At 72.2% G+C, this 54,796-nt stretch carries 55 protein-coding genes and 1 tRNA gene (2 of these 56 cut by a window edge); 26 read left to right on the top strand and 30 right to left on the bottom strand.

The features are described from left to right. Window positions 1-1,245: the 3' portion of a cellulase family glycosylhydrolase gene (locus ABZW14_RS22205; RefSeq protein ID WP_355349545.1), read on the top strand. 117 nt of this gene lie to the left of the window's left edge; 1,245 of the gene's 1,362 nt are visible here — the last part of the coding sequence; its start codon lies beyond the left edge, outside the window; its stop codon occupies window positions 1,243-1,245. A 61-nt stretch (window positions 1,246-1,306) separates the two neighbouring features. On the opposite strand, the gene ABZW14_RS22200 is transcribed toward ABZW14_RS22205, so the two are convergent. After that, window positions 1,307-1,906 carry a MauE/DoxX family redox-associated membrane protein gene (locus ABZW14_RS22200; protein ID WP_355349541.1) on the bottom strand — a complete coding sequence of 200 codons (600 nt, stop codon included), beginning with the start codon at window positions 1,904-1,906 and terminating at the stop codon, window positions 1,307-1,309. An 82-nt stretch (window positions 1,907-1,988) separates the two neighbouring features. Beyond that, on the bottom strand, window positions 1,989-4,790 hold the full coding sequence (locus ABZW14_RS22195; RefSeq protein ID WP_355349538.1) for a BTAD domain-containing putative transcriptional regulator: 2,802 nt from the start codon (window positions 4,788-4,790) through the stop codon (window positions 1,989-1,991). A 253-nt stretch (window positions 4,791-5,043) separates the two neighbouring features. On the opposite strand from ABZW14_RS22195, the gene ABZW14_RS22190 reads away from it, so the two are divergent. The 4 genes from ABZW14_RS22190 to ABZW14_RS22175 all read left to right on the top strand — a co-directional run bounded on the left by ABZW14_RS22190 (window position 5,044) and on the right by ABZW14_RS22175 (window position 8,263). Further along, window positions 5,044-5,244 (top strand): hypothetical protein, encoded by a 201-nt coding sequence (locus ABZW14_RS22190; protein ID WP_355349535.1) that lies wholly within the window; start codon window positions 5,044-5,046, stop codon window positions 5,242-5,244. Window positions 5,245-5,346: 102 nt separating this feature from the next. Continuing rightward, window positions 5,347-5,910 carry a hypothetical protein gene (locus tag ABZW14_RS22185; protein ID WP_355349532.1) on the top strand — a complete coding sequence of 188 codons (564 nt, stop codon included), beginning with the start codon at window positions 5,347-5,349 and terminating at the stop codon, window positions 5,908-5,910. Beyond that, window positions 5,907-7,802 carry an ABC transporter ATP-binding protein gene (locus tag ABZW14_RS22180; protein WP_355349529.1) on the top strand — a complete coding sequence of 632 codons (1,896 nt, stop codon included), beginning with the start codon at window positions 5,907-5,909 and terminating at the stop codon, window positions 7,800-7,802. Before ABZW14_RS22185 ends, ABZW14_RS22180 begins: the two co-directional genes overlap by 4 nt. Then, complete coding sequence (locus ABZW14_RS22175) at window positions 7,799-8,263, top strand: S26 family signal peptidase (RefSeq protein ID WP_355349526.1); 465 nt, start codon at window positions 7,799-7,801, stop codon at window positions 8,261-8,263. Before ABZW14_RS22180 ends, ABZW14_RS22175 begins: the two co-directional genes overlap by 4 nt. 6 nt (window positions 8,264-8,269) lie before the next feature. Here the strand turns inward: ABZW14_RS22175 and ABZW14_RS22170 are convergent, their stop codons facing one another. From ABZW14_RS22170 to ABZW14_RS22140, 7 genes are all read right to left on the bottom strand, one after another. Next, the gene (locus ABZW14_RS22170) at window positions 8,270-9,523 is read right to left on the bottom strand and encodes a sigma-70 family RNA polymerase sigma factor (protein ID WP_355349617.1); all 1,254 of its coding nucleotides are present in this window, start codon (window positions 9,521-9,523) and stop codon (window positions 8,270-8,272) included. Between the two features lie 3 nt (window positions 9,524-9,526). After that, window positions 9,527-9,919 carry a YciI family protein gene (locus ABZW14_RS22165; protein ID WP_355349614.1) on the bottom strand — a complete coding sequence of 131 codons (393 nt, stop codon included), beginning with the start codon at window positions 9,917-9,919 and terminating at the stop codon, window positions 9,527-9,529. A 109-nt stretch (window positions 9,920-10,028) separates the two neighbouring features. Beyond that, window positions 10,029-11,015 carry a polysaccharide deacetylase family protein gene (locus ABZW14_RS22160; protein ID WP_355349523.1) on the bottom strand — a complete coding sequence of 329 codons (987 nt, stop codon included), beginning with the start codon at window positions 11,013-11,015 and terminating at the stop codon, window positions 10,029-10,031. Window positions 11,016-11,237: 222 nt separating this feature from the next. Then, on the bottom strand, window positions 11,238-13,451 hold the full coding sequence (locus tag ABZW14_RS22155) for an alpha-galactosidase (protein WP_355349520.1): 2,214 nt from the start codon (window positions 13,449-13,451) through the stop codon (window positions 11,238-11,240). Continuing rightward, a complete protein-coding gene (locus tag ABZW14_RS22150; RefSeq protein ID WP_355349517.1) occupies window positions 13,448-14,359 on the bottom strand; it encodes a carbohydrate ABC transporter permease in 912 nt (303 codons plus the stop codon). Before ABZW14_RS22150 ends, ABZW14_RS22155 begins: the two co-directional genes overlap by 4 nt. Beyond that, entirely contained in the window at window positions 14,356-15,312 is a 957-nt protein-coding gene (locus tag ABZW14_RS22145) for a sugar ABC transporter permease (protein WP_355349514.1), read from the bottom strand. The genes ABZW14_RS22150 and ABZW14_RS22145 overlap by 4 nt, the downstream gene beginning before the upstream one ends. A 22-nt stretch (window positions 15,313-15,334) precedes the next feature. Next, the gene (locus ABZW14_RS22140; RefSeq protein WP_355349511.1) at window positions 15,335-16,663 is read right to left on the bottom strand and encodes an ABC transporter substrate-binding protein; all 1,329 of its coding nucleotides are present in this window, start codon (window positions 16,661-16,663) and stop codon (window positions 15,335-15,337) included. A gap of 279 nt (window positions 16,664-16,942) precedes the next feature. Here ABZW14_RS22140 and ABZW14_RS22135 point away from each other — a divergent pair, with 279 nt between their 5' ends. The 3 genes from ABZW14_RS22135 to ABZW14_RS22125 all read left to right on the top strand — a co-directional run bounded on the left by ABZW14_RS22135 (window position 16,943) and on the right by ABZW14_RS22125 (window position 20,823). Further along, window positions 16,943-18,946: a beta-galactosidase gene (locus tag ABZW14_RS22135; RefSeq protein ID WP_355349508.1), complete on the top strand. Its 2,004-nt coding sequence runs from the start codon at window positions 16,943-16,945 to the stop codon at window positions 18,944-18,946. 40 nt (window positions 18,947-18,986) lie between these two features. Further along, window positions 18,987-19,763 carry a DeoR/GlpR family DNA-binding transcription regulator gene (locus tag ABZW14_RS22130; protein ID WP_355349505.1) on the top strand — a complete coding sequence of 259 codons (777 nt, stop codon included), beginning with the start codon at window positions 18,987-18,989 and terminating at the stop codon, window positions 19,761-19,763. A 103-nt stretch (window positions 19,764-19,866) separates the two neighbouring features. After that, on the top strand, window positions 19,867-20,823 hold the full coding sequence (locus ABZW14_RS22125; protein ID WP_355349502.1) for a sporulation protein: 957 nt from the start codon (window positions 19,867-19,869) through the stop codon (window positions 20,821-20,823). 62 nt (window positions 20,824-20,885) lie between these two features. Here ABZW14_RS22125 and ABZW14_RS22120 read toward each other — a convergent pair whose 3' ends face one another. Next, entirely contained in the window at window positions 20,886-21,263 is a 378-nt protein-coding gene (locus ABZW14_RS22120; protein ID WP_355349499.1) for a hypothetical protein, read from the bottom strand. Between the two features lie 342 nt (window positions 21,264-21,605). Between ABZW14_RS22120 and ABZW14_RS22115 the strand changes: the two genes are divergently transcribed. Then, complete coding sequence (locus ABZW14_RS22115; RefSeq protein WP_355349496.1) at window positions 21,606-22,028, top strand: hypothetical protein; 423 nt, start codon at window positions 21,606-21,608, stop codon at window positions 22,026-22,028. 57 nt (window positions 22,029-22,085) lie between these two features. On the opposite strand, the gene ABZW14_RS22110 is transcribed toward ABZW14_RS22115, so the two are convergent. Together ABZW14_RS22110 and ABZW14_RS22105 are read right to left on the bottom strand one after the other, a co-directional pair. Continuing rightward, on the bottom strand, window positions 22,086-24,305 hold the full coding sequence (locus ABZW14_RS22110; protein WP_355349611.1) for an AAA family ATPase: 2,220 nt from the start codon (window positions 24,303-24,305) through the stop codon (window positions 22,086-22,088). A 279-nt stretch (window positions 24,306-24,584) separates the two neighbouring features. Continuing rightward, entirely contained in the window at window positions 24,585-25,706 is a 1,122-nt protein-coding gene (locus ABZW14_RS22105) for a sigma-E factor regulatory protein RseB domain-containing protein (protein ID WP_355349493.1), read from the bottom strand. A gap of 97 nt (window positions 25,707-25,803) precedes the next feature. Between ABZW14_RS22105 and ABZW14_RS22100 the strand changes: the two genes are divergently transcribed. Further along, window positions 25,804-26,460, top strand: coding sequence for a response regulator transcription factor (locus tag ABZW14_RS22100; protein ID WP_154225465.1), 657 nt, complete (start codon window positions 25,804-25,806; stop codon window positions 26,458-26,460). Then, window positions 26,457-27,908 (top strand): HAMP domain-containing sensor histidine kinase, encoded by a 1,452-nt coding sequence (locus ABZW14_RS22095; RefSeq protein WP_355349490.1) that lies wholly within the window; start codon window positions 26,457-26,459, stop codon window positions 27,906-27,908. The genes ABZW14_RS22100 and ABZW14_RS22095 overlap by 4 nt, the downstream gene beginning before the upstream one ends. A 7-nt stretch (window positions 27,909-27,915) precedes the next feature. Here ABZW14_RS22095 and ABZW14_RS22090 read toward each other — a convergent pair whose 3' ends face one another. The 3 genes from ABZW14_RS22090 to ABZW14_RS22080 are packed head-to-tail and all read right to left on the bottom strand — an operon-like array spanning window position 27,916 to window position 32,312. Beyond that, window positions 27,916-30,138, bottom strand: coding sequence for a hypothetical protein (locus ABZW14_RS22090; protein ID WP_355349487.1), 2,223 nt, complete (start codon window positions 30,136-30,138; stop codon window positions 27,916-27,918). Window positions 30,139-30,194: 56 nt separating this feature from the next. Continuing rightward, window positions 30,195-31,793, bottom strand: coding sequence for a tetratricopeptide repeat protein (locus tag ABZW14_RS22085; protein WP_355349484.1), 1,599 nt, complete (start codon window positions 31,791-31,793; stop codon window positions 30,195-30,197). A gap of 48 nt (window positions 31,794-31,841) precedes the next feature. After that, window positions 31,842-32,312 (bottom strand): MarR family transcriptional regulator, encoded by a 471-nt coding sequence (locus ABZW14_RS22080; RefSeq protein ID WP_355349482.1) that lies wholly within the window; start codon window positions 32,310-32,312, stop codon window positions 31,842-31,844. 50 nt (window positions 32,313-32,362) lie between these two features. On the opposite strand from ABZW14_RS22080, the gene ABZW14_RS22075 reads away from it, so the two are divergent. Together ABZW14_RS22075 and ABZW14_RS22070 are read left to right on the top strand one after the other, a co-directional pair. Next, window positions 32,363-32,884, top strand: a complete 522-nt coding sequence (locus tag ABZW14_RS22075; RefSeq protein ID WP_355349479.1) for a VOC family protein — start codon at window positions 32,363-32,365, stop codon at window positions 32,882-32,884. Between the two features lie 26 nt (window positions 32,885-32,910). Further along, window positions 32,911-33,819 (top strand): hypothetical protein, encoded by a 909-nt coding sequence (locus ABZW14_RS22070; RefSeq protein WP_355349476.1) that lies wholly within the window; start codon window positions 32,911-32,913, stop codon window positions 33,817-33,819. Here ABZW14_RS22070 and ABZW14_RS22065 read toward each other — a convergent pair. Next, window positions 33,779-34,303 carry a potassium channel family protein gene (locus ABZW14_RS22065; protein WP_355349473.1) on the bottom strand — a complete coding sequence of 175 codons (525 nt, stop codon included), beginning with the start codon at window positions 34,301-34,303 and terminating at the stop codon, window positions 33,779-33,781. The two genes, ABZW14_RS22070 and ABZW14_RS22065, sit on opposite strands and share 41 nt — an antisense overlap. Before the next feature lie 109 nt (window positions 34,304-34,412). Then, the gene (locus ABZW14_RS22060; RefSeq protein WP_091270009.1) at window positions 34,413-34,592 is read right to left on the bottom strand and encodes a DUF4236 domain-containing protein; all 180 of its coding nucleotides are present in this window, start codon (window positions 34,590-34,592) and stop codon (window positions 34,413-34,415) included. Window positions 34,593-34,767: 175 nt separating this feature from the next. Here ABZW14_RS22060 and ABZW14_RS22055 point away from each other — a divergent pair, with 175 nt between their 5' ends. The 7 genes from ABZW14_RS22055 (at window position 34,768) to ABZW14_RS22025 (ending at window position 40,274) form a co-directional block, all read left to right on the top strand. Further along, window positions 34,768-34,917, top strand: coding sequence for a putative leader peptide (locus ABZW14_RS22055; RefSeq protein ID WP_355349470.1), 150 nt, complete (start codon window positions 34,768-34,770; stop codon window positions 34,915-34,917). Between the two features lie 141 nt (window positions 34,918-35,058). Further along, complete coding sequence (locus tag ABZW14_RS22050) at window positions 35,059-36,093, top strand: ABC transporter substrate-binding protein (protein ID WP_355349467.1); 1,035 nt, start codon at window positions 35,059-35,061, stop codon at window positions 36,091-36,093. After that, a complete protein-coding gene (locus tag ABZW14_RS22045; RefSeq protein ID WP_355349465.1) occupies window positions 36,090-36,908 on the top strand; it encodes an ABC transporter ATP-binding protein in 819 nt (272 codons plus the stop codon). The genes ABZW14_RS22050 and ABZW14_RS22045 overlap by 4 nt, the downstream gene beginning before the upstream one ends. After that, the gene (locus ABZW14_RS22040; protein ID WP_355349462.1) at window positions 36,901-37,761 is read left to right on the top strand and encodes an ABC transporter permease; all 861 of its coding nucleotides are present in this window, start codon (window positions 36,901-36,903) and stop codon (window positions 37,759-37,761) included. Before ABZW14_RS22045 ends, ABZW14_RS22040 begins: the two co-directional genes overlap by 8 nt. Before the next feature lie 10 nt (window positions 37,762-37,771). Further along, a complete protein-coding gene (locus ABZW14_RS22035; RefSeq protein ID WP_355349459.1) occupies window positions 37,772-39,106 on the top strand; it encodes an LLM class flavin-dependent oxidoreductase in 1,335 nt (444 codons plus the stop codon). Beyond that, complete coding sequence (locus tag ABZW14_RS22030; RefSeq protein ID WP_355349456.1) at window positions 39,103-39,666, top strand: flavin reductase family protein; 564 nt, start codon at window positions 39,103-39,105, stop codon at window positions 39,664-39,666. Before ABZW14_RS22035 ends, ABZW14_RS22030 begins: the two co-directional genes overlap by 4 nt. After that, a complete protein-coding gene (locus ABZW14_RS22025; protein ID WP_355349453.1) occupies window positions 39,663-40,274 on the top strand; it encodes a malonic semialdehyde reductase in 612 nt (203 codons plus the stop codon). Before ABZW14_RS22030 ends, ABZW14_RS22025 begins: the two co-directional genes overlap by 4 nt. Before the next feature lie 4 nt (window positions 40,275-40,278). On the opposite strand, the gene ABZW14_RS22020 is transcribed toward ABZW14_RS22025, so the two are convergent. Both ABZW14_RS22020 and ABZW14_RS22015 read right to left on the bottom strand, forming a co-directional pair. Further along, window positions 40,279-40,734, bottom strand: a complete 456-nt coding sequence (locus ABZW14_RS22020) for an Rrf2 family transcriptional regulator (protein WP_189198168.1) — start codon at window positions 40,732-40,734, stop codon at window positions 40,279-40,281. A 7-nt stretch (window positions 40,735-40,741) separates the two neighbouring features. After that, window positions 40,742-41,647 carry an AraC family transcriptional regulator gene (locus ABZW14_RS22015; protein WP_355349449.1) on the bottom strand — a complete coding sequence of 302 codons (906 nt, stop codon included), beginning with the start codon at window positions 41,645-41,647 and terminating at the stop codon, window positions 40,742-40,744. 150 nt (window positions 41,648-41,797) lie between these two features. Here ABZW14_RS22015 and ABZW14_RS22010 point away from each other — a divergent pair, with 150 nt between their 5' ends. Continuing rightward, window positions 41,798-42,574: a RhlG family 3-oxoacyl-ACP reductase gene (locus tag ABZW14_RS22010; protein WP_355349446.1), complete on the top strand. Its 777-nt coding sequence runs from the start codon at window positions 41,798-41,800 to the stop codon at window positions 42,572-42,574. Between the two features lie 80 nt (window positions 42,575-42,654). Here ABZW14_RS22010 and ABZW14_RS22005 read toward each other — a convergent pair whose 3' ends face one another. Next, window positions 42,655-43,086: an SsgA family sporulation/cell division regulator gene (locus ABZW14_RS22005; RefSeq protein WP_007457244.1), complete on the bottom strand. Its 432-nt coding sequence runs from the start codon at window positions 43,084-43,086 to the stop codon at window positions 42,655-42,657. Window positions 43,087-43,359: 273 nt separating this feature from the next. On the opposite strand from ABZW14_RS22005, the gene ABZW14_RS22000 reads away from it, so the two are divergent. Next, entirely contained in the window at window positions 43,360-43,893 is a 534-nt protein-coding gene (locus ABZW14_RS22000; RefSeq protein ID WP_355349443.1) for a TIGR02611 family protein, read from the top strand. A gap of 50 nt (window positions 43,894-43,943) precedes the next feature. After that, a tRNA-Val gene (locus ABZW14_RS21995) sits at window positions 43,944-44,015 on the top strand. A gap of 77 nt (window positions 44,016-44,092) precedes the next feature. On the opposite strand, the gene ABZW14_RS21990 is transcribed toward ABZW14_RS21995, so the two are convergent. From ABZW14_RS21990 to ABZW14_RS21950, 9 genes are all read right to left on the bottom strand, one after another. Further along, window positions 44,093-45,313 (bottom strand): tyrosine-type recombinase/integrase, encoded by a 1,221-nt coding sequence (locus ABZW14_RS21990; RefSeq protein WP_355349440.1) that lies wholly within the window; start codon window positions 45,311-45,313, stop codon window positions 44,093-44,095. After that, complete coding sequence (locus ABZW14_RS21985) at window positions 45,313-45,510, bottom strand: excisionase family DNA-binding protein (RefSeq protein ID WP_107075187.1); 198 nt, start codon at window positions 45,508-45,510, stop codon at window positions 45,313-45,315. Before ABZW14_RS21985 ends, ABZW14_RS21990 begins: the two co-directional genes overlap by 1 nt. Next, entirely contained in the window at window positions 45,507-47,078 is a 1,572-nt protein-coding gene (locus ABZW14_RS21980; RefSeq protein ID WP_355349608.1) for a replication initiator, read from the bottom strand. Before ABZW14_RS21980 ends, ABZW14_RS21985 begins: the two co-directional genes overlap by 4 nt. Before the next feature lie 537 nt (window positions 47,079-47,615). Continuing rightward, the gene (locus tag ABZW14_RS21975; protein ID WP_355349437.1) at window positions 47,616-47,933 is read right to left on the bottom strand and encodes a hypothetical protein; all 318 of its coding nucleotides are present in this window, start codon (window positions 47,931-47,933) and stop codon (window positions 47,616-47,618) included. 579 nt (window positions 47,934-48,512) lie between these two features. Further along, window positions 48,513-49,211 carry a hypothetical protein gene (locus ABZW14_RS21970; protein ID WP_355349434.1) on the bottom strand — a complete coding sequence of 233 codons (699 nt, stop codon included), beginning with the start codon at window positions 49,209-49,211 and terminating at the stop codon, window positions 48,513-48,515. A gap of 51 nt (window positions 49,212-49,262) precedes the next feature. After that, window positions 49,263-50,252 (bottom strand): hypothetical protein, encoded by a 990-nt coding sequence (locus ABZW14_RS21965; RefSeq protein ID WP_355349431.1) that lies wholly within the window; start codon window positions 50,250-50,252, stop codon window positions 49,263-49,265. A 600-nt stretch (window positions 50,253-50,852) separates the two neighbouring features. Beyond that, on the bottom strand, window positions 50,853-51,887 hold the full coding sequence (locus tag ABZW14_RS21960; RefSeq protein WP_355349428.1) for a DUF3800 domain-containing protein: 1,035 nt from the start codon (window positions 51,885-51,887) through the stop codon (window positions 50,853-50,855). Window positions 51,888-52,172: 285 nt separating this feature from the next. Then, window positions 52,173-52,538, bottom strand: coding sequence for a hypothetical protein (locus ABZW14_RS21955; protein ID WP_355349425.1), 366 nt, complete (start codon window positions 52,536-52,538; stop codon window positions 52,173-52,175). 216 nt (window positions 52,539-52,754) lie between these two features. Then, on the bottom strand, window positions 52,755-52,994 hold the full coding sequence (locus ABZW14_RS21950; RefSeq protein WP_013476970.1) for a GntR family transcriptional regulator: 240 nt from the start codon (window positions 52,992-52,994) through the stop codon (window positions 52,755-52,757). Window positions 52,995-53,412: 418 nt separating this feature from the next. Here ABZW14_RS21950 and ABZW14_RS21945 point away from each other — a divergent pair, with 418 nt between their 5' ends. Both ABZW14_RS21945 and ABZW14_RS21940 read left to right on the top strand, forming a co-directional pair. After that, on the top strand, window positions 53,413-53,631 hold the full coding sequence (locus ABZW14_RS21945) for a flavin reductase (RefSeq protein WP_355349422.1): 219 nt from the start codon (window positions 53,413-53,415) through the stop codon (window positions 53,629-53,631). After that, window positions 53,628-53,801 carry a hypothetical protein gene (locus ABZW14_RS21940; RefSeq protein ID WP_355349419.1) on the top strand — a complete coding sequence of 58 codons (174 nt, stop codon included), beginning with the start codon at window positions 53,628-53,630 and terminating at the stop codon, window positions 53,799-53,801. Before ABZW14_RS21945 ends, ABZW14_RS21940 begins: the two co-directional genes overlap by 4 nt. Before the next feature lie 129 nt (window positions 53,802-53,930). Here ABZW14_RS21940 and ABZW14_RS21935 read toward each other — a convergent pair whose 3' ends face one another. After that, window positions 53,931-54,134 (bottom strand): tyrosine-type recombinase/integrase, encoded by a 204-nt coding sequence (locus ABZW14_RS21935; protein ID WP_355349605.1) that lies wholly within the window; start codon window positions 54,132-54,134, stop codon window positions 53,931-53,933. Window positions 54,135-54,514: 380 nt separating this feature from the next. Here ABZW14_RS21935 and ABZW14_RS21930 point away from each other — a divergent pair, with 380 nt between their 5' ends. Further along, window positions 54,515-54,796, top strand: the 5' portion of a protein-coding gene (locus ABZW14_RS21930) for a hypothetical protein (protein WP_355349416.1). 198 nt of this gene lie beyond the right edge of the window; only the first 282 of its 480 coding nucleotides appear in the window; the start codon lies at window positions 54,515-54,517; its stop codon lies beyond the right edge, outside the window.

Genomic DNA, 54,796 nt, shown 5'->3' with positions numbered 1-54,796 from the left:
TACGACGCCAACGGCACCGAGTTCGTCATGCGCGGGGTGAACCACGCGCACACCTGGTACCCGCAGCAGACCAGCTCGTTCGCCGACATCAAGGCGCTTGGCGCGAACACCGTGCGGGTGGTGCTGGCCAGCGGCGACCGCTGGGCGAGGAACAGCGCCGCCGACGTCTCCAACGTCATCTCGCTCTGCAGGGCCAACCGGCTCATCTGCGTCCTGGAGGTGCACGACACCACCGGGTACGGCGAGCAGAGCGGTGCGATCACCCTGGACCGGGCGGTCGACTACTGGCTCAGCATCGCCGGCGCCCTCCAGGGCCAGGAGAAGTACGTCATCGTCAACATCGGCAACGAGCCGTACGGCAACCAGGGCTACGGGACCTGGGCCACCGACACGGCGAACGCGATCAAGCGGCTGCGCACCGGCGGACTGACCCACACGATCATGGTGGACGCCCCGAACTGGGGTCAGGACTGGTCGTTCACCATGCGCGACAACGCCGCCTCGGTCTTCGCCGCCGACCCGCAGAAGAACACCGTCTTCTCGATCCACATGTACGGCGTCTTCGACACCGCCGCCGAGATCACCGACTACCTGGGCCGGTTCCGCACGGCCGGCCTGCCCATCGTGGTCGGCGAGTTCGGCTTCAACCACTCCGACGGCAACCCGGACGAGGACACCATCCTGGCCTACAGCCAGGCCAACGGGATCGGCTATCTCGGCTGGTCGTGGAGCGGCAACGGCGGCGGGGTCGAGTACCTCGACATGGTGACCAACTTCGACCCGAACCAGCTCACCACCTGGGGCCAGCGGATCTTCAACGGCGCCAACGGCATCAGGGCCACCGCCCGCGAGGCATCGGTCTACGCCGGCACGTCACCCAGCCCGACCACGAGCCCGACGACCAGCCCGAGCCCGACGAGCAGCCCGACCACCCCGCCGCCGAGCGGTGGCTGCACCGCCGTCTACACCATCGTCAACTCCTGGCAGGGCGGCTTCCAGGGCGAGGTCAAGGTCACCGCGGGCGCCGCCGCGATCAGCGGCTGGACGACGAAGTGGACGTTCGCCAACGGCCAGGCGGTCAGCCAGTCCTGGAACGCCGCCGTCAGCAACAGCGGCGCCGCGTACACCGCGCGCAACGTGGACTGGAACGGCCGGCTCGGCGCAGGAGCCAGCACCTCGTTCGGCTTCCTCGGCAGCTGGAACGGCACCAACGCGATCCCCGCGGTGACCTGCACCGCGAGCTGAGCGCCGACGCACCACCGGTGGGCCGGGTCCGTGCGGATCCGGCCCACCGGGTGATCGCGGGTCACGTCTCGTGGTGGGTGGGTGCCGCCGGCGGTGCGGTGCCGATCGGCAGGAAGAGCTCGACCAGGTCGTCCAGCCGGATCAGGACCGCCGCGCCCAGCACTCCGGCCAGCACGGCGACGGCCGCGCCCGCCGGCGCCGGCCGGTGCGCCGACCCGACGATCGCGTCGACCAGTCCCACCGCGACACCGGCCAGCAGCAGGCCGTTGCGGACGACGTGCCGGCGGCCGAGAGGCCGCTCGGCCGCGCCGAAGCAGGCGCAGCGGGCCCCGGTGCGGCGGCGCACGGCGAGGACGACACCGGTCGTCAGGACGGCCAGCAGCAGGCTGGTGACCAGGAGCACGAGAGTGGCCACGGCGCGGGCGCCGGGCCAGCCGGCGAGCGCCGCGACCAGCGACCAGCCCAGCCCGAGCACGATGGCCGCCTCGGCCCCGGTCACCGCCGCGGCGGCGGGACCGACCAGCCGGCCGGGCAGCAGGGGGAGCGGCCGGAGCGAGTCCGCGAACGCCCGTTGGGCCGCCCGGCTGCGCAGCTTGCTCCACGCCGAGGCGGCGAAGACGCACCACAGCGTCGCCACGAGCCCCACTGACAGATACGACATCGTTCCCCCGACCGACGGGCGCGGCGTGCTCCGGGCGTCAGTATCGCCACCGCCGTGGCCCGGGGGCAAGCATCGATGGCGGTCAGGCCCGGGCCGGTGGCGCGACCTGGACCGGGTCCGCGTCGGCCAGCCGGGCGCGGACGGCCTCCGCCCGCGCGTTGCCGAGGTCGTCGAAGATCTGCTCGGCCTGTCCCCAGGCGGCCCGCGCGGCGTCGTGCCGGCCGGCGGCGCGGTGCGTGTCGCCGAGATGGGCCAGCACGTCGGCCTCGTTGTACCGGTCGCCGCACCGCCGGTACAGCGCCAGCGCCCGCTCGTAGCAGTCGACCGCGCACTCGTGCTCACCGCGGTGGTGGTGCACGTAGCCGATGCTGTCCCAGGTGGCGGCCTGCCCGACCCGGTCGCCGAGCTTCTCCTGCAGGGCCAGCGCCTGGTGGCAGTGGCGGAGGCTCTCGTCGAAGTCCCGCGCCAACGCGTGCACCCACCCGAGCAGGTTCAGCGCCCGGCCGATGCCCGGCTCGTACCCGGCATCGGTGTACAACCGCAGCGTCTGGGCCGCGTGCTCGTGCATCGCCGCCCAGCGCTGCCGGGATTCGGCCAGGCAGGCGAGGGCGAAGTGCACGGCGGCGCGGCCGCCCGGGTCACCGAGCCGCGCGTACAACTCCAGCGCCGACCGGTACGCGGCCTCCGCCTCGGCGTAGCGGCGCAGCGAGGCGTACGCCCGGCCGAGGAAGCGCTGGGCCCGGGCCTGCTCGGCCGGCTCGTCGAGCCGCCGGGTCGCCTCGATCGCCAGCTGTGCCACGGCGACCAGGTCCGGCCAGCGTCCCTGGTTGTCGAGCGGGCCGGCGAGAACCCGCGCCAGCTGCCAGGCGTGCCGGTCGGACCCGGCGTCGACGGCGAGGCGGACCGCGGCCGGCAGCACCTGGTGCTCGGCGGTGAACCAGTCCAGCGCCGTCCCCTCGTCCGGCAGCGGCTCGGGCCGCACGCCCGGCTGTGGCGGGGTCCGGACCGCCCGGTCCCGGTGCGGCTCCACCAGGACCGCGGCGGCGTCACCGGTGTGCAGGTAGTGGTCGAGGATCCGGTGCACGGCGGCGGACCGGTCGGCCTCCGGGTCGTGCCGGGCGGTCAGCTCCGCGGCGTACGTGCGGAGCAGATCGTGCAGGTGGAACCGGCCGGGTCGGTGCTCGGTGACCAGGTGCGCCTGGGTCAGCTCGGCCAGCAGTCGCTGGGCCGGCCCGGCGGGGAGACCGGCGAGGCTGGCCGCGGCCGGGGCCGCGACGTCCGGGCCCGGGGCGAGGCCGAGCAACCGGAACAGCCGGGCCGCCGGAGGGCTGAGCCAGCGGTACGACCAGGAGAACACGTTGCGGACGTCGGTGATCGGATCCCCGGCGGCCAGGGCGTCGAGGCGGCCCGCGCGCAGCTGGGCGGCGAACCGGACCAGCGGGAAGGTCGGCTTGGTGGCCGCGCGGGCGGCCACCACCGTCAGGGCGAGCGGCAGCCCGGCGCACAGGGCGACGATGTCCTCGACGGCCTCGGGTTCGGCGGCGACGCGGGGCGCGCCCAGGCGGCGGGCGAGCAGTTGCCGGGCCTCGTCGGGATCGAACAGGCCGACGTGCACCGGCCGCGCGCCCTCGGCCGCGACGAGCCCGGCGAGGTCGTCGCGGCTGGTGACCAGCGCCAGGCAGCCGGCCGCGCCGGGCAGCAGCGGGCGGGCGTGGGCGGCGTCCCGGGCGTTGTCCAGCAGGATCAGCACCCGCCGGTCGGCCAGCAGCGTCCGGTACAGCGCGGTCGCGGCCTCCGGCTCGGCCGGTACGCCCTCCGCCGGCACGCCGAGCGCGCCGAGGAACACCCGGACCGCCGCCGCGCTGTCCATCGGGTCACCGCTGCGGTCGAAGCCCCGCAGGTTCACGTGCAGTTGTCCGTCGGGGAAGCGGTCCCGGACCCGGTGTGCCCAGTGGACGGCGAGCGCGGTCTTGCCGACGCCCGCCGTGCCGGACAGGACCACGACCGTCGTGGCCGTTGCTCCCTCGCCGCCGCCGTCGAGCGCGTCCGTCAGGCAGGCGAGTTCGCGCCCCCGGGCGACGAAGCCGGCCGAGTCGACCGGCAGCTGCGCGGGGACGTGCCGGACCGGCCGCCGTGCGATGCGCGCCCCGTCCGGCGCGTCGGTCCGCAGGATCGCCCGGTACGTCTCCCGCACCTCGGGCGAGGGATCGGTGCCCAGCTCCTCGGCCAGCCGGTGCCGCAGCTCCGCGTAGCAGGTGAGCGCGTCGGCCGTCCGGCCGGCCCGGTGCAGACCCCGCATCAGCACGGCGCTCAGCGGCTCGACCAGCGGGAACTCGCCGACCGCCTCGGTCAGCGGGCCGAGCACCGCGCCGGCGTTGCCGCACCGCAGCTCCAGGTCGGCCCAGGTCACCAGGGTGTCGAGGTGCTGGCGGCGCCAGGCGCGCCGCATCCGTTCCGCCCAGCCGCCGGGCAGTCCGGCCAGCGGCTCGCCCGCCCACAACTCCAGCGCGGTGCGCAGCAGTGCGGCCTGTTCCTGGTCGGACCGCCCGCGAGCCCGGTCGAGCAGATCGCGGAACCGGTGCAGGTCGACCCGGTCCGGCCCGAGGTCCAGCACGTAGCCGCCGGAGCGGCGGGCCAGGGGCGCGGCCCCGTCCGGGGCGGCCCGGGCCAGCAGCCGCCGGAGCCGGGTGAGATAGACCTGGAGGGTCTGCCGCGCGCCGGACGGGGCCTCGTCCCACACCCGGTCCACGAGCTGGTCGAGGGTGACGGGGCGGCCCACCTCGGCCGCCAGCACGGCGAGCACGTGCCGCTGCTGCCGGGGACCGGCGTCGACCGCCCGGTCCGCCGCCCGGATCTCCACCGGGCCGAGCAGAGCTATCTCCACGCCGTCTCCCGCCCCCGCCGGTCAGCGCCGGGATCACCGGTGTCGATGTCCTCCGGCCGGCTCCATCTCAGCACCGTCGGGGCCGGGGGCCAAGGAACTGTTAAGAAATCGCCTCGACCCGGCGGCAGATCGTGGGAGGGCGCGGCCGGGCAGGCCGACCGGACATCCGGGCGTACGGGGGGTGCCGTGCCGTCCACGCGGCGGGGTGCGACCCGGCCGCGCGTCAGGACCGGACAACGAAGGGAAGGGTCCGATGCGCACTGTCAGCAAGCTGACCAACGCCGTCGCCGATCGACTGCTGGGACTGGTGGTCCCGCACACCGCGGCGCGGGCGACCGACTGCGACTACTTCTGCTGCGGCCGCGACAGCTGGCGGTACTGCTGCTACTACCCGAACGGCACCAGCAACTGCGGCTCCTGCTTCACCTCGTCGTCCAGCCAGTACTACTGCTGAGCGGCATCGCCCGACTGTGCCCGGCGGCGGATCGGACCGCCGCCGGGCACGCCCCACCCTCGCCGCCGTACCCGGCCGGCCCAATCGACAAGGCGGTGCACCATGCCCTACCTGATCGCGGCGCTGTTCCTCGTCGGCGCGCTCGGCGCGCTGAACCTGCTGCTGGCCCTCGGGATGATCCGGCGGCTGCGCGAGCACACCAAGCTGCTGGACGCGCTCTACGAGTACGTCGGCGCCACCCGCACCCTCGCCCCCGGCGCGGACGCCCGCGGCCCGTCCGCCGGAGACGTGGTGGACGACTTCACGGCGACCAGCGTGGACGGCCTGCCGGTCGCCCGGGACCTGCTCGCCGAACCGACCGTCGTCGCGTTCCTGTCCCCGGACTGCCGCGGCTGCCGTGAGCAACTGCCCGAGCTCCTCGCCTGGGCCCGTGGCCAGGACCGGCAGCGGGTGCTGGCGGTCGTGAGCGCCCGGTCCGGCGACCCGGCGGAGCTCGTCGCGGCACTGAACCCGGTGGCGAACGTGGTCGTCGAGACCGCCCGGACGCCGGTCGCCGACGCGTTCCGGGTCCAGGCGTACCCCCTGTTCTGCGTGCTGGGCGAGGGCGGCATCCTCACCGCCGTGCTGCCTCGGGTCTCCGGCCTGCCGGTCGGGACGCCGGCGTGACCGGCGGCCGGGAGCCGGGGACACCGGGTGCCCGTGCGCTGGCCGGCTCCGGCGTGCGGGCGGCGGGGATGGTCTGGCGGGCGGCCCGGGTACCCGTCCTCGGCTACCTGGCCGTCACGCTGATCGGCGCCGGTACGCCGATCGCCCTGGCCTGGTTGACGGCGGCGGCCCTGGACCGGCTGGCGGCGCCGGCCGGCGCGGCGTCACTGCTCGGCCTGGGACTGGCCATCGCGGCGGTGGGCACCGCGGCCGCCGTGGCCGGACACGCCGGCCAGTACCTGCGGGCGGAGGTGGACCGCCGGGCGGCGCTGCGCGGCAAGGACGAACTGTTCGCCGCCGTGTCCCGCTTCGCCGGGCTCGCCCGCTTCGAGACCCCGGCGTTCCTCGACCGGCTGCGGCTCGCGCAGCAGAGCGCCGCGAATCCGGGCCGGTTGGTCGACAGCGCCCTGTCCGCCGCCCGCAGCGTGCTCACCGTCGCCGGCTTCGTGGGCTCGCTGGCCCTGATCAGCCCGGCGTTCACGCTCGTGCTGGTGCTCGCCGCGGTGCCCGCGTTCCTGATCGAGCTGCGGCTGTCCCGGCAGCGGGTCGGGATGCTCTGGCGGATCGGCCCGGTCGAACGGCGCGAGCTGTTCTACGCCCACAAGCTGTCCACGGTGGACGCGGCCAAGGAGATCCGGCTCTTCGGCCTCGGTGGCTTCCTGCGCGGACGCATGCTCGCCGAGGCGCGGACCGCGAACGCCGCGCGGCGCCGCACGGACCGCCGGGAACTGCTGGTGCAGGGCGGCCTCGCCGCCGGCTCGGCGGTCGTGGCCGGCGGCGGCCTGGTCTGGGCCGTGCTGGCCGCCGCCGGCGGCCGGCTCGGCGTCGGCGACGTGTCGATGTTCGTGGCGGCGGTGGCCGGCGTGCAGGCCGCGCTCACCACCCTGGTCGCCGCCGGGGTGATGGCGTACGAGCACCTGCTCACGTTCCACCACTTCGTGAGGGTGGTGACCGCCGAGCCGGACCTGCCGACGCCGTCCCGGCCCCGGGCCCTGCCCGCCCTGCGCTCCGGCATCGAGCTGCGGGACGTCTGGTTCCGGTACAGCCCGGACCATCCGTGGGTGCTGCGCGGGCTGAACCTGGTCATCCCGCACGGGGCCACCGTCGCGCTGGTGGGGCCCAACGGGGGCGGCAAGAGCACGCTGATCAAGCTGTTGTGCCGGTTCTACGACCCGACCCGGGGCAGCATCCGGTGGGACGGGGTGGACATCCGGGACGTGCCACCCGAGGCGCTGCGGGCCCGGATCGGCGCCGTCTTCCAGGACTTCGTGGCGTACGAGCTGACCGCCGAGGAGAACATCGTGGTCGGCGACCTGGCGGCGGTCGGCGACCGGGCCCGGATCGAGGACGCGGCCCGGGAGGCGGGCGTCCACGACGTGGTCACCGCCCTCCCGGCCGGGTACCGGACGTTGCTCGGCCGGGCCTTCGACGCCGAGCCGCCGGGGGACGTGGAGGATCCGGACACGCTCGCGGCCGGGGTGCCGCTCTCCGGCGGTCAGTGGCAGCGGCTGGCGCTGGCCCGCGCGTTCCTGCGCCGCGACCGGGATCTGCTCATCCTCGACGAGCCGAGCGCGGGACTGGACGCCGACGCCGAGCACCAGGTCCACCAGCGCCTGCGGATTCTGCGGTCCGGCCGGACCAGCCTGATCGTCACGCACCGGCTCGGCACGGTCCGCGACGCCGACCGCATCGTCGTGCTGGCCGGCGGCGTCGTGGTCGAGCAGGGCCCGCACGCCGCCCTGCTGGCCGCGGACGGGACCTACGCGCGCCTCTTCGCCCAGCAGGCCGCCGGCTACCGGGACGACGAACCGGCGGCCGCCCGCGCCGGGCACCCCACGGCGGTCCGCCGGTGACCGGGGCGGCGCTCACCGGCGCGCTGGCCGCCGTCGGGCTGCTCGGCGCCGGATGGTGGCTGCGCCGCCGGTACGTGACGGTGACCGTGGACGGGGAGAGCATGCTGCCGACGTACCGGCCGGGTGAGCGCCTGCTGGTCCGGCGGGTCGCCGCGGCGTCCCTGCGCACCGGTCAGGTTGTGGTGCTCAGCCGGTTCGGCCGGCCCCGCCCGGCCGCGCCGGTCTCCCGCGACCCGGCCCCCGGGCCGCCGCAGTGGATCATCAAGCGCGTGGCGGCGGTACCCGGCGACCCGATTCCCCGCGACACCGTGGCCGCCCTGCGCGGCGCCCCCGGCACCCGGGTGCCGGACGGGCGGGTGGTGGTGCTCGGTGACAACCCGCCGCGTTCGCTCGACTCCCGTCAGACCGGGTACGTCACCACGGACCGCCTGCTCGGGGTGGTGCTGCGCCGGCTCCGGTAGCGCGGCTCAGCCCCGGTTCGCCAGCCGGGCGGCCCGCATCAGCAGGTACTCGTGTTCGGGCCGGCTGGTGGTGCGGCCGGCGGCGGCCCGGTAGTGCGCCGCCGCCGCGTCCGGGTCACCGGCCATCTCGTGCAGGTGGGCCCGGGCCGCGTCGAGCCGGTGGTGACCGGTCAACCGGGGGTCGGCGGCCAGCGCGGCCAGGGCGGCCAGCCCGGCGGCGGGGCCGTGCACCATGGCGGTCGCCACCGCCCGGTTGAGCGACACCACGGGGCTCTCCGTCAGCCGTTCCAGCACCTCGTAGAGGGCGAGGATCTGCGGCCAGTCGGTCCGCTCCGCGGTGGGTGCCTCGTCGTGCAGGGCGGCGATGGCGGCCTGGAGCTGGTACGGCCCGACCGGCCCCCGGGCCATCGCCCGGGTGACCAGCGCGGTCCCCTCGGCGATCGCGGCGGCGTCCCACCTGGAGCGGTCCTGCTCGGCGAGGGAGATCAGCTCGCCGGACGGGCCGGTCCGGGCGGCGGCCCGGGCCTCGGTGAGCAGCATGAGGGCGAGCAGCCCGGCCACCTCGCTGTCGTCGGGCAGCAGCGCCTGCATGGCGCGGCCCAGCCGGATCGCCTCCTCGGAGAGGTCCACCCGGCGCAGGTCGTCGCCGAGACTCGCGGTGTGCCCCTCCGTGAAGATCAGGTAGAGCACGTGCAGGACGGCCGCCAGCCGGGTCTGCCGTTCCTCCTCGGCGGGCATCCGGAACGGCAGGCCGGAGGACCTGATGCGCTGCTTGGCCCGGCTGATCCGCTGCGCCATCGTGGCCTCGGGGACGAGGAAGGCGCGGGCGATCTCGGCGGTGCTGAGCCCGCCGACCGCCCGCAGGGTCAGGGCGATCGCCGACGCCGTGGAGAGCGTCGGGTGGCAGCAGAGGAAGAGCAGCACCAGGGTGTCGTCCCGGTCCGCGGTCAGCGGTTCGTCGGCGGCCGGCGCGGTCCGCCGGTCGTCACCACCGCGCCGGGCCGCCCGGTCCTCCCGGTCCCGGCGGGCCGCCTCGCCACGGACCAGCTCGATCATCCGGCGGTACGCGACCTGGATCAGCCAGCCCCGAGGATGGTCCGGCAGCCCCTCGGCCGGCCACTGGGTGGCCGCGGCCAGCAACGCCTCCTGCACCGCGTCCTCGGCGGTGGCGAAGTCACCGAACCGGCGGGCGAGCACGCCGAGGACCTGCGGCGCCAGTTCGCGCAGCAGGTCCTCGACGGTGTGGTCCGGTACGCCCAGAGCTCACATCTCCTGCGGCGGTGCCGACATGACGGGGTGCACCTCGATCGGCATGTTCAGCGGCCGCCCGCCCGGCCCGGGCGCGGTGGAGATGTGCGCGGCGATCTCCACGGCCCGCTGCGGCGTCTCGCAGTCGACGATCCACCAGCCGGCCAGGAACTCCTTGGTCTCGGCGAACGGCCCCTCGGTGACCACCGGCGCGCCGCTCTCGCCGGCCCGGACGATCCGTGCCTGCTGCGGCCCACCCAGGCCCTCGGCCTGCACGAACTCCCCGTCGGCGACGAGCTTCGCGTTGACCTCGCCCATGAACCCGATGTGCGCGCGGATCTCCTCCGGCGTCCAGGTGTCGATCGAGGGGAAGTCGGTCCCGGCGGCGCTGAACTGCATCAGCAGCATGTACTTCACGGTCTGCTCCTCACGCCCGAGCACCGATTGTCGGTGCTTTCACCCTCCGGTAGAAGCTGCCACCCCGCTTCTCGACATCCGCCGGGAAGAAATTTCCGGGTCAGCCGGCCGCGCAGGAGACGGTCGGCCAGGTCCGGTTGCCGTTGTGCTGGATGGTGACGCCGAAGGTGTTGCCGCTGCCGTTCGGTCTGGCGACCATCGTCTGGGCGTTGGGCCAGGTGGCGTTGACGTTCCAGGTGGCGATGATCTTAGCGGGGGAGGGCACGTTCATGGTGACCGTCCACGTGTTGGAGCCGGACACCGAGACGTTGAGGCTGTAGCGGTCGGTCCACTGCTGCCCGGCCGAGAGGGTCGCGGTGCAGCTACCCCCGCCGCCGCCGTCCCCGCCGCCGTCGGGCGCCACGGCGCGGCCGGTCTGCGGGGAGATCATGCCGGCGCACAGGCCGCGGCTGGCCAGCGTCTGCGCGATCCGGGGGATCGCCGCCAGCGTGTTGGCGGGCCAGTCGTGCATGAGGATGATCTGGCCGTTGGTGAGCCGGGCGTTGGCCTGCACGATCGCGTCGACGCTCGCCCCGTTCCAGTCCTGCGAGTCGACGTCCCAGATGATCTGGGTGAGGCCGTACTTCGCCAGCACCGACTGCACGGTCGAGTTGGTCTCCCCGTACGGCGGGCGGAACAGCTTCGGCGTGCCGCCGCCGGCGTTGGCGATGGCCTGCTGGGTACGGGCGACCTCGGAGTCGATCTGCGCCTGGCTCAGCTGGGTCAGGTGCGGGTGCGTGTAGCTGTGGTTGGCGACCCACATCCCGGCGCTGACCTGCGCCCGCACCTGGGCCGGGTTGGCGGCCGCGTACTGGCCCTCGTTGAACATCGTGGCCCGCAGCCCGTTCTGCCGCAGCGCGGTGAGCAGGGCGGGGGTGTTGGCGGACGGGCCGTCGTCGAACGTGAGCCCGACGTACCCGTTGCAGGCGGCGGCCCGGGCCGGTGCGGCCGTGGCGGTGAGCGTGACGGCCACGCTACCGGCCGCGACCAGCGCGGCCGCGGCGAGTCCCGCCGCCAGGGACCGCGTCGACGGTGTTCTGCTCCACATGCGGCTGTGCCCTCCTCGTGGTGGTGGGTCGGCCGGACCTCTCCATCGATGAATGTCAAGGTCTGTCGGCGGCGCAAGTATTTGCTGGCCGCCGACACGGAGTCAAGAAGTTCCGGAAGTCCGGGGCGCGGCAGCGCACGCCACGGAGGTGGGCGTGCCGGATGCGGACGGCTCGGCGGCCGGAAGTTTCGAGCCCCTTCCGGCCGCCGAGCTGAGCGGTCCTCAGCCCGCCGCGGTGACCTCCAGCAGCAACGCCTGCTCGGGGTGCAGCGCGGGCAGTTGCAACCCGACCGACCCGAGCACCGACCCGCTCAGCGTCACTCCGTCGTCCGAGGCCAGCCACGCCGGCGGGACCAGTTCCAGCAGGGCCGGCTCCGGCACCCCGGCCGGCGGCCGGACCCGGTAGCGCCGCGCCGGGTCCAGCCCCGGCAGCCGCACCGCGCCCGGCACCTGCGCCGCCGAGGTGGCCAGGCGGGAGACCGCGTACACCGCGTGGGAGCCGTCGTGGGCGACCACGCCGTGAGCCTGGACGGCCGGGTCCGGATGGTCGACGCGGACCACCCGGCCGCCGTGCAGCAGCGGGCGGAGCCGCTTGTGCAGCGCCACCCAGGCGGCGAGCTCGATCCGCTCGGTCGCGCTGATCCCGCTGATGTCCCACTCGATGCCGTGGTGGCCGAAGAGCGCGGTGACCGCCCGGAAGCCCAGGTCGTGCACCCGGTGGGTGGTGTGCGAGCGCTCCGGTCCGATGTGGGTGCCGATCAGCTCGGGCGGCAGCAGCAGGCCGGTCCAGCGCTGGATCGACAACCGCTCCAGGGCGTCGTTGCAGTCGCTGGCCCAGACCCGGTCGGTGCGGCGCAGGATCTCCAGGTCCACCCGGGCCCCGCCGGAGGAGCAGCTCTCGATCTCCACCTGCGGGTGCCGGGCACGCAGGTCGTCGAGGAGCCGGTAGACGGCCACGGTCTGCGCGTGCACGCCCGGCCGGCCGCCGTGCCCGGCCTCGGTGAGGTCCCGGTTGTGGTCCCACTTCAGGTACGCGATCCCGTCGTGCTCGCTGAGCACCGCGTCCAGCCGGGCGAGCAGGTGGGCGTACGCGTCCGGGTGCGCCAGGTCCAGCACCTGCTGGTGCCGCCACTCCGGCGGCAGCCGGCCGGGCGCCTGGAGCACCCAGTCCGGGTGGGCCCGGAACAGGTCCGAGTCCGGGTTGACCATCTCCGGCTCGACCCACAGCCCGAACTGCATGCCGTGCTTGCGGACGTGGTCGATGAGGGGTTGCAGCCCGCCCGGCCAGACCTCGTCGTCCACCCACCAGTCGCCGAGCCCCGCCCGGTCGTGTCGCCGGCCGCGGAACCAGCCGTCGTCCAGCACGAAGCGTTCCACGCCCACCTCGGCGGCGCGGTCGGCGAGACCCGTCAGCCGGTCCAGGTCGTGGTCGAAGTAGACCGCCTCCCAGACGTTCAGCGTCACCGGGCGCGGGCCGCGCGGGTGTTCCGGGCGGGCGCGCAGGTGGGTGTGCAGCACGTCGCTCAACCCGTCGAGCCCGTCGGCGGAGTGCACCGCGTGAAGCAGGGGAGTGGCGTACTCCTCGCCCGGGCCGAGCAGCATCTCGCCGGGGGCGAGCAGCTCACCGCCGCCCAGGGTGGCCTCGCCGGTCGGCCGGCGCTCGGCGACCGTGACGTGGTCGCCGCTCCACGCCGTGTGCACCGCCCACACCTCGCCGTGCCCGAAACCAAAACCGGGGGTGCCGGCGACCAGCAGCAGGGTGGCGTCGTGACCGGTCCGCCCGTGCCGTCCCTCGCGCACCCAGGCGCCCATCGGCCACCGGTGCCGCTGCGGCGCGCGCTCGCGGCACCAGCGCCCGGTCAGGTCGAGCAGTTCGGTGGCGACCGCCGGCACCGGCAGCACCGGCGTCAGCTCGCGTACCTCGTAGGGCCGGTCGCCGTCGTTGCGCAGCCGGTGCCGCACGGTGAGCAGCCCCGCCGGGGTCAGGGTGATCTCGACGGTCAGCGACAGCCCGGCGCCCGGGTCCGCGGCCCGCACGGTCACTCGCGCGGCACCGGCCCCGTCGCGGTCCCGCGCCTGCTCGGATACGCGCACCGCCTCCCCGCCCCCGGCCACGTGGCCCGGTTCCGGGGCGTCGTCGGCCACGTCGATCCCCGCCAGGCGGAAGGCGGTCGACCAGTCCCGGCCGTCCCGGTGCCCGGCCAGGCCGGGCCGGCCGCTCCAGCCGGCGCTCGGCTCGGGCAGCAGCGACAGCACGGTCGGCGCGTCGAAGCTGCTCGGCACCACCGGCGGGACGGTGGCGTCGACCAGCGCGGGCAGGTCGGCGGCGTGCAGCGGCCCGAGGTCGGCGCCCCAGTGCACGACCCGGGGCAGGCCGGGGCCGCGCGCGTCGAGCACCAGGCTGGTCCGCGCGCGGCGCAGGTGGACGATGCTCATCCCTTGCTGGCTCCCAGGGTGAGGCCCCGGACGAACTGCTTCTGCAACAGGAAGAAGATCACCAGGGTGGGGATGGCGACCAGCACGGAGCCGGCCGAGACGAGGTTGTTGTCGGTGAAGAACTCGCCGCGCAGGTTGTTCAGCGAGCTGGTCACCGGGAACTTGTCGCCGGTGCGCATGAGCACGGTGGCCCAGAAGAACTCGTTGTAGATCCAGGTCACCTCCAGCGTCGCCAGCGCGGCCAGGGCCGGCCGGCACAGCGGCATGGTCACCTGCCAGTACTGCCGCCAGACGCTGGCCCCGTCGACCATCGCGGCCTCGTACAGCTCGTGCGGCAGGGCCTTCATGTAGTTGCTCAGCACGAAGACGCAGAAGCCGCACTGGAAGGCGACGTTGACCAGGATCAGCCCCCAGTAGCTGTCGTAGAGCAGCTCCGAGTCGCTCATCCACGCCGGTAGCGGGACCTCGGTGAACATCCGGAACAGCGGGATGAGCAGGGCCTGCTGGGGCAGCAGGTTCGCCGCGGTGAAGAGGCCGAGCAGGGCGATGTTGAACTTCCAGCTGAACCGGGCGATCACGAACGCCACGGACGAGGCGAGGAAGAGGGTCAGCAGCACGGCCGGCACCGTGATGTAGACCGAGTTGAGGAAGTGCTTGCCGAACTCGGCGGTCCGCCAGGCGGTGACGTAGTTGTCGAACGTCCAGCCGCCGAGCGAGACGTAGCCGTGGGTGGCGGTGTACTGGTACGAGCGCAGTGAGGTCAGCACCGCCCAGAGGATCGGGAAGAGCCAGCCGACCGCCACCGCGGCGAGGAAGACGTGCAGGACCACCCGGGCGGGCCGCAGCGGCCGGCGGCGGCCGGGCCGCGCCGCGGTGTCGGGGTCACGGGTCAGGGTCGCGCTGCTCATCGCCGGTCCTCCCGCATCACGGTGAACAGGTAGAGGGTGATGAAGACCAGGGAGACGACCAGCATGATCGTGGCCAGGGCCGAGCCGAAGCCGATCCGGCTGGCCTCGCCCACCACGTTCGCGGTGACCAGCGCGGAGATCAGTTCGAGGCCGTTGCGTCCCTTGTTGATGACCCAGACGAGGTCGAACGCGCGCAGCGACTCGATCACCGTCACCACCAGCACGATGATGTTGATGGGTCGCAGCACCGGGAAGACGACCCGGAAGAAGGTGCTGACCTCGGAGGAGCCGTCCACGGCGGCGGCCTCGCGCAGGGAGGGGTCGACGCCCTTCAGGCCGGCCAGGTAGAGCAGCATGATGTAGCCGACGTGCCGCCAGCCGGCCGCGAAGAGCACCGCCCAGATGTTGACGTTCGGGTCGCCGTACCAGTCGGTGTGTGTGCCGAGCAGCGCGTTGAGCAGGCCTTGGTCGCGGCTGTAGATGAGCTGCCAGACGAAGCCGATCAGCGCCAGCGAGAGCACCACCGGCAGGTAGAGGGCGGTCTGGTAGAACCGGCTGCCGCGCAGCTCCTTGTCGAGCAGCACGGCGAGGAACATGCCGAACGGCGTGGCCACCACGAAGAGGGCGGCCAGCCAGAGCAGGTTGTTCTGGATCGCCGGTACGAACGGCGGGTAGATGCTCACCACGTCGTCGTAGTTCTTCAGGCCGACCCAGTCGATGTCGGCGAGCGGGCCGATGCCGTCCCAGTTGGTGCCGGAAAGCGCCACGGTGGCCAGCGCCGGCAGCCAGACCAGGGCCACCACGAGCAGCAGCGGCACGAGCACCATCAGCGTGATCACCACGCGGTCGGTGCCGGACAGGAGCCGTAGCCGGCGGCCGCGACCACGCGTGGCGGTGGTCGCGGCCGGCGGCGGCACGGCGCGGTCCGCTTGGACCAGGGGCAGGTCGGACACGATGTCCTCCCCCTTTCCGCCGTCAGCTGGTGAAGATGGACTTCTTCTGGTTCTCGATGCTGGTCAGCAGGCCGCTGATGTCCTTCGGGTCCTTGATGAACTGCTGCAGCGCCGGGATCATGACGGTCGAGGCGAAGTCCGGCCGGGTGTCCCGGTCGAGGAACTGGGCGATCTCGGTGGCGGAGCCGACCAGCTCGGCGGCCTTCTTCTGCAGGGCCGTGTAGCCGGCCGTGTCGCCGCCCGTGTTGGCGACCAGCGTGCTGGGGTCGTTCTTGACGGTGATGTTCGCGGCGTCCTTGGAGCCCAGGTACTCCACCAGCTTCTTGGCGGTGGCCTCGGACTTCGGCTTGCGGGCCATCATGTAGCCGTCGATCGGGGCGTCCAGGGCCTTCGCGCCGATGGTCGAGTCGACCTCGGGGAAGGTGAAGAAGTCCAGGTCGTCCTGCTCGTCGTTGTTGAACTGCTGCGCGACGAAGAGGCCGAGCAGGTACATGCCGCTCTTCTTCTGCTGCAGCGACTGGGCCGCCTCCTGCCAGGTCCGGCCCAGGGAGTCCGGCTGGTGCAGCGGCAGCAGCCCCGCCCAGGCGTCGAAGACCTTCTTGACCTTGTCGGAGGTCCACGCCTCCTTGCCGGCCATCAGGTCGACGTGGAACTGGTAGCCGTTGATCCGAAGGTTGAGGATGTCGAAGGTGCCCATCGCCGGCCAGCCGTCCTTGTCGGCGAAGGCGATCGGGTTGAGGCCGTCCTTCTTCATCTGCGCGCCGAGGGCGTTCAGGTCGTCCAGCGTCTTCGGCACCTGGTAGCCGTGCTGCTGCCACACCGACTTGCGGTAGAAGACCGCCCACGGGTAGTAGGACGCCGGCACGAAGTACTGCTTGCCGTCGTCGCCGGTGGACGCCTTCTTGAACGCGTCCGAGTAGCCGGACAGCTTGCCCCAGACGTCGCTCAGGTCGCCGGCCAGGCCCTTGGCGGCGAAGAACCGCATCCGGTAGCCGGCGAACCAGGTGAACACGTCGTCCGGCTTGCCCTGCAGGTAGTTGTTGATGTTCTCCTGGAACGTGTTGTGGTCGACCGTGTTGATGTTGACGGTGACCCCGGACGAGGTCTTGAAGCCGTCCATCACCTTGGCGATGACGTCCTTCGGCTTCGGGTCCGACTGGTTCGACCCGAGCGACACGGTCTTCGCGTCCCCGCCCGAGTCGGAGTCGGAGCCGCAGCCGGCGAGCAGTCCCGTGCCGAGCAGCGCGCCCGCGCCGGCCGCGCCGGCCAGCAGTGAGCGGCGGTTCAGGCCGGCGACGGACGGGGGTACGAGTCGGGCGAGGTACTCGGCTTGCGAGCGGGGACGGGACATTGTGCCTCCTGCGTGGAAGAGGTGCGCTGCGCCCAAGGGCCGTGATCGGTGGCGGGGATAGGTGTTCATGCCGGCCGCCGTAGATCCACCGTGAATCCACACGTCCGAACACAAACAGCCGGTGGCGGTTGAAGCTACCCCTTGGTTCGGCGCTGTCAAGAGGGCGGAAGGACAGCGATAACCCAGTTGTGACACGGGGAAGAGACGGTAAACGTTGGAATTTCTGTCGATGTTGGAAAGTGTTGACTTGGGTGCCGTTCGGGGGCACCCTCTGCTCTCATGCGGAACTGGCACGGCGAGCACATCTGGTACGGCGCCGACTACAACCCGGAGCAGTGGCCCGAGGAGACCTGGGCCGAGGACGTCGAGCTGATGCGCCGGGCCGGGGTCAACCTCGTCTCGGTCGGGATCTTCTCCTGGGCCCTGCTGGAACCCGCTCCCGGCCGCTTCGAGTTCGGCTGGCTGGACCGGGCGCTCAACCTGCTGCACGACGGCGGGATCAGCGTCGACCTGGCCACCGCCACCGCCAGCCCGCCGCCCTGGCTGGCCCACCGGCACCCGGAGACGCTGCCCCGCCGCGCCGACGGCACGATCCTCTGGCCCGGCGGCCGGCAGGCGTACTGCCCCAGCTCGCCGGTGTTCCGGGAGCGCTCGCTCGCCCTGGTCGAGGCCGTCGCCGGCCGGTACGCCGACCACCCGGCCGTCGTCATGTGGCACGTGTCCAACGAGCTGGGCTGCCACAACGTGCACTGCCACTGCGACGTCAGCGCCGAGGCGTTCCGCGGCTGGCTGCGCGAGCGCTACGGCGACCTGGACGCGCTCAACGTCGCCTGGGGCACCGCGTTCTGGAGCCAGCGCTACCACGACTGGGCCGAGGTCAACCCGCCGCGCAGCGCCCCGACCTTCGCCAACCCCACCCAGCAGCTGGACTTCCTGCGCTTCTCCTCCGACGAGCAGCGCGCCCAGCTGCGCGCGGAGCGGGAGCTGCTGACCCGGCTCACCACCCAGCCGGTCACCACGAACTTCATGATCGGCACCGGCATCAAGTACCTCGACTACCACTCCTGGGCCGCCGACGTGGACCTGGTCTCCAACGACCACTACCTCACCGCCGCCGATCCGGAGCCGCAGCTCGGCCTGGCGCTGGCCGCCGACCACACCCGGGGCGTCGCCGCCGGTGACCCGTGGCTGCTCATGGAACACTCCACGAGCGCCGTGAACTGGCAGCCGCGCAACGTCGCCAAGACCCCCGGCCAGTTGCGCCGCAACAGCCTCGCCCACGTGGCGCGCGGCGCCGACGGGGTGCTGTTCTTCCAGTGGCGGGCCTCCCGGGCGGGGGCGGAGAAGTTCCACTCCGCGCTGGTCCCGCACGCCGGCCCGGAGACCAAGGTGTTCCGCGAGGTCTGCCGGCTCGGCGCCGACCTCCAGGCCCTCGCGGAGGTACGCGGCAGCCGGGTCGACGCCGACGTGGCCGTCCTCTTCGACTACGAGGCCTGGTGGGGTGCCGAACTCGACTCCCACCCCAGCGTCGACGTCACCTACGCCGACCGGCTCACCGCGCTGCACGGCGCCCTCTGGCGGGCCGGGGTCACCGCCGACGTGGTGCACCCGTCGACCGACCTGTCCCGCTACCGGCTGGTCCTGGTGCCCACCCTCTACCTGGTCCGCGACGCCGACGCCGACGCGCTGCGCCGCTACGTCGAGGCGGGCGGGACCGCGCTGGTCACCTACTTCAGCGGCATCGTCGACGAGCACGACCACATCCGGCTGGGCGGCTACCCGGGCGCGTTCCGGGACCTGCTCGGCGTACGCACCGAGGAGTTCTTCCCGCTCCGGGCCGGCGAGTCGGTCCGCCTCGACGACGGCGCCACCGCCGACGTGTGGACCGAGTGGCTGCACGCCGAGGGCGCCGACGTGCTCGCCTCGTACGCCGACGGGCCGCTGCCCGGTGTGCCGGCGCTGACCCGGCACGCGGTCGGCGCGGGCGCGGCCTGGTACCTCGGCACCCGGCTCGACCGGGCGGCCACCGACCGGCTGGTCGCCCGGCTGCTCGCCGAGGCCGGCGTGCGCCCGGCGGCGACCGCGCCCGAGGGCGTCGAGGTGGTCCGCCGCCGGTCCGACGACCGGAGCTGGCTGTTCGTCATCAACCACACCGACGCCGAGGCCCGGCTGGCGGTCACCGGCGCCGAACTGCTCGGCGGCGGCCGGTGCGACGGCGAGCTGGTGGTCCCGGCGGGGGAGGTGGCGGTGGTCCGCGAGGAGACTCTGGCCCGTCCCGCGTGATCCCGCGTACCGTGCCGCCCGTGCGCCTGAAGGAGGTTCGATGCTCGCCCAGCAACGGCAGAGCGCCATCCTGGAGCTGATCCGCCAGCGCGGCGGCGTCCGGGTCAGCCACCTGGTCAGCCGCTTCGGGGTGTCGGACATGACCATCCGGCGGGACCTGGAGGTGCTCGCCGAGCGGGGCCTGGTCGACAAGGTCCACGGGGGAGCGACGCTGGCCGGTCCCGGCTCGGCCGAGGAGCCGGGCTTCGCGGCCAAGTCGATCCGGCAGCAGGCCGAGAAGCGTGCCATCGTCGAGCGGGCCGCCGGCCTGGTCGAGCCCGGCATGGCGATCGCGCTCTCCGCCGGCACCACCACCGCGGCCCTGGCCGCCCGGCTCGCCGACGTGCGGGGCCTGACCGTGGTCACCAACTCGATCCCGGTCGCCGACGCCCTCTACCAGAACCCGCGCGCCGACCAGACGGTCGTGCTCACCGGCGGCATCCGCACCCCGTCGGACGCGCTGACCGGGCCGGTGGCCGAGGCGGCCATCGCCGCGCTCAACGTCGACCTGCTCTTCCTCGGCGTGCACGGCATGAGCCCGCGCACCGGGTTCACCACCCCCAACCTGCTGGAGGCGGCCGTCAACCGGCGGCTGATCGGCGCGGCCCGGCGGCTCGTGGTGCTCGCCGACCACACCAAGTGGGAGACCATCGGCATCGCCACCATCGCCCCGCTGGAGGAGGCCGACCTGCTCATCACCGACGGCGGTCTGCCACCGGAGGGACGCCGGCAGATCGGCGAGCAGGTGGGCGAGCTGATCGTCGTCGACGCCGACTGACCTGGCCGGCTTTCAGGCACTTCACAGCCGCCCAGGTTAGGGTCCCCTTCGTGGCCCCGCGCACTCCACGGTGGAGCGCGCCGACGGTGGAAGCGGAGTGGTGATGGTCTTCAAGAAGATGCTGAGCGCGTTCGGCGTGGGCGGCCCGAGCGTCGACACCGTGCTGACCAATCCCAACACCCGGCCGGGCCTGGCCCTGGACGGGCACGTCAACCTGGTCGGCGGCGACGCGCCGGCGAGCATCGAGCAGATCACCGTCGGCCTGGTCACCCGGGTCGAGATCGAGGGCGGCGACACCGAGTACGCCGGCATCATGGAGTTCCACCGGATGCCGGTGAGCGGCCCGCTCCAGCTGGCCCCGAAGCAGCAGCTGTCGATCCCGTTCCAGCTCCCGGTGCCGTGGGAGACCCCGGTCACCGACGTGTACGGCCAGCGGCTGCACGGCATGACCATGGGCCTGCGCACCGAGCTGGCGGTGGCCCGGGCTGTGGACAAGTCCGACCTGGACCAGGTGGCCGTGCACCCGCTGCCGATCCACGAGCGCATCCTCGACGCCTTCCAGGCGCTCGGTTTCCGCTTCAAGCACGCCGACCTGGAGCGCGGTCACATCCGTGGGGTGCAGCAGACGCTGCCCTTCTACCAGGAGATCGAGTTCTTCGCCGCGCCCCAGTACGCCGGGTCGGTCAACGAGGTCGAGCTGACCTTCGTGACCAGCCAGCACGGTGTCGAGGTGATCCTGGAGTGCGACAAGCGCGGCGGCTTCCTCAGCGCCGGGCACGACGCCTTCGGCCGGTACGCCGTCCCGCACAGCGACGCGGGCCGCACCGACTGGGTGCAGGTGGTCGACGGCTGGCTGCGGGAGACCACCTCGCGCTTCGGCAGCCTGCGTGCCCAGGGCTTCGGCGCGCCGCACGGGCACTACGGGCACCAGGGCCACCGCGGCTCGGGCATGGGCGCCATGCTGGGCGGCGCCGCGCTCGGCGTGGCGGGCGGCCTGGTCGCCGGTGAGCTGATCGAGGACGCCTTCGAGGGCGACTTCGGAGACTTCGGCGAGGAGTGACGGCACGCGACGATGCCCCCGGGTGAACCCCGGGGGCATCGTCGTCTCAGGTGTGGCTCCGGTCAGTGCCGGGCCTTCCGCTCCTCACCGCTGCGGAAGTTGCTTCCGGCCTTGGCCAGACCGCGGCTACCCAGGTAGCCGATGGTCAGCAGCGTGATGAAGAACCAGGCCTGCGGCGCGCGGAAGATGTCCACGCCGACCGAGTTCTTGCCGACCAGGAACGACGCCACCAGCACACCGGCGACGGCCGCCAGGTAGATCCAGAATTCGGTCGTCGCGAACGACGGCTTGGTCTCCGTGCCGGGCGACTGGATCGCCTGCCGCTGCCCGTCGTGCATCATGGGCATGGGGCGGGTCGGCGTCTCCTGCATCGCGGCCCGATTGGACATGTCCTGTGCCGGCCGGTTCATCGGCCTGGTGGATGCAGCCTGCGTGCTCATCGGTCCTCCTCAGGAATGATGAGTCGTACTCTGCACACCTCCCGCCCCGCTGCCGCAGGTCGGCCACGGCGCGGTTCGCGCACTGTGGCGGGGGCACCCTCCGTCTACCCGCGCCCCCGGAGCGGTAACGCCAGGTCCCGGCCGAATAGGAGCACCCGCCGGAGGGTCACCGCGGCCCGCTCGGCAACCGGACATCCGGGCACGGACACCGCACCGCTCCCGGTGCGCCGGAAATCCCGTCCGGCGTGCCGCACGGACCCAGGTTCGCGGGCCGGGTCCCGGTTTCAGCCCCCGGCCGGCGGGCACGCAAGGAGGATCCCGAGCATCTGCGAGGTGGTTCACGTGCGTGAGGACGACATGCGGCAGCAGGCCGCCCGGCGGGCCGAGGAGCGCGTCGCCGGCGGCGTCTACGGCGAGGGCGCGCTCGACGAGGTCACCGTGCCGCAGACCGACGTGCTGCGGGTCATCCAGGAGGATGATCCGGACGACCCGGCCCACGCCCCGGTCGACCCGAACGTGTTGCGCGACGGTGGCCCCACGCGGGGCCAGGGCGCCGTCACCACGACCGGCGGCACCGCCGGCCCGGCCAGCGTCCGGCGGGTGGCCCGCCAACCGGAGCAGCACCGGGGCACCGTGGCACCGACCACCACGGGCGACGCCACCACCGGCGGCCTGAGCACGCCGGCCGGTGGCTCCACGAGCGACGCCTCGTCGTCCGGCAGCCAGGTCGGCAACTTCACCAACGACCAGGCCAACCCGGGCTAACACCCGGCAGGAAGAAGGGGGGGCGGCTGTCGCCGCCCCCCTTCGCCGTGGGTGGGGTCAGATGGTGCGGAGGATGCCCAGGCGTTGGGTGGCGCGGGTGAGGGCGACGTAGAGGTCGCTGTGGCCGCGCGGGGACTCGGCGACGATCCGGTCCGGGTCCACCACCAGCACGGAGTCGAACTCCAGGCCCTTGGCCTGCTCGGTGGTGAGCACCACCACCCGGTTCGCCAGCTCCGGCTGCTCGCCGACGGTCGCCTCCGGCAGCGCCGCGACGACCGCCGTACCCAGCTCGTCCACCCGGCCGGCGGGCACGATCACGCCGAGCCGGCCGTCGGCCAGCCCGGCCGCCTCCCGGGCGGTGGCCCCGACCAGCTCGCCGGCGAGCCGGTCCGCCGCGACGGTCCGGTCCCACGGCGGTACGCCGCTGGCGCGTACCGAGCGGGGCGGGCGCAGCGCCGGATCGATCTCGGCGAGCACCTCGGCGGCGACCGCCATGATCTCGGCCGGGGTGCGGTAGCTGACGGTCAGCTCCTCCAGCCGCCACCGCTCCGCCACGTACGGCGCCAGCGCCTCCTGCCAGGACGGCGTGCCGGCGAGCGCCCCGGTCTGCGCCACGTCCCCGACGATGGTCATCGACCGGCTCGGGCAGCGGCGCATCAGCAACCGCCAGGCCATCGGCGACAGCTCCTGCGCCTCGTCGACGATCACGTGCCCGAAGGCCCAGGTCCGGTCGGCGGCGGCGCGCTGCGCGGTGGTGAGGTTGTCGGTCTCCTCCTGCCGCTCGGAGAGCCGGTCGGCATCGATGAGGTCGGTAACGCCGAGGATCTCGCCGCCGTCCGCCTCGTCCTCCACGTCGATCGAGCGGGAACCGCGCCAGATCTCCAGCACGCCCTCGGCGTACTCGCGTTCCAGGGCGCGGATCCGCTCCCGGCGGGCGGCGGCGGCGCGCTGGTCCTCGCCGAGCAGCTCGGCCGCCTCGTCCAGCAGCGGCACGTCGGCCGGCGTCCAGCCGCCCGGCTCCCGGTGCAACGCGGCGCGCTCCGCATCGGTGAGCATCGGCGCGGCGGCGGCGATCCGCTCCGGCGACTCGAACAGGTCGGCGAGCAGCCGCTGCGGGGTGAGGACGGGCCACAGCTCGTCCAGCGCGGCCCGGAGCTCCGGCTCATCGCGCAACTCCCGGCGGATCTCCGCCCGGTCGGCCTCGGAGAGCAGGTTCTCCCCACCGAGCGGGTCGGCCCCGATCCGCTCGGCCACCTGGTCGGCGAGCGCGTGCACGATCTCGATGTCGAACAGCGCCCGGGCCAGGTTGTGCGGGCGGTCGGTGCGGCGGACCCGGTCCCGCGCCTGCCGCACGGTCTCCGGGTCGAGGGTGAGGATCTCCCGCTGGGGCAGTTCGATCTCCAGTGGCTCGTCCGGCACCCACTGCCGGTCCCGGACGGCGTTGGCCAGCACCTCGGCCAGCACGGCGCGCCCCTTCAGCGCCGCGGTCTCCGCCGGCTCGGTGCGGCGCGCGTGCACGCCGGGGAAGAGGTCGGCCTGGGTACGCAGCAGCACGCCGGTCTCGGCCAGCGCCGGCAGCACCTGGGAGATGTAGCGGAGGAAGGTGGCGTTCGGGCCGACCAGCAGCACGCCCCGGCTGGAGAGCTGCTGCCGGTGCGTGTAGAGCAGGTATGCGGCCCGGTGCAGGGCCACCGCCGTCTTGCCCGTGCCCGGCCCGCCCTGCACCACCATGACGCCCGGCAGGTCGGCGCGGATGATCCGGTCCTGCTCGGCCTGGATGGTCTCGACGATGTCGCGCATCCGCCCGGTCCGCCCCGCGTTCAGCGCGGCGAGCAGCGACGCCTCACCGGTCACCTCCTCGTGGGCGGTGGGGGAGGCGGCGGCGATGTCGAGCACCTCGTCGTTGAGTCCGGTGACCTTCCGCTCCCGGGTACGCAGGTGCCGGCGCCGGCGGACACCCTGCGGGTTGGCGGCCGTGGCCAGGTAGAAGGCGCGGGCTGCCGGAGCGCGCCAGTCGATGAGCAGCGGGTCGTAGTCGCCCGAGGTGTCGAAGATGCCGATCCGGCCGATGTAGCGGCACGAGTCGTCGTCGCCGTCGAGGCGGCCGAAGCAGAGGCCGCTCTCCACCGCGGAGAACTGCTCGACCTGGCCGGCGTACATCCCCACGGCGGAGTCGCGCTGCGACCGGGCCTGCTGCGTACCGCCGCTGGTGCGCAGCTCCTCGGTGAGCCGCCGGGCCGCCTGGTCCCGCATGCCGTCCAGCCGGTCGTAGAGCATCGAGACGTACTCCTGCTCGCGACCGATCTCGTCGTCCTGGTGCAGCTCACCCGACACGTCGGAGTGCGTTGACAAGCCGGCTCCTCATGGCTAAAATTGCGGCAGGAATGGCTCAACGAGCCATTCCTTTTTGTGTTTGAACTGAGAAAGATACCGCGCCGCGAGGCGCCGGACCAAGCCGCGCCGGCCGCTCGCGATCACGTCACACCGCAGGTTCGCACACGAAGGCGGGGCCCGGCCGGCACACGCCGACCGGACCCCGACAGGGCCGCTCCGAACTCAGCCCTTCGCCGCCTGGTACAGCCGCTCCGGCCGCACGAGACCGGCCAGCACCCGGCCGTCATCGGTGAGCAGCACGCTGAACAGCTTGCCCGTGAGCAGCCGGCCGCTGCCCCAGTCGCCGCTCACCCGCTCCAGCCCGCCGAGCACCTTCGCCATCATGTCCGCATCCGGTCCGGCCGCCTCGCCCGGCTTCGCACCCGGCTTCGCGCCGGCCGCGCCCATCGCGTCGAGCTTCGCGACCAGCACGGTGGTCCAGCCGGTCCCGACGGTACGCACGTCCGGCCCGTCCGCGCCCCGCTCGGGGCGCTGCCGGCCGGCCGGCCCGCGCTCGTCGCCCGCCGGCTCCTCCTTGACCGTCACGCCGGGCGGCGGGTTGAACCGGAACTGGTCGGCGTCCGGGGTGCGGAAGTCGACCTGGGTGAACGCCACCTCGAACGCCGGCTCGTCCGTCCCGTCGGCGAGCACCTCGAAGCGCAGCGGCACGTGCTCCTTCGCGTCCAGTGCGACCCGCACCTGGTGCACCAGTGAGTCCCGGTCGCGCGGGGTCAGCACCAGCTCGTACACGCTGCGACCGGCGACGGTGCCGGAGCGGCCGACGGTGACCGCGGTGCTCGGGTCGATGGCCGCCAGCGCCCGGTCGGCGGCGTCGGCCGGCGTGGCCGGGGCGGACTCCAGGTCCTTCGCGTCCGCCGGCAGCGTCCGGTGTGACGCCGTGTTGGCCCGGCTGTCCCAGCTCCACACGTCGCGCCCGTTGCGCAGCAGGTCCCGCTCGCCAAGCGTGTCGACCAGGGCGAGCCGCTGCCGCTCCGGGCCGGCGTACCAGACCCGCAGCGTGTGGGTGCCGCTGACCAGGCTGGCCAGCTCGTTGCCGCCGGCCTGCCCGACGAGTGCGGCGATCGGCGGCAGCCCGAGGTCGGCCCGCTGCACGACGGTGCCGGAGAGCCCGTCGAGGCGGGACGTCCGCAGGTCCTCCAGGAGCTGGGCGGCGGTACGCGGCGGCAGCGCCGGGTCGGCCCCGGCGGCGAACGTGCCGACGGCCGCGCCGCCCCCGATCACGGCGACCCCCGCGGTCACCGGGACCAGCCAGCGGAGCACGGCGCGGTTCTTCAGTACGGACATGGTGTGCACCTCCTGACGGTAGATGCTGCACCAGGGTCGCTGTGAGAGCGCTGAGGAGATTCCCTAGGGGGTGTCACCGGATGGCACCCTTGACCCCGTGCGTGTGCTGGTGGTGGAGGACGAGACGCGGCTGGCCGCGTCGCTGCGGCGGGGCCTGCAGGCGGAGGGCTTCGTGGTGGACGTCGAGGCCACCGGCCCCGGCGGGCTCGACGCCGCCCGGCACGGCGACTACGACGCCATGATCCTGGACGTGATGCTCCCCGGCCTCTCCGGCTACGAGGTGGTGCGCCGCCTGCGCGCCGAGGAGCGCTGGCTGCCGGTGCTGATGCTCTCGGCCAAGGACGGCGAGTACGACCAGGCCGACGGCCTGGACTGCGGGGCCGACGACTACCTGACCAAGCCCTTCTCGTACGTGGTGCTGCTGGCCCGGCTGCGGGCGCTGCTGCGCCGGGGCGCGCCGGAGCGCCCGGCCGTGCTCTCGGTTGGCGACCTGCGCCTGGACCCGGCGCGGCGGCGGGTGACCCGGGCCGACGCCGAGGTGGCCCTGACCGCCCGCGAGTACGCCCTGCTCGCCTACCTGATGCGCCGCCCCGGCGAGGTGGTCTCCAAGACCGAGCTGCTGGACCACGTCTGGGACGCGGCGGTGGAGACGGCCCCGAACGCGGTCGAGGTCTACGTCGGCTACCTGCGCCGCAAGATCGGCCGAGACCGGTTGGAGACGGTCCGGGGCGCCGGCTACCGGCTGGCCACATGAGGGGCCGGCTCAGCACGCTCCTGCCCAACCTCGGGCTGCGGTCCCGGCTGCTCGCGCTCGGGGTGCTGGGCCTGGTCGTCGGCTTCGCGCTCGGCGGGGCGCTGCTGCTCGGCGCGCTCGGGTGGACGTTGCAGCGCTCCGTCGACGACGAGGCGCTCCGCACCGCGGACGCGGTCGCGCTGCTGGCCACGGAGGACGCCCTGCCCGATCCGCTGCCGGTGGCCGGCGGGCAGCTCCGCGTCCAGGTGGTCGACGGCCAGGGCCGGATCCGCGCCGCCTCGATCGACGCCGACCGGCTGGTGCCGATGCTCGGCGCCGACCAGCTGCGTGCCGGGCAGCGGCAGCGGCTCGTGGTGGACGGGCGGCGGGTCGGCCTGACCGGGCCGGTCCGGGTGGTGACCGTGCCCGCGGGCACCCCGGACGAGCCGCTCACCGTGCTGGTGGCCAAGTCGATGTCCGACGTCCGGCACAGCCTGCACGTGGTTCGGAACCTGCTGCTGGTCGGCTTCCCGCTGCTCGTGGCCGGGCTGGCCGTGGTGGCCTGGCGGGTGGTGGGGGCGACGCTGCGTCCGGTGGAGGCGCTGCGCAGCGGTGCCGCCGAGATCACCGGCCGGGCCGGGGCGGAACGGCTGCCCGTGCCGGCCGGGCGGGACGAGATCCAGCGGCTGGCGGTCACCCTCAACGACATGCTGGACCGACTGGCCGCGTCCCGGGACCGGCAGCGGGCGTTCGTCGCCGACGCCGCGCACGAGCTGCGCAGCCCGGTGACCAACATGCGTACCGAGTTGGAGGTGGCCCGGCGGCTGGGCGCCGGGACGGACTGGCCTGCGGTGGCGGAGAACCTGCTCGCCGACACCGAGCGGCTCACCCGGCTCGTCGACGACCTGCTGCTGCTGGCCCGCCTCGACGAGCAGGCCGCCCGGCCGGACCGGCCCGCGCCGCGCGCCGTCGGCCCGGTGGAGCTGGGCGAGCTGCTGTGCGGGGTGGCCGCGCGCTACCCGTCCCCGCCGCTGCGCCACGACCCGCCGCCGGGCCCGCTCTGGACCGAGGGGGACCCGGGGGAGCTGCGCCGGGTGCTGGTCAACCTGGTGGAGAACGCGCTGCGGTACGCGCACGGCGAGGTGCGGCTGGCGGTGACCGGCCCGCACCTCGACCCGCCGGTGCCCCGGCAGCGGGGTGGCGGGGCGTACCACCTGGTCACGGTGACCGACGACGGGCCGGGCATCCCGGCGGCGGACCGGGAGCGGGTCTTCGCCCGCTTCACCCGGCTGGACGACGCGCGGGCGCGCGACGCCGGCGGCGCCGGCCTCGGGCTGGCGATCGTGCGGGAGCTGGTCCGCCGGGCCGGCGGCGCCGTCGACCTGGCGGACGCCGCGCCGGAGGCGTCGGCCCCGGGGCTGCGGGTGACGGTACGGCTGCCGGCGCTGGCCGATCCGGAGGCGGACTGACCGGGCCTCAGCCGATCCGGTCGGTGAGGTCACGCACGGCGGCCTGGTACGGCGACTGTGTGTGGTAGGGCCAGTGCCGTTCGAGCGGCGGCGGCACGGTGTCCGCCGGGTCGATCGCCAGGCTGACCGGGTCGCGGAGCCGGATGTCGACGGACCGGCTTCCGGGGACGTCACACTCCGCTGGCCCGTCTCCCGACCGGGGGAAGACCGGCCCGCCGACCGGGTCCGTGTCCCGCCACAGGTTCCGCCACCGCCAGTCGAGGCGGTCGCCCAGTTCGCAGAGCGTCCGCCCGCCGAGATAGGCGGGGTAGAGGCGGGTGTAGAGCCGGCTCAGCGGGCTGCCGTGGGTCAGCAGCGCCACCCGGCGCAGAACGAACGGCGGCAGCTGCAGGATCGTGGCCGCGGCCAGGACCGAGCCGTGGCTGTGTCCTGAGATGACCACCTTGCCGCGCGCCCCGAGCGCGGACACCCGTTTGGCGAGCTCGGGGACGGCCCGGGCGGCGTAGCAGGGCGGCGCGAAGGGATGGACGGTACGGGGCCAGAAGTCGCCCAGGTCCCACAGGGCGGCCACCGTGCGTCGCGTCTCCGCCGACCGGTAGGACCGGAACGCGAGGATCATGAGGCCGATGACGAGCAGGCTGATGAGCCAGACCCCGCCGTCGGTGACGTACGCGGTCAGCAGCGTGGTCTTCGCCGGGTCCCTGGTGAGCCGGGCGACCAGCTGGGTGGGCCCGACTCCGATCAGGTCGAACGCGATGGTGGCCAGCCCCAGCGAGGACATCACGAAGAACGTGACGAGGATCGGGCCCAGCTCGTCGGTCACGTGGGAGCGGGCGATGGTCTCCCGGACGACGTCGCGGCGGGACGCCGCCCCGGGTGTCACGTCGGGGTAGTCCCGCTCGACGATCCGGCCGGCCCGGCGCCCTCTCCGCCGCCGGCTCGCCACGAGCGTGAGCGAGGCGGCCCCGGTGGCGATGAGGAGGGCGGCCAGGCCGGCCAGCGCGGCCCACCAGTAGGCGACCGGCGGGTCCAGGGGCGCGATGCCCGGGGGGTCCGGCCAGATGGGGCCGGGGAGGTAGCCGCGGTCGAGGAAGTCGGCGACCCGGAAGACCAGGGTGGCGGCGAAGGCGCCGGCGATCGTGACCGAGGCCGCCGCCACGACGGGCATGCCGAGCCCGGCGAGGACGGTCCGGCTCCCTGGGGGCCGGGGCGTCACCGTGACGAGGGCCAGCACCACCAGCAGAACGCCCTGCGCCCCGAGCAGGGCGCCGACCGCGCCCTCGTAGCCGGGCAGCTGGCCGGGCAGCGGATGGACGCCGCGCGCCAGGGCGGCGTAGCCGAGGCTCAGCGCGCTCAGCCCGAGGGTGGCCGCCGACAGTGGGCGCAGCACGCGGCGGACCTGCCGCCGGGTGGCCGGGACGGGCAGGCAGAGCAGCACTGCGCCGCACCCGGTCAGGCCGGCTGCGGCGGCGAACAGCACCCGCCCGGCGACCCCGTCCGGGGCGGAGATCCCGGCGAGCAGGCTGGCGTCCAGCGTGCCGGCGCCGATCGCCACGTGGATCTGGCGCAGCCAGGCGGGCGTCCGCTCGTCGTCCCAGAATCCCGGACCGTCGAGGCGGTCGGGCGCCCGGACGGCCTCCGGGTGCGCCTGGGGCGGACGGAACCCTTCGAGGGCCCGCGCCGACCGTGCGCCGATGCCCCAGACGACGCGCAGCGCCACCAGCGGGACGAGCGACAGCAGGGCCAGCCGGGAGCCGGTCGGCAGGTCGCCCAGCCAGGACAGGTAGGGGCGGTCCGCGCGGCACCCGTCGTAGGGCACGCACTGCCAGCCGACCAGGTCCAGCGTCACGCCGACGACGGAGAGCACGAAGGCGGCGGTCAGCGTCCCGGCGAGCAGGCGGCACAGCACCCGGAACAGGCGGGACCGGCGGGTGGCGGCCGGGCGGAGCCGGATCGCCAGGTTGCTCAGCATGAACGGCAGCAGCAACAGCATGGACGCCGTCCGCACGGCGGCGCCGGCCGTCAGCGCACCCCAGCGGTACGCCTCGACGGCGATCCCCGGAGTGGCGCCGCCCGCCGCCCCGACCCCCGGCCGGGGCCGGTAGAACCCGGCGTGCCGGTCGCCGGCGACCAGGTCCACGACCGGATGGTCGAGGATCTTCTCGGCGGTCCCGCCGGACACCCCGTGCACTCTCAACTCGACGGTCTCGCCCTCCGGTGCTGTGCCCACGCCGTCAGGGTCACAGACCGGCAGCGGGCCCAGCGCCGATACGGCGCAAACCGGGGTCAGCGGCGTCGCTTCGTGCAGACCGGGCCGGTCCGGGCGACGGTGTCGGTGGACCAGACCACCGCCACCGTGAAGCAGTAGTCGGTGGTGCGGTCGAGGCCGTAGGCGATGTAGTCGGCCGAGCCGGCGGGCAAAGTCAGGAAGGTCCGCTGGGGCTGCCCGGAGCGGCCACCCGCGACCACGACCGGCCCCTCGGCGCCTGGCGGGTAGGCCCAGCTCAGCACGATGCTGTCCCGCCGGTCGGTCAGGGTGAGCCGCCCGGGCGGGGTGCCGGGGGAGGCGGCCGGGGCGGCGGTCGACGGGCCGGCGGTGGGGCCGGCCGAGGATGCGCGGCCGGTCGGCGCGGGCACCGGGGTGTCCCGCCCGTCGTCCACCCGGGACACCCCGGCGATCACGGCGATGACGCCGAGCAGCAACGCCACCACCACCCCGGCCACCACCAGCGGCAGCCAGGGCGTGGTCCGGCGCTCGGCGCCGGGCGGCCGGGGCACGTGCACGGGCAGGTAGGGCGACGGCGCCTCGGGTCCGGCGGCCTGGGCCGCCTCGCGGACGCCCGCCGGCTCGGAGTCGGCCAGCCCGACCACGGTGGGGGGCAGCGCGCTCCCGCCCGGGCGCCAGGGTTCCTCGGCCGGCTCGTCCGGCGGCCACGGGTAGTCCGCGAACGCCTCGTCGTCGGCCTCGAGCGGGGTGCGGGGCGTCGGCACGTGCGCGGTCTCGGCCCGGTCCGGCGGGCGGTAGAGCGGCGTCTCGACCGGGTCGTCGAGCGTCGGCGGCTGGTACGGCGGCAGGTCGGGCGGCCCCTCGGCGGTCGGTGGGACGCTGCCGTGGTGCGCGCCGGGGTCACCGATGTCGTCCGGCTCGACCGGCCGCCGGGCGGCCGGCACCACCGGGGGCTCGGCCGCGTCGCAGACGTGGTCCGGGTCGGCGGCGGCCCGTGCCAGCCCGGCCACCTGGCCGGCCAGCGGGTCGTCGACGGCCAGGTGCTCCCGGCACAGCTCCTCAGCGAGCGTGAGGTGCTCGTGGGACTCGGCGTAGCGGCCGCAGTCGCGTTCCATGGCACCGAGCTTGGCCAGCATCTTGATGCCGCTCGGGTGGCCGTCGCCGTAGACCTCGCGGTGCAGCTCCCAGGCGTCCTGCAACCGGTCGCGGGCCACGTCGCACTGGCCGCGGGCGTATTCCACGGTGGCCAGGTCGGCGTGCGCGGCCAGCACCCGCTGCGACTCCGGCCCGTCGCGGGCGGTCAGTTCGATGATGACGTCGGAGTAGAGCCGGGCGGCGCGGGCGTCGCTGCCGACCCGGTGCAGCACGGCGGCCAGGGTCGCGGCGGCGGTGACCGTGCGCTCGTCGGAGCGCCCGAACAGCCGGGTGGCCGCCGCGTACGCGAACGCCGCCCAGCCGCGCGCGGAGTGCGGCTCGCCGAGTGCCACGAGCACCCGGGCCTGGAGGCCGGCGGCCTCGGCCAGCTCGGCGGAGGCGTTGGCGGGACGGGGATCGGCGTCGCTCAGCGCGTCGGCGAGCAGTCGCTGGGCACCGGCGAGGTCGCCTTCGGACACCAGGTGGTGCGCCTGGACAGTCAGGTCAGCGAAGCCGGAGGACACGCCCCATCGTGCTCATCCGACGACGGTAAGTACAAGACCCGCAGTGGATCAGTTTGGTCGCGATCCGGTCAGGTGGTCGGCCAGCGCTTCGCTGATCCGCCGTAGCTGGTCCACCTGGGCCGGGCTGAGCGCGTCGAATAGGTGACGGCGTACGCCGGCGACGTGGCCGGGCGCGGCGGCGGCCAGGGTGGCGTAGCCGGCGTCGGTGAGGACGGCGAGCTGGCCGCGCCGGTCGGTGGGGCACTCCTCCCGGCGGATCCAGCCGGCGGCCTCCAGGCGGGTGGCCGCGTGTGAGAGCCGGCTGCGGGAGGAGCCGGTGGCGTCGGCCAGGTCGCTCATCCGCAGCCGCCGGTCGGGGGCCTCGGAGAGCCGGACCAGGATCTCGTAGTACGCGTGCGGCATCCCGGCGTCGCGTTGCAGCTCGCGGTCGAGGGTGTCCATCAGCGCCCGGGAGGCGGCGAGGAACGCCCGCCAGGTCCGCTGCTCGTCAGGATCCAGCCACCGGGTCATGACAGCCATCATAGCGCCTGTTGTTGAACGCTCAACGAAATCGCGCTACCGTCGGTGGCATGGGAATCCACCGCCTCAACCACGCCGTCCTCTACGTCCGTGACCTCGACCGCAGCGTCGCCTTCTACCGCGATGTGCTCGGCTTCCGCCCGGTGGCGATGACGCCCGACGGCTTCCGCGGCGCCGCGTTCCTCCAGGCGCCCGACTCCACCAACGACCACGACCTCGGGCTTTTCGAGATCGGCGCGGCCGCCGGTCCCTCCCCGGCGGGCCGGGCCACCGTCGGCCTCTACCACCTCGCCTGGGAGCTGGACACCCTGGACGAGCTGGGCGCCACCGCCGAGCGGCTGGCCGCCGCGGACGCCCTGGTGGGCGCCTCCGACCACGGGACCACCAAGAGCCTCTACGGCCGCGACCCCGACGGGCTGGAGTTCGAGATCGTCTGGATCGTCCCGGCCGACCTGCTCGACGACGACGCCCTGGCCGCCCGCAAGCGGATCGGCCGGCTCGACCTCGACCGCGAGCGGCAGCGCTACGGCGGCCAGACCCGTGGCGGCGTGGGCATCTCCATTCCCGCCTGACGGGGCACATGCGGTAGAACGGCAGCATGTCGACCGACGCCGTCCTGCGCGAGCTGCTCGTCCGGCAACTCGATCACTGGTTGCCCGCCGCCCTGCACCGGGCGCGGCGGGCCACCCTGGCCCTCGCGTACGCCGGGAGCGACGCCGCCGGCGCGGAGGCCGCGCTGCGGGTGGTGGCCGAGTTCGCCGACCGGCTGCGTGGCCGCCGGCTGACCGTGCTGGTGGTCGCCGACGGCGGCGAGGACCTGCCGGCCCGGCTGGGTGCGGCGGAGGCGGCCCTGCCGGCGGACGTCGCCGTGCACGTGGTGCCGGGCCGGCCCGACCGGCTGCCGGTGGCGCTCAGGGCGGCCGGCGCGGCGGGCGCCCCGCTGTTCACCGTCGTCGACGGCGGGGAGCCCGACCCGGCCCTGCTGGCCGCCGCCGCGTCCGGCCGCCCGGCCGAGGTGCTGCTGGTCACCGCGCCCGGCCGGTCGCTGCGCCCGGCGCTGACCGGTGCCGGATTTCCGCTGGTCACCGAGGTCGAGCTGGTGCCGGCCGACGGCGGGCCGGCCCGCCTGCTCGGCTACGCCACCGGCTCTGATCGCGGCCTCGAAGCGGTCAAGGACGCCCTGTGGGCGGTCGACGAGTACGCCGGCGTGCGCTACCGCGACCCGGCCGACCCGGCGGGGCGGCTGCTCGACATCAGCCTCGACCCGGAGCCCGGCCCGCTGCGCCGCGAACTGCTGGCCGAACTCACCCGCTCCGGCCCGCGTACGGTGACCGAGCTGCGCCGCTTCGCCGCTACCTCGACGGTCTACCGGGCCGCCGACGCGAACCGGGCGCTCGCCTCGCTGCTCTCGGCCGGCGCGGTGACCAGGGACCCCGGGCACGGCCGCCTCGGCGGGGACGTGGTGATCAGCGCCGCGTCGGGCGGGGCCGCTGGGTCATCTGCTTGACCACGATGGACGCCCCGGTGGCGATCACCCCGATGCTGAACACCATCTGCGCGCTGACCACGACCCGGGCGATCTGCCCCGCGGCGTTGACGTCGCCGTAGCCGACCGTGGTCAGCGTGGCGAGCGCGAAGTAGAGCGCGTCGATCCGGGTGTGCAGGCCGTTGAACTCGCCGGGCCGGCTGCTCGCCACCACGTAGTCGGCGAGGGCGAAGACCAGCAGCCCGGCGATCAGCGCGACGGCGAGCCGGATCAGCGCCCGGGTCTCCGCGCCGTCGGTCGGCTGGGTGGCGGCGAGCTGGCGGCGTACCTGGCCGGTGACCAGGAACGCGACCACGAGCACCAGGATCAGGGTGCCGAGGGAGCGCAGGGCCAGCCGCAGGCCGTTCGGGTCCGGCGCGACGGGGACCACGAAGTAGGCGAGCAGCAGCAGCGCGACGGCCGCCGCGGCCCGCCACCGCTCCCGCCGGAAGGAAGGGTCCGCCACCCCGCGATTCTCCGTCGTGACGACGTTCCCGTCGGCGGAACGACGAACCCGGCCCGGACGCCGAGCGGGGTGCCGGTGAACCACCGGCACCCCGCGCGACCTCGGGACGTCACGCCCGGGACTTGTCCTGCTTCCAGGAGAGCGGCCCCGGCAGGTCCACGCGGTGGGCGCGGGACCGCGAGTTCCACGACCAGCGGCCGATCTTGATGCTCCACGAGGAGAAGCCGTTCTCGGTGAAGTTCAGGATCAGCGGGCCGTACTTCTGCCGCTTGCGGAACACGATGCCCATCGGGGGCTCCTCTCTCGTCATCTCCCTGCCTCTGCGGCATCGAACATGCCCGAACCGGCGGTGTGCGAAACCCGGTCGGATCTGGTCTGGACGGTGCTCGCCCCACCCGTCACAATCTCTATTCAACGGGTAGGTGTTAAGGGGCGGTAAATGCTGGTGGTGATGGGTGGTAACAATGCCAGCGACGCAAGTCTCACTCTTTGGAAGGGCATTGACCGGCGCGGAGAACGGTCGGCAGCATGAGGTCATGTCGCAGCGGGACGAGCTTCTCCTCACCGCTCGCGTGCACGTCGACCTGGTCCGGCACGCGAGCGCGCTCTGTTGAGCTGACCGCTTCCGGTCGTCACCTCTCCTCCGCTCGTCCGCTCCCGTCGCCGGCGCATCGTGGCCCGGCCGGCAGCGGCGTGCTCCCACGCCCTTCGCGGGCCCTCGCCACCGCATCGTGGACAGATCAGGAGACCTCTCCATGCCCTCCACCCGTCAGTCGCTGCGGCGTACCCTCGCCGCCGTCGTCACCCTGCTCGCCCTCACCGCCGCCGCGGGTTGCGGCGCCGACGCCACCGCCGGTGGCCGGCAGACCACCCAGCTGCGCTACCAGGGCTCGGTCGGCCAGGTGACCCTCCCCGAACTCGCCGCCGACCTCGGCTACCTCGGCGACGTCAAGCTCAACTGGATCGGCAACGTCACCGGCGGCCCGGCCGACATCCAGGCCACCGCCACCGGCCAGACCGACTTCGGCGGCGCCTTCAACGGCGCGATCGTCAAGCTCCGGGCCGCGCACGCCCCGATCACCGCCGTGATCGCCTACTACGGCTCCGACGCGCAGACCTTCCAGGGCTACTACGTCCTCGCCGACAGCCCGATCCGCGGCCCCCGCGATCTCATCGGCAAGAAGGTCGGCATGAACACGCTCGGCGCGCACGCCGAGGCGGTGCTCAAGACCTGGCTGGTCAAGGGCGGCCTGACCCCCGCCGAGATCGAGCGGGTCGAGCTGGTCGCGCTGCCGCCGGTCAACATCGAGCAGGCGCTGCGGCAGCACCAGATCGACGTCGCGGTGCTCGGCGGCGTGATCCGCGACAAGGCCGTCGCCGCCGGCGGCGTCCGCACCGTCTTCACCGACTACGAGTTGCTCGGCGCGTTCAGCGGCGGCAGCTACGTCTTCCGGGACGACTTCATCAAGCGCAACCCGGAGACCGTCCGGACGTTCGTCAGCGGGGTGGGCAGGGCCGTCGAGTGGGCGCGGACCCAGCCCCGGGAGACGGTCGTCGCTCGGCTGGAGTCCATCATCGCCAAGCGCGGCCGCAACGAGGACCCGTCCCTGGTGAGGTACTGGAAGTCCAGCGGCGTGGCCGGCAAGGGCGGTCTGATCAGCGACCGGGAGTTCACCACCTGGATCGACTGGCTGGCCGACTCCGGCGAGCTCAAGGGCGACCGGCCGAAGCCCGCCGACCTCTACACCAACCGGTTCAACGAGTTCGCCGCCACCGGTGGTGGCGCGTGAGCACCGACAAGATCCTCTTCGACCGGGTGACGAAGGTCTTCCCGGGCCGGCGGGGCAGCGGCGGCGCGGTCACCGCGCTCGACGAGCTGACCCTCGGCGTACGCCCCGGCGAGTTCCTGGTCGTCGTCGGCCCCAGCGGCTGCGGCAAGTCCACCCTGCTCGACCTGCTCGGCGGGCTCTCCGCCCCCAGCGGCGGCCAGGTGCTGGTCGACGGTCTCCCGGTCACCGGTCCCGGCCTGGACCGGGGCATCGTCTTCCAGCAGTACGCGCTGCTGCCCTGGCGCACCGCCGCCGGCAACGTCGCGTTCGGGCTGGAGGCCAAGGGCGTGCCGCGCGCCGACCGCGCCGGCCTGATCGCTCACCACCTCGACCTGGTGGGGCTCGCCGGGTTCGCCGACCGCTACCCACACGAGCTGTCCGGCGGGATGAAGCAGCGGGTGGCCATCGCCCGCAGCCTCGCGTACGACCCCGACGTGCTGCTCATGGACGAGCCGTTCGCGGCGCTCGACGCGCAGACCCGCGACTCGCTCCAGGACGAGCTGGTGCGGATCTGGCAGGCCACCGGCAAGACCATCGTCTTCATCACCCACGGCATCGACGAGGCCGTCCACCTGGGCCAGCGGGTCGCCGTGATGACCTCCCGCCCCGGGCGGATCAAGGAGGTCATCGACATCGAACTGGGCGACCGGGAGGCGCAGGAGGACCTGCGCTCCTCCGACGCGTTCCGCCACCACCGACACCAGATCTGGACGCTGCTGCGCGACGAGGTGCGCGCCGCCCAGTCCGCCGTACGAGAGGAGGCCCGCGTTGGTTGACATCGCCGAACGGCCCGTCCGTCAGGCGGCCCGGCCCGCCGTGACCGCCGCGGCCCCCGCCGCCGCGCCCGCCCTGCCCGGACGGCTGCTCGGACTGGGCGGCCGGGCCCTGCACCGCAGCGTCGCGCTGCTGGCCCTGGCCGCGATCTGGGAGACCGCACCCCGCGCCGGGCTGGTCGACCGGGTCTTCCTGCCCCCGCTGTCCGAGGTGCTCACCGCCTGGTGGATGCTGCTGCGCACCGGGCAGCTCGCCGACCACGTCGGCGCCAGCCTGACCCGCTCGCTCACTGGGCTCGCCCTGGCCGTGGCCGCCGCGATCCCGCTGGGCCTGCTGATCGGCTGGTACCGGCCCCTGGCCGACCTGCTCAGCCCGCTGCTGGAGGTCTTCCGCAACACCGCCGCCCTGGCGCTGCTGCCGGTCTTCGTGCTCATCCTCGGGCTGGGCGAGACCTCCAAGATCGCTCTCGTGGTCTACGCCTGCTCCTGGCCGATCCTGCTGAACACCATCGCCGGGGTGAAGGGCGTGGACCCGCTGCTGGTCCGCTCCGCCCGCTCCATGGGGCTCAACCACCTGCGGCTGTTCCAGAAGGTGATCCTGCCGGCGGCCGTGCCGACCATCTTCACCGGCGTCCGGCTCGCCGGGGCGTACTCGATCCTCGTGCTGGTCGCGGCCGAGATGGTCGGCGCGAAGGCCGGCCTCGGCTACCTCATCAACTACGCCCAGTACAACTTCGCGATCCCCGACATGTACGCCGGGATCATCACGATCTCCGCCATCGGCCTGGTCGTCAACCAGCTCCTCGTCGCCGGGGAACGCCGCTTCTCCACCTGGCGCGTCGACGTCACCGCCTGAGAGGAAACCCATGTCCCGAACCCTGCACCTCAACGCGTTCCTGATGGGTGTCGGCCACCATGAGGCGGCCTGGCGGCACCCGCGCACCGACCCGCGCCGCATCGCCGACGTCACGCACTTCCAGGAGCTGGCCCGGATCGCCGAGCGGGGCACCCTCGACTCGGTGTTCCTCGCCGACGGGCTCGCCGTCGGCCCGGCCGTCCGGCACAACATCCAGGCCGTCTTCGAGCCGCTCACCCTGCTCGCCGCGCTGGCCACCGCCACCGAGCACATCGGCCTGATCGCCACCGCCTCCACCACCTACAACGAGCCGTTCAACCTGGCCCGCAAGTTCGCCTCGCTGGACCACCTCAGCGGCGGCCGGGCCGGCTGGAACATCGTCACCTCGGCGCAGGCCCGGGAGGCCCGCAACTTCAACCTCGACGACCATCCCGCACACGCCGAGCGCTACCGCCGGGCCGCCGAGTTCGTCGACGTGGCGATCAAGCTCTGGGACAGCTGGGAGGACGACGCGCTGGTCCTCGACACCGCGGCCGGCGTCTTCGCCGACACCGACCGGGTGCACGAGATCGCGCACGCCGGCGAGCGGTTCCGGGTGCACGGCCCGCTGAACACCCCCCGACCGCCGCAGGGCCGGCCGCTGCTGGTGCAGGCGGGCTCGTCCGCCGACGGCATCGCGTTCGCGGCCCGCTACGCCGAGGCGGTCTTCACCGCCCAGCAGACCCTCGCCGACGGCCAGGCGTTCTACGCCGAGCTGCGGCGGGCCACCGCCGCCGCCGGCCGCGATCCCGACGGGGTGAAGGTGCTGCCCGGTATCGCGCCGGTGATCGGGGGTACGGAGTCCGAGGCCCGTGCCCTCGCCGACGAACTGGAGGCGCTGATCGTGCCCGAGCACGCCCTCGCCCAGCTCTCCGGCATGACCGGTCTCGACCTCACCGGGCTGCCGCTGGACGGGCCGCTGCCCGACCTGCCCGACGTCACCGCCGTGCAGTCCCACCAGAGCCGCTACCAGCTCGTCGTCGACCTGGCCCGCCGGGAGAAGCTCACCATCCGGCAGCTCATCGGCCGGCTGGGCGGCGGCCGCGGGCACCGTGTCGTCGCCGGCACGCCCGAGCAGATCGCCGACCAGATCGAGCTCTGGTTCACCCAGGGCGCCGCCGACGGCTTCAACGTCATGCCACCCCTGCTGCCCCACGGACTGGAGGCCTTCGTGGACCACGTCGTACCGCTGCTGCGCCGGCGCGGGCTGTTCCGGCACGAGTACACCGGCCGCACGCTGCGCGAGCACTACGGGCTGTCCCGTCCGGCCAGCACCTACGCCGACCGTGAGCTGGTGACGGCATGACCACCGTGGACCGCCCCGGGACCGGCACCGTCGAGCTGCGCCCGGTCGACGCCGACACGTTCCGCGGCCTGCTGCGCCGGCAGGCGTCCACGGTCACCGTGGTGACCACCCCCGGCCTGCACGTCGGCCGGCGCCTGCCGTCGCTGCCGCCGGCCGGCTTCACCGCCACCTCGTTCACCTCGGTGTCGCTGGACCCGCCGCTCGTGTCGTTCTGCCTCGGCCGCGAGTCGTCGAGCTGGCCGACCGTGGCACGCGCCGAGCACGTGGCCGTGCACCTGCTCGCCTCCGGGCAGCAGGAGGTGGCCAGGATCTTCGCCACGAGCGGCATCGACCGGTTCGCCGCCCACCCGGGCTGGGCGGCCGGCCCGTTCGGGGTGCCGCTGATCGCCGACGCCCTGGCCGTGCTGCTCTGCCGGGTGGTCGACCGGGTCGAGGCCGGTGACCACATCCTCGTGCTCGCCGAGCCTCTGGCGCTCGGCGCGGGCGAGGACGGTGACCCGCTGGTGCACCACCGCGGCGGCTACACCACCACGCTCGGCGCCTGGCCGGAGACGTGGTGAGCGCACCCGCCACCGATCTGCTCGCGCTCGACCGGGCCGCCCAGGACCTGCTGTTCCGGGCGGCCCGGACGGCCAACACGTTCACCGACGAGCCGGTCGACGAGGAGCAGCTCCGGGCCGTCCACAACCTGGTCCGGAACGGCCCGACCGCGATGAACGCCCAGCCGCTGCGGGTGCTGCTGCTGCGCTCGGCGGCGGCGCGGGCCCGGCTGCTGCCGTACCTCAGCTCCGGCAACCGGGACAAGACGGCGGCCGCGCCGCTGACCGCGGTGCTCGCGGCCGACGTGGACTGGCACGACCGGCTTCCCGAGCTGTTCCCGCACCGGCCCGGCGCGCGGGACTGGTTCACAGGCGACCCGGCCGGCCGGGAGGCCCAGGCCCGGCTCAACGCCGCGCTCCAGATCGGCTACCTGCTGGTCGGGGTGCGGGCCGCCGGGCTGGCCGCCGGCCCGATGGCCGGGTTCGACACGGCCGGGGTGGAGCGCGAGTTCTTCCCGGCCGGCCGGCATCGGGTGCTGCTGCTCATGAACATCGGCCGGCCGGGGCCGGACGCCTGGCGGGAGCGGCTGCCCCGGCTCGACTACGCCGAGGTGGTCAGCACCCTCTGAGGCGTCAGCGGGGCTCCCAGGCGTCGGGGCGGGCGATCAGCTTGCGCACGTGGCCGGGGAGCTTCCCGCTGGCCATCTCGGCAAGGCTCACCTCGTCCACCACCTGCCGGACGGCGGCGCGCACGGCCACCCAGAGCCGGGGCAGGTTCTCCGCCGCACCCTCGTACTGCGTCTCCTCGGGGCGCAGCCCGCGTACCCCGGCGAGGGGGCCGTCGACGGCGCGCAGGATCTGCCCGATGGTGATGTCCCGCGGCGGCCGGGCCAGCGTGTAGCCGCCCTCGGCGCCGCGCTGGGCGCGGACGATCCCGGCCCGGCGCAGGTCGGCCAGGACCGCCTCGAGGAACTTGCGGGGCATGTCCTGCTCGGCCGCGATGGCCTGGGTGGACAGCAGGGTGGGGTACGCGGTGGCCAGGCTCAGTGCCGCCCGGACCGCGTAGTCGCCGCGCGCGGAGATCTGCACAATGCCATCATGCCCGGCCGGCGGGGGCGGGGGAGTCGGCGGGCGGGCGAGGGCGCACCATGCGGACGGGCAGGGGTTGCTCCCGGGCGGCCCGGAAGGCGCCCGGGCTCACCCCGACCTCGCGGGTGAAGAAGCGACCGAAGTTGGTCGGCTCGGGGAAGCCGAGCCGACGGCCGATCCGGGCGATCGGCTCGTCCGTGGCGGCGAGCAGGCGGCTGGCCTGCAAGGCGACCCGCTCGTCGATCACCTGCTTGGCGCTGCGGCCGGTCACGGCCAGGCAGGCCCGAGTCAGGGTACGCACCGAGCAGCCGAGCTGGGCGGCGTAGTCCTCCACCCGGCGGGTGTGCCGGTAGCCGCGCTCGACCTCGCGGCACAACCGCCGGAAGGTCTCCGTCTCGGCCCGCGGCGTCGCCCGCTCCCCGGCGGCGGGCAGCAGGCTCAGCCGCAGCAACAGCACGGCGAGCTGGTGGCGCAGGAGCGCCGCGGCGGCCGGGACGCCGGCGTGCCGGTCGGCGTCCACCGCCAGCTGGGTCACCTCGCTGATCACCGCGTCCTCGTCCTCGCCGGCGAGCTGCCGGTAGGCCGGCACCGCGTCCGGGTCGACGTCCAGGCCGCGCAGCGTGCCCGGGCCCCAGCGCACCACCGTGGCGTCGAGCTGCGGACCGAGGCAGCGCAGCACCTGACCCGGGCGGGCCCGCAGCAGCGTGCCCGGGCGGCAGGGGAGCGCGCGGAAGTCCAGCTCCGCGCTGCCGTGACCGTGGCTGACCAGGATCAGCAGGTCGGCGTCGAGCAGGACCGGCCGGGACCAGCCGGACGCGGGCGCCAGGTCGGCGAGCGCACCGGTCGCGATCTCGTCGGCGTCGACGGACAGGTCGGTGCGGGTGGCCGGGGAGGGCTGACCGGTAGTGACCATCGTTCCGACGGTAACCGCCCGCCGCGCACGTTGCATCTCGACAGTTCCGGCCGGCCTTGTCGCCACCAGCGGGGACGGTTAGGTTACCGATCGGTAGCGCCCGGGCCGGCCCACCGGCCCGCGGCCCCGCACACCGGCGATGGGATGGGCATGACGGATCTGTTCTCGGTCGAAGGCAAGACGGTGCTGGTCACCGGCGGCTCGCGGGGCATCGGCCTGATGATCGCCCGGGGTTTCGTGCGGGCCGGCGCCAAGGTCATCATCTCGTCGCGCAAGGCCGACGTCTGCGAGGCCGTGGCCAAGGAGCTCTCCGCCGACGGGCACTGCGAGGCGATCCCCGCCGACCTGAGCCACGACGAGGGTGCGGTCGGGCTGGCGCAGGCCGTGCGGGAGCGCACCGACCGGCTCGACGTGCTGGTCAACAACGCCGGCGCCACCTGGGGTGCGCCGCTGGAGGCGTACCCGGAGGCGGCGTTCGACAAGCTCTGGGCCGTCAACGTCAAGGCCGTCTTCCGGCTCACCACCGCCCTGCTGCCCGCGCTGCGCGCGTCGGCGAGCGCCGGCGACCCCGCCCGCGTGATCAACATCGGCTCGATCGACGGCATCCGGGTGCCGTGGATGGAGGTGTACGCCTACTCGGCGACCAAGGCGGCCGTGCACATGCTCACCCGCAGCCTCGCCCACCAGCTCGCCGGCGAGAAGATCACGGTCAACGCGATCGCGCCGGGGCCGTTCGAGAGCAAGATGATGGCCTTCGCGCTGGACGACCCGGCCTCCCGGTCGGCTATCGAGCAGCAGGTGCCGCTGGGCCGGATCGGCCGCCCCGAGGACATGGCGGGCACGGCGATCTACCTGTCGTCGCGGGCCGGCGCGTACCTGACCGGTGCCGTGATCCCGGTCGACGGTGGGATCACCACACACGGCTGAGTCGCGGTGGGCGTACCTCCGGCACGGACGGCCCGGGGCCGCGCGGACTCGGCAGATCCGCGCGGCCCCGGTGTGCCGTGTCAGCGGCCGGCGAGCAACCGGTTCACCGCCGTGTCGACGTCCAGGTGCTCGGCCTCGCGGCCGCGCGGGACGACGACGTAGGTCCGGCGCAGGAAGCGCACCAGTACGCTGCGCGGGACCTCGAAGAGGGCGTTGCCGTCCGGCGACGACAGCGCGAGCGCGACGAAGTCGCCGCGCGGGGTGGCCCACGGCCAGACCCGGACATCGCCGATGCCGGCCGGCTCGTCGAGGCCGGTGACCAGCAGCTCGCGGGCGAACGACCAGCTCACCGCCTCGCCGCCGGCGGACTCGGCGTGGAACAGGACATGGACCGCATACGGGTCAGCAGGGTCGTAACGCAGACTGGCACGCACCGGCAAGGCGGTGGCGTCAGGCGCGACGAGCCTTAGCGACGTCTCGACCTCTACGGTCGTCGGTCGAATCACACTCATGGACGTTCTCCCCCCGGCACCGCTGCGGAACGCGCGTGTCCCGCTTTTCCCATACTCAGGTGCTGCTCCTGGCTACGCTCCGCCATACGCTGACTTCACCCAGTGGTGGGAAGGGGGTCGGAAAGCCCGTGAGAACATGAAAATTCTTGTAGGATTTCCGGTCCCGCCCGGTCCCTCGTCCCGCCCGGCAACGGGTGGTTCAGTCGTCGACTTACTCCGGTAACGTCCAGTCCTCAGCAGGGGTGACGGTCCCGGGCGACACTGGGGGTGGAAATGGTCACGAGGGGTTCCTCGGTGGCATCGAGGACCACGGCCGGCCCGCCGAAAGGTGCGGCCCGAGCAGCCAAAAGTCGGGGGTACGGGGTGCCTGTCGAAGGGGGTCCGCGGACCGCTCTCGCCGAGCGGCGCCGCGAGGGATGGCGCGGGCGCCTGCACACCACCCTCGAACTGATCCGGGCCAACCCCACCGGCCGGATCGCCCTCAAGATCTTCATCGGCGTGCTCGGCGCCATCGTCGTCACCGTCGGCCTCGCGCTCATCCCGCTCCCCGGCCCCGGCTGGCTGCTGGTGATCGCCGGCCTCGGCGTCTGGGCCGTCGAGTTCCACTGGGCGCGCCGGCTGCTCGCCTTCACCCGCCGGCACGTCAACGCCTGGACGCGCTGGGTGACCAGCCGGTCGCTGCCGGTGCGCTGCGCGCTGGGCGCCGTCGGGCTGGTGTTCGTCTCGGTCGTGGTGTGGCTGTCCCTCAAGTACAGCCTGGGGATCGACCTCGTGGCACGGGCCCTGCACTACCTCGCGACGCACTGAGACCCGGTTTTTGGTCCGGGGTCTCGATCAGGTAGAGTCATCGGCGCTGAGGGCGATTAGCTCAGCGGGAGAGCGCTTCGTTCACACCGAAGAGGTCACTGGTTCGATCCCAGTATCGCCCACGCAGGTCAAAGGCCATTCCCGGTCATCGGGGGTGGCCTTTTTGCTGCCCGTACAGCAGCTAAGTACAGCAGTCCCGTCAGTGGCCGAGTGAGTCACCGAGGCGTTTGAGTGCGTCTCTGGTCGCCTTGGTCGATACCTGCGTGTAGATCTCCGTCGTCACCGAGAAGCGGGCGTGCCTCAGCACCCGCATGGCGACTCGCGGATGGACGTCCAGGTCTGCCAGGAGCGTGGCGCAGGTTCTTCTTGCGTCGTGGACGGTGATCGGCTTGACCTTGGCCTTCTCGCATCTCGTTTGCCAGGACCGCTGGAAGTTGCGCGGCTCGATGGGTGTGCCATAGCGGGTGGTGAAGACGAGTCCGGTTTCGTGCCACGCCTTGCCGGCCGCTGCTTCAGCCTCGTCGCGTTGTTGCTGTCTGAGCTTGAAGGCGGTCAGGCAGATGTCGGGGAGGGGGAGGGTGGCGTCGGATGCCTGGGTCTTGGTGTCGCGGTGCAGGAGCTGGCCGCGTACGCGTTGCAGTTGGCGGCCGATGGTCAGCTTTCCGGTGTCGAGGTCGACGTCTTCCCAGGTGAGGCCGAGGGCCTCGCCCTTGCGGAGGCCGGTGACGAGGACCAGGGCGTAGGCGGCGTAGAGCGGGTCCTCGTCGGCGCGGGCCGATTCCAGGAACTTGCGAGCCTCGTCGCTCGACCAGGACTTGCCGCGACGGCGGCGGACCGTGGCCAGGGTGACCGGCACGGCAGGGTTCCTGGTGATGAGGTCTTCGGCCTGGGCGTGGGTGAGGGCGGCCCGCAGCGCGGCCCGGATGTCGCTCACCGTCCGCGTCGACGGGACGGCATGGCAGCAGCGGCCTACTGCGCAGCAGCGCCGTTTGTCCTTCCGGCGGGCGGCGTCCTTGCCCTGGGCGCAGCACTGGCAGGTGCGAGCCACCTGGTTGATCCACGTCTGAACGTCCCGCGACTGGAGCCGGTCGAGCCGCTTGGTCCCGAGGCCGGGGGAGATGTAGCGGCGGACGAACGTCTCGTAGGTGGCGTAGGTCAGCGGTGCTCGGTTCGGCTGGATGATCTCGGTCAGCCACCACGTGAGGAAGCTGCCGACCGTCGGGACGCTGGTCGCCACCGGTCCGGCCTTGGCCTGCTGGTGCAGCTTGATCCACTTGTCGTGGACGGCTTCGCGGGTCTTGCCGTAGACGTATTTGCGAGTGCGCTTGCCGTCGGGCTTGGTGACCCAGACGTAGGCGGCGAAACCGTTCCGGTACGGGAAGATGGAGCCTTCGCCGTTGGCTCGGGCGCGTCCGGGCATCAGGCGGCCTCCTGGCGTTCGACCTGTTCGCGGATGTAGTCGTCGACCCATTCGGGGAGGATGCGGCGGTACTTGCCGTCCTTGATGGAGCGCAGCTCGCCGGTGGCGATCTTCATCTTGACCTTGGAGATGCCGAAGCCGAGCAGCACGGCGACCTCGGCGGGGGAGTACCAGCGGGGGCGCAGGTCGTGGGTCATGCGGCGGCTCCGGTGAGCCAGGCTTCTTGGGCGAGTTCTTCCCGGCCGATGCGTCTGCTCTCGCGTCGCTGCCGGGCGGCGGTGTTGGCGAGCAGGGCATCGCCTTCGGTGAGCCAGCCGGATCCGATGTAGGTGAGGGTGCCGACGGTGATCGTGTCGGCCGGTTGGTCGTCTTCTTCGCGGCGGTAGGTGGCGCGGGTGTCGCGGAGCAGGCGGAAGGTGACGGAGTAGCGGCGGGCTTTGGTGAGGAAGTGGCCGCCGAAGCCGAGCATGTGCGCCCAGCGGCGCAAGCCGCCGTAGATGTTGGGTTTGGCGTCAAGGCTGTCTTGACGGTCGTCGGCGGTTGCGGCGCCACTGCTGGTGTCGGTGTGGGCGGGGCGGCCGAGGTGCCAGCAGGCGTCGATGAGGCGGGCGAGGTGGTCGCCTTCGGGGTCGGCGTAGTCGTCGATGGTGGCCGGGGTGAGGCGGGTGGAGGAGTGGCCGGTGGCTTCGGTGGCCTTGGTGGCGTACTTGGCGAGGTAGGCGGAGACCTTGCCGTCGGTCAGCTCGCCGGCAGCGGTGTTGATGCGTCGAACGTCGACCTGCTCGCCCCAGGCGACCGACCAGCCTTCGGGCTGGTCCGGGTGCGGTGGCGTGGTGACGGTGATCTGCCGGGCGGCGACGCGGACCGCGTCTTCCAGATCGTCGACGGTGATGCCGGCCGGCGGCGGCACGAGCGCGTCCGGGTCGTCCGGGTCGACGCCGTCGAGGCGCAGCAGGACGTGGAAGTGCACGGCGCCGCGCCGCTGCATTTCGGCGACCTTGCCGTGCGACACCCGCACCGGCGGCACCCATCGGACCTTGCCCGAGGCGGTGACGACCCGGACAAAGGGGATGCCGCGTCGGCGGCAGCGCACGGCGAGGCGGCGGTCGGCGGCCTGTTTGGTGCGCCGCCAGAGCTCGCCGGAGAAGTAGTTCCAGACGACCTGGTGGTCGTGGTCGTAGCAGTCGAGGCACAACGGCTGCCCGAGCCGCGGATCGTCGGCGTCGTGGCGGGCGAAGCACGCCGCAGGCTGCCCGTGTGGGCAGGTGCCGGCGTTGCTGCGGGCGCGGCAGGGTGCGGGGCGGCAGTCGCAACGTTGCCGGTTGCGGCAGGTGTGGCGCGCGACGTGGCGGTGGTGGACCGGTCCGAAGGACGGTGCGGTGAAGGTGGCGAAGACGACCGGGTGCCGGCCGACCGAGGCGGGGACGCCCTTGCCGCCGGTCAGACCGCGACAGACGACTTGGTAGGCGTCGCCCTGGTAGACCCAGGCGCAGTCCGGGCACACCGATTCGCGGCGGTTGCCGCACGCCTTGTACAGCGTCCGGTCGGGCAGCTCATCGGTGTGCAGCCGGCCGGTAATGCGGCCGGTGTTCCGGTCGACGGCGGCGATGGTGCCGGTGAGGCGGATCGGGCGAGCACAGCCGCCGGCGGGGCGGGTGTGCTCCAGCCAGCCGGAGAACTCCGGCGTAGCGGCGCGGTGCAGGACCTGGGCGTCACGGCCGACAACGAGACCGGGACGGTAGATGGCGAGCGGGGTGGCGGACATAACTGTCTCCTCTTCCGGGGGTGGCAGGGACGGGAGACGAAGCACCACCAGCCGTGGACGTGGGTCCGCTGGTGGTGTTCGTCGTGTCTCCTGGCACCGCCGAGAGGGCAGCTGACGCCGGAGGGCGGAATCGTGGTCATGCCACTTCCCGCCGATGGGTCATGTCCTTTCACGCTCGTGAATCTGGTGAGTGAGCTGGCACAGGTGGGGAGCCTGGGATTTCGGCATCCGGCGGGTTGCCGCAGGCTGCACCCACCCGTGGAGCAGTGCGAATCCGGGCCATCGTGGACGGCAGGGAAGACCGTGCTGGGCCGCTCAGCGGATTCAGAGGACCGGCATGGGGGCCGGTGCGATCGAGAGCCGGCGGGACGTGGCCCGCATCAGCGGCAGGACGGCCGCTCGGCATCTCCGACGTCGAGTCCAGCGATCCGGCGGGAAGGCCGCGCTGGTGTGCTCGACGAAGGTCAGAGTAGCACCGGGTACCGACACGTCAACGTGCCGTGAAACTGCTGTCGAGCCAATCAGGTCCGGCGGTGCCTACAGAGCGATGCGGTTGACGACCGATCGCTGGACCGGACCGGTGTACTCGGTGAGGCTGAAGCGGCGATGCCCATCCGTGGGATGAACGGTCACGGCGACAACGCTCTCGTCTTCGAATCGCAGCGTGAAGACGGGGTCGAGTTCGCACAGGAATGCAAAAGACTCTCGGTCCTCGTCGCTCTCGCTGACCAGGCGACCGTCGGCCTCCCAGCCGCCGGTGACGGCGGCAATTACGACGTCCACCTCGACGCTGCCAAGCAGGGTGGAGGAGTTCGCCCACCAGTCCAGCCAGCACCGGCCTTCGAAGCGGTCCATGCCGTCATCTTTGCAGGGCGAGGCCCGGCCGGCCGGCTGCCGAGTGTGAGAACTTTCCTTACATCGATCAAGGCGGCCCCTGACGGGCCGCACGCGCCGCCGCCTGGGCGCGCGCCGGCCGCTGCCGCTGTCGCTCTGCGGCCGTCACGCCTGACGCCCGGCGGCTGGCGCGGAGAGCGGGAAGCCCGGAGGGCCGCCGCAGAACGGAGGTCGTTGACCGGTGGTGGGTGGGCCGGCAGCCGGCCGGGCCGCGCGGCCGCGAGCCCGCGCGGCGTAGGGGAGCGCACGCCGACCGCGTCGGCGAGCTGGCGGCGGTCACAGGGTTGCGGTTAGGGCGCCTCCGGCGGGGGCGCTCCGGCTCCAGGATGGTTGGGGCACCGTCGGCGGTCACGGTCCGTGGGTGGTTGCGGAGGGAGCCATCCCGTCTGCCATCGACCCGGGCAAGCCGAGCACACCACCGCCCGGCCCGCCAACGTTCGAACGGCCGTCAATGCCCGCTTGACGTGGCGGGCCGGGCGGCGGCCCGCTCCCCAAGAGGGCGGGTCGATGGCAGACGGGATGGCGCTTAGGCGGCGCCCTTCAGGCACCGCAAAGTTCCATAATGCGTCGGCTCAGTTGCAACAATCGCTCTGATGATTGGTGGTACTGGTAAGTCTCCCAGTAGGAGAGCCCTATCCCAAAAACGCCAAGAAGGGCAAATGCGATACAGGCGGCAAGCGCCTGTCGAAATTGATTTCTCCAAAACGCGGCTGCGCTGGGCCGCTCTGCAGGGATGACCTTTGTGTCGGCAATGTGGTCGGAGGCCAGAGTCACCTCGGGTGATCCCTCCGTAATCACATCAAAGCTGATTCCCGCTCCACGCTTCAGCAGCGTGGGGCGGACCAGGACTTTTGTGCCTTCGGCCGAGACAATTTCTGCTGAGGTGAACTGGATGGACGCAAGTGCGGCTAGGGTCCCAAAGTCTAGGACAAGGGGCTGGCCCTGATCAAAGTCGCTTGACTTGATGTCATAGCGTCCGGTAACGAGTATCTCGACGTGGGTCAGATATGGAGTTTCCAAGACGCGGTTATTGACTTCCACCAGCAAGGAGATTCGATCTGTGGAGCTCTTGCCGATGAGAGGCGCTGGCTTTACCCATTGAACTCTGAGCTCTCGCTTGCCGGGGAAGAGCGCGCTGCGACTGTACCTGATCCCTACAATTGCAGCAACCAGCGCCAACCCTGAGACAATGAGTGTGGTTAGGTTGAAGGCCTCTCCGGATAAAAGATTTAGCGACATAGGTCCTCTGCCTATGGGTGGGCCGCAGCAGTGCGACTTACCGGGATGATCTCATGAGATGCGATTGACCAAGATGCCAATCGGGACGGATAGCATCAGCGTGATGAGGAACAGAATTCGCCTCGTGCCTGAAGACTCCGCGCCATCCTGGGTGATTTCAAAGGGTGGGAAGAGCCAGTTATGGAAACGAGAAGCTGTGCCAGAGACGCTTGAGATCAACCAGGCGATGATTCCGGCCCAAAATCCTGCGATCCAAATCGGCTGTCGCGCCTTTATTATTAGCATGACAGTGATATAGGGAACGGCGAAGTATAGAAGGCTCAAAGAAAATTGAGCGCTTGGCCGCCTAACGACGGCCCACCTCGGTACGCCCTTCTCGATCTCATCGCTTACGCGGGCGAAGGCCGCCCTAGCCCATCCAGCTGATGGGGAGGTGACTGTCAGGGATACTGGACGGTCTGTTCTGAAGGGCGAGTCACCTTGGCCGCCCAGCCTGAGGTGGATCCCGTCAGAAACGTACTCGCTTGTTCTGCCGTATTGCCTGTCAGGCGGGCGAGAACCGTCCGCTCTGAACCGAACACTCACGGTGCTGCGGCGATCCATCTCCGCCAACACCTCGTCGACTCGTCCGTAGACTTCCTCGTACTTATCGACGACTGTTAGTTCAACAATGTCCTCCTTGGAAGCCTCTTCGAAGCGGGTGAGTTCCGAGTGCAGCCGCTGATATTCGTAGTGGTTCTTATTGGCGAAGCGCCTCGCTCTCTTCTGCATGATCTGAAGAGCATTTTCGGCTCCGTCCGCGGCGTTCATCGCCATTGACTCTTGCTCTTCTGCGCCTGACTCCCAATCGCGAATTATCTCGACTGTGGCTTCATCGAAGGTGTTCAGAAGGGCGTTAAGCTCGGATCGCTTCTTTTCTGCGACTTCACGACGGCGTTGGTCTACAACCTCTTGGACCACTCTTCCCAAGGCGTTTAGAGCCGACATATCCCCGGCCCAGCATGTCCAACTCGTCTTCCTGGATGTTGTCCGCTCGTTCATCCGGCTGATGACCCCTATGCATATCCACTTCGATGGAGGACAGAGTACGGGCTCGGTGCGACGCGCGGGGGTGCCAGCGCCTCGGAGCGGCAGGCTGTGACGCCGAACTGTCCGCTAGCCAGCACCTCTCCAGGCGCAGTGTCGTCGGGTAGCGGACAGCAGGCGTGCCGCAACAGCGCGCGCGGTCGGACTGAGCATCCGGTCTGCTTGGGGAGCGGTGAGAGTCTGTTGGCTTGCTCTGGGCCTCCCGATTGACATATGTAACTAGGGAGCTACGCTGTGTCACGGTCGCCCACATTTGGTGCGCAACGTGGAGGGAGTCCGGTGGTGGGTTGGGGGCAGTGGCTGATGGTAGTGGGACTGATCCTCTTCGTCGGATGGGGCATTACCTTCTGGATCATGCAGCGTCGCGCAGGTAGTCACAAGCTTTACTACTCGGATGGCTGCCCCAAGCCCCTTGCTGAAAAGGCATTCCGCGCTGACGGGTCTCGCAAGAACATCCTGCCGCGACCAGGAGACGGAGAGGTTGACGAACTGGAGCACCTCCTCGAACACCGGAGAGAACGTGGGTGAGCCCGAGGCTGCGAGGTGACCGGAGAATCACCGCATGGCTTGGGAGCGGGTTGGCCCGGCAATGACTGGCGTCGGCTGAAGCGTTTGCCACACCCCCGAGTCTGACCACAGCGAGTCCGGATGGATGAATGATCTTAGGGCAGGCACAGCGTCCAGAGCGCCAACGTCACCACCCAGAACGCGCTGAACGTATTCGCGCGAGATTCCCGCAACCAAGTCAGCGACCTGGACACGGCTGTCCTTCTTGCTGTCCACCAGCTTCACCTGCTGGACTCGGATCTGTTGAACGTTCCTCCAGTACCGGTACAGCACACCAACCGCCTCGGGTCGCTCCAGGTGGCTGTACTTGTCACAGTAGACCCGCAGGGGTTGCTCCCGAAGACTTGCCCACCGGCTGACCGTACGCTCCAGCGCTGGCACAATCGGGTCTAGGGCGCTAACCGTTGGTTCATCGAGCAAATCCTGGAAATCCTCCGCATACTTGCGCGATGCCTTGAGCACCGTCAGAACCTCGTCCAAGCGTTCCTCGCCCGTGTGCGCCGGCAACCGACCAACGAGGTGAAAGAACTGCTCGACGTTGACTTTCTCACCGCTACGCACCCGCCGGCGGTGCAGGCTGTTGAAGGCCGCTAGCAGCTCCTGCCAGGTCTGCCCTAGCACTTCGGGTCCGCGGTGGTAGAGCGTTTGAGCCATCCGACGCACCTCGCCGCCCTGGACGATGTCGATCCCCTTGCCGTAGAACACCTCCTCGACGAGCAGGTCAATGATTTTGGCGCAGATAAAGTAGTCCTTCTCCACGAGATACGTGCAGGCATTGCCGAGGAGAGGGCTTTCGGAGCCCATTAGCCACCGAACAACCTTGTCATTTCTCACCACGCTCTTGGCCTTCAACTCTTGGGCCTGGCTGCCCGTCCGCTCGCGTGCCTCGGCCATGATTCTGTCCGCCTGACCATGAGTCAGGATGACGCTGCCGAGGGCGAATACGGGGTGAGTCGCCGGAACCAGCTGCTCTCCGTCCGAACCCGACTCGTCGCACGCCACCGCTGTACCACGGACCTTCATGGCATGGACTCTGCCATGGTCGGCTGCTGGTGAGCCAGGGTGTGGAGCCCAGCCGAGTCGCGCCAGCCACCTCGGTTAGGAAGGCGTCGTTGACCAACTTCGCCTGACAGGCCACGGGCCCGCCGGCAGTTCAACGCGAAGTAGCAGACAAGCTGACCGAGGCAGCCGGGAGGCAGCGACAGCAACAGCAACGGCTGGCATCAGAAGACACAGGACGGCTGACAAGCCTTGCTGTGCAAGGCAGGACAGCAACCGACAGCATCCGAAGATGTCCCCCACCCGCGTTCACACCGAAGCGTCGTTGGCCGTTGGATCGGGAGAGTGAAGGCGGCGCTGGTGATCGCGGTACGACGCTTCGGCTGCCTCCGCCGATGCTTCTCCGAAGACTGTGCCGCAGCCGAGGCACTCGACGTGATACATCCTGCTGCCGGAGTTGTCTTCCTGCCACCTGTGCGGCTGGCCTGCCTTGACCCACTTCGGCGCCCACGTGACGTCAAACGCATAGGTGATGTTGGTGGCGATGGCCTCGGCGACGTTCTCCAACGTCGCGTCGTCGAGCCGTAGGTTCAGCGGGACGTTCATGGCCACGAGCTCGCCACGGATGTTGTCGGCGAGGCGTTGGAAGATGTCGATCGGTGGCTGCTCAGGCACCGAGCAATGGTCGCACGCTGGGTCGGCGAGCCTGAGGTTGTGACAGGGGGCGGCTTGACATCAGCGGTTGACCTCAACGCTGGCGGCCGTGGCCGTACGCGCTCGCACGGTTTTCCCCTCCGGTCTGGACCCGGCGGCCGTCAGCGGACACTCCGACACTTGCGGGAAGCGCCTTACAAGCGAGGGCTCCCGGCTGTGTCTGGCTGTAGAAAGGGCCTACTCGGCGACGAAGACGCCTACGCCTGGCAAGGTCTCCGTCATCCCCTTGATCCGTAGCACCTGCATGGCGCGGTCGATCACGGGCTCGGTAACGCCGTAGTGCTCGATCAACTCCCGCCGGCTTGGCAGCTTGGAACCCGGCGGGAATTCGCCGGACGCGATGCGTTCGGCCAGGTCGTCGGCGATCTGCTCGTAGCGGTAACGCGGTGGCACGGTGTTCCCCTCGGTTGGCAACACGAGTAGACCACCTACACCAGCCCTTGACTACCCAACGGTACCTGTGGGAGGTTGCCGAGGAGGTCGATTCCCCCGGTTGGCGCTGTGGGCCGTCCTCGCCGGCGTGGATGTCCGGCGCATCCCCCACGGTCGGGCATCCACGCCTCCGGACACCTGCGGCACGAGGAGGCGGCAGTGAACCCATCCGGTTACCCGACTCGGCGGTCCGTGACCCTGATGGCTCCGGCGAGCCGATGAAGCGGGTCTCCTACGAGGAGTACGTCCTGGCGGCGGCGCTCACCCTCGCCCGTCGCCATCGGCCCGTGTGGTCGTGGCGGCACTGGCGACACGTCTGCCGCTGCGGCGCGACCCTGCCGTGCCGAAGCCGTCACCGCATCCCAATCAACCGCGGCCACTGGCCCAGCCAGGACGGCCGGCGATGACGGCGCACCTCCCGGTCAGGCCCTCGTGGACGTGCGGCGGCTGCGCGGGGGAGTGGCCATGCCAGACCCGGCGGCGGGAGCTGCGAGCCGAGTACGACCAGGCCTCGGTGTCGCTAGCCCTCTACCTGGCCGCCCAACTCGTTGACGCCGCCCAGGACCTGACCCGCGTCCCCGCCGGCCACCTGCACCACCGATTCCTCGGCTGGACCCGATGAGCATCCTGCGACCCGGCGACGAGAAGTTCCACTACAGCGACGGCTCCCACAAGTGGATCCCACCCCACCCGGACTACGACCAAAAGGTCTGGGACGAGCAGGTCCGCCAGCACAAGCAAGGCCACCTGAGAAACGAGCGCCCGAAGGTCCGCGTACTGCGCGTCGTCTGATGCCAGCAGTACAGCACCGAAGTACAGCAGCCGTGCCAGCCGAACCGAGCCGAGAAGCGCCCCAGCAGGCCCTCTGACCTCGCATCGAGCCAGATCCGACCCGCTCGCCGAGAGTTCACACCGAAGAGGTCACTGGTTCGATCCCAGTATCGCCCACCACGAATAAGCAGCAGAGGCACCCTCGGAAGAGGGTGCCTCTCTTGCTGACTGTGGGTGTAGAGGTTGAGCGTGGCCCATCACGGCCTGGACGTCGTTGACCGGGACGCCGCGCGACACCAGTTCGGTCGCATACGAGTGGCGTAGGTCGTGGAAACGTAGCCCACCCGGCGCCATTTTCGCCACGTATGCGACCGCTTCCCGCTCGGTGGTGAACTCCGCGCTCCACTTGACGCCTTCCGGGTCGACCCACGCTGCCCGCCACTTGAAGTGGCCCAGGCGGCTTACCTCCCCGAGCAACTCGGCACGGACCAGCGACGGACGCCAGACGCGAGCCCGGAACAGGGTTCGACGCAGCGGACCGGCGGACGAGTTGGTGAACACCTCATCCCGAGGGCCGGCTGGGTACGCCTCACGATGCGCCGCCAGCAGCTCGACCGAGAAGTCCGTTAGGGCGAGTACTCTTCCTGATCTTGTACGCGGGTAACTGCTTTGCATAGACTCTAGGCGATGCCGTGCACCGCGGGGCGTACGGCGCGCCATCGTTAGGGGATGACGTGTTCGTCAGGAACTTGGCACGGGTGGGCATTTCAGCCAGCGTAATGGCTGCTGGCGTTTTCGGCTTCGGCGTCGCTGCGCAGGCGGCACCCTCGTCATTTACTGCTAAGGCGATTCACGCGAACGGTGCGGGCGCGCTGGCCGCGCAGGCAACGGGTGGGCTCGCGTGGTACAACCGATCGGCAACGCTTACTAACGTCGCCTTCTATGTGGCGGCTAACGAGTGCGGCCGGTTCACGGTCATCGGTATGCAGGGAAGCTCCTATGTGGATTCCTACGAC

Origin of the sequence: Micromonospora sp. NPDC004551 (assembly GCF_040609975.1) — a bacterium.
GTDB lineage: Bacteria > Actinomycetota > Actinomycetes > Mycobacteriales > Micromonosporaceae > Micromonospora.
This window is presented reverse-complemented; position numbering and strand designations above follow the sequence as displayed.

What these genes read in the sequence shown, in the direction of transcription:
- ABZW14_RS21935 (WP_355349605.1), bottom strand. Translation starts at nt 54,134, where the DNA reads ATGGCGCCGGGTGGGCTACGTTTCCACGACCTACGCCACTCGTATGCG.
- ABZW14_RS22155 (WP_355349520.1), bottom strand. Translation starts at nt 13,451, where the DNA reads ATGAGCATCGTCCACCTGCGCCGCGCGCGGACCAGCCTGGTGCTCGAC.
- ABZW14_RS22015 (WP_355349449.1), bottom strand. Translation starts at nt 41,647, where the DNA reads ATGGTCACTACCGGTCAGCCCTCCCCGGCCACCCGCACCGACCTGTCC.
- ABZW14_RS22075 (WP_355349479.1), top strand. Translation starts at nt 32,363, where the DNA reads ATGGGAATCCACCGCCTCAACCACGCCGTCCTCTACGTCCGTGACCTC.
- ABZW14_RS22105 (WP_355349493.1), bottom strand. Translation starts at nt 25,706, where the DNA reads ATGTCCGTACTGAAGAACCGCGCCGTGCTCCGCTGGCTGGTCCCGGTG.
- ABZW14_RS22125 (WP_355349502.1), top strand. Translation starts at nt 19,867, where the DNA reads ATGGTCTTCAAGAAGATGCTGAGCGCGTTCGGCGTGGGCGGCCCGAGC.
- ABZW14_RS21970 (WP_355349434.1), bottom strand. Translation starts at nt 49,211, where the DNA reads ATGTCGCTAAATCTTTTATCCGGAGAGGCCTTCAACCTAACCACACTC.
- ABZW14_RS22070 (WP_355349476.1), top strand. Translation starts at nt 32,911, where the DNA reads ATGTCGACCGACGCCGTCCTGCGCGAGCTGCTCGTCCGGCAACTCGAT.
- ABZW14_RS22200 (WP_355349541.1), bottom strand. Translation starts at nt 1,906, where the DNA reads ATGTCGTATCTGTCAGTGGGGCTCGTGGCGACGCTGTGGTGCGTCTTC.
- ABZW14_RS21940 (WP_355349419.1), top strand. Translation starts at nt 53,628, where the DNA reads ATGAGCATCCTGCGACCCGGCGACGAGAAGTTCCACTACAGCGACGGC.
- ABZW14_RS22030 (WP_355349456.1), top strand. Translation starts at nt 39,103, where the DNA reads ATGACCACCGTGGACCGCCCCGGGACCGGCACCGTCGAGCTGCGCCCG.
- ABZW14_RS21980 (WP_355349608.1), bottom strand. Translation starts at nt 47,078, where the DNA reads ATGTCCGCCACCCCGCTCGCCATCTACCGTCCCGGTCTCGTTGTCGGC.
- ABZW14_RS22185 (WP_355349532.1), top strand. Translation starts at nt 5,347, where the DNA reads ATGCCCTACCTGATCGCGGCGCTGTTCCTCGTCGGCGCGCTCGGCGCG.
- ABZW14_RS22190 (WP_355349535.1), top strand. Translation starts at nt 5,044, where the DNA reads ATGCGCACTGTCAGCAAGCTGACCAACGCCGTCGCCGATCGACTGCTG.
- ABZW14_RS22080 (WP_355349482.1), bottom strand. Translation starts at nt 32,312, where the DNA reads ATGGCTGTCATGACCCGGTGGCTGGATCCTGACGAGCAGCGGACCTGG.
- ABZW14_RS21960 (WP_355349428.1), bottom strand. Translation starts at nt 51,887, where the DNA reads ATGAAGGTCCGTGGTACAGCGGTGGCGTGCGACGAGTCGGGTTCGGAC.
- ABZW14_RS22110 (WP_355349611.1), bottom strand. Translation starts at nt 24,305, where the DNA reads ATGCTCTACGACCGGCTGGACGGCATGCGGGACCAGGCGGCCCGGCGG.
- ABZW14_RS22160 (WP_355349523.1), bottom strand. Translation starts at nt 11,015, where the DNA reads ATGTGGAGCAGAACACCGTCGACGCGGTCCCTGGCGGCGGGACTCGCC.
- ABZW14_RS21975 (WP_355349437.1), bottom strand. Translation starts at nt 47,933, where the DNA reads ATGGACCGCTTCGAAGGCCGGTGCTGGCTGGACTGGTGGGCGAACTCC.
- ABZW14_RS22010 (WP_355349446.1), top strand. Translation starts at nt 41,798, where the DNA reads ATGACGGATCTGTTCTCGGTCGAAGGCAAGACGGTGCTGGTCACCGGC.
- ABZW14_RS22140 (WP_355349511.1), bottom strand. Translation starts at nt 16,663, where the DNA reads ATGTCCCGTCCCCGCTCGCAAGCCGAGTACCTCGCCCGACTCGTACCC.
- ABZW14_RS22055 (WP_355349470.1), top strand. Translation starts at nt 34,768, where the DNA reads ATGCCAGCGACGCAAGTCTCACTCTTTGGAAGGGCATTGACCGGCGCG.
- ABZW14_RS22035 (WP_355349459.1), top strand. Translation starts at nt 37,772, where the DNA reads ATGTCCCGAACCCTGCACCTCAACGCGTTCCTGATGGGTGTCGGCCAC.
- ABZW14_RS21985 (WP_107075187.1), bottom strand. Translation starts at nt 45,510, where the DNA reads ATGACCCACGACCTGCGCCCCCGCTGGTACTCCCCCGCCGAGGTCGCC.
- ABZW14_RS22060 (WP_091270009.1), bottom strand. Translation starts at nt 34,592, where the DNA reads ATGGGCATCGTGTTCCGCAAGCGGCAGAAGTACGGCCCGCTGATCCTG.
- ABZW14_RS22120 (WP_355349499.1), bottom strand. Translation starts at nt 21,263, where the DNA reads ATGAGCACGCAGGCTGCATCCACCAGGCCGATGAACCGGCCGGCACAG.
- ABZW14_RS21945 (WP_355349422.1), top strand. Translation starts at nt 53,413, where the DNA reads ATGACGGCGCACCTCCCGGTCAGGCCCTCGTGGACGTGCGGCGGCTGC.
- ABZW14_RS22000 (WP_355349443.1), top strand. Translation starts at nt 43,360, where the DNA reads ATGGTCACGAGGGGTTCCTCGGTGGCATCGAGGACCACGGCCGGCCCG.
- ABZW14_RS22165 (WP_355349614.1), bottom strand. Translation starts at nt 9,919, where the DNA reads ATGCTGCTGATGCAGTTCAGCGCCGCCGGGACCGACTTCCCCTCGATC.
- ABZW14_RS22050 (WP_355349467.1), top strand. Translation starts at nt 35,059, where the DNA reads ATGCCCTCCACCCGTCAGTCGCTGCGGCGTACCCTCGCCGCCGTCGTC.
- ABZW14_RS21990 (WP_355349440.1), bottom strand. Translation starts at nt 45,313, where the DNA reads ATGCCCGGACGCGCCCGAGCCAACGGCGAAGGCTCCATCTTCCCGTAC.
- ABZW14_RS22095 (WP_355349490.1), top strand. Translation starts at nt 26,457, where the DNA reads ATGAGGGGCCGGCTCAGCACGCTCCTGCCCAACCTCGGGCTGCGGTCC.
- ABZW14_RS21965 (WP_355349431.1), bottom strand. Translation starts at nt 50,252, where the DNA reads ATGAACGAGCGGACAACATCCAGGAAGACGAGTTGGACATGCTGGGCC.
- ABZW14_RS22135 (WP_355349508.1), top strand. Translation starts at nt 16,943, where the DNA reads ATGCGGAACTGGCACGGCGAGCACATCTGGTACGGCGCCGACTACAAC.
- ABZW14_RS22150 (WP_355349517.1), bottom strand. Translation starts at nt 14,359, where the DNA reads ATGAGCAGCGCGACCCTGACCCGTGACCCCGACACCGCGGCGCGGCCC.
- ABZW14_RS22130 (WP_355349505.1), top strand. Translation starts at nt 18,987, where the DNA reads ATGCTCGCCCAGCAACGGCAGAGCGCCATCCTGGAGCTGATCCGCCAG.
- ABZW14_RS22005 (WP_007457244.1), bottom strand. Translation starts at nt 43,086, where the DNA reads ATGAGTGTGATTCGACCGACGACCGTAGAGGTCGAGACGTCGCTAAGG.